The following is a 57,671-nucleotide window of genomic DNA, read 5'->3' on the forward strand; positions in this document are numbered from 1 at the left end:
ATCCCCTATATTTGCGACTTTAGTCACGGCGGTTTGAATGTTCACTTATACGCTCACATCCAAACCTTGCTCCGAGGCCGCAAATATAGGGGATAGGTTCTCTTCGGTGGCTGTCTTTGGCTGTTTTTAGTTGAATCTCTCTTCCGGCTCTTATCTTCTTCACTGTTTTTTCGGCTGGATTTTGTTAAATCAAATGGTAATAGTTAGAAATTTGCCAAATTAACTGCTTCAGCCATAGTCAGAACTCTGAAAGATACCGCATTCCTATTTGTGGCCTCGGAGCAAAGGTTGGATGTGAGCGTAGGAGCGAACATCCAACCTGCTGCGACTAAAGTCACAAATAGGAATGCGGTATCTTTCAGAGTTCGTCTGTCATTATTTTTAAATTCCCGTTTTCTATAGTAACCCGGTACAGTGTAATTTTATCCTGTTGCTGCTGTTTGGCACGAAGGTAGTCTATTGGCGTTTCGCAGATTTGTCCGGAATATTTTTCTTTGTTTTGTTCTGCGAGAAGGTTTATTTCCTGTCCTGCTGCTCCGGCAGGAATATTTTTTATTTTGTATAGTTCTTTCGGGTTTTCGGGGCATAGTGCCAGAAGGACATTCGGAGATTTCTGCCACTCATTATCCCATTCTTTTAGCAGACGAGTGCATTCTGTTTTATTTGCTGCTATTCCCGAACCTAAGAAAATTGTATAAATATGATTCCACTCGGTTTTTCCGGGGACTATTTCCAAGTATTTTTCTTCTAATTGCTGTAGATTCCGGGCTTCTATTTTTGTGATCTGGCAGGGAATTTCGTCGCTTTGCCCCTCCATTTCGCTTAAATTTGCCCGAGCTATCCAAAACTGATAAGCATTTTCTTCATCAGCGGGATAATCAACGTACATGGATAAGATATAGTTTTTTTCTTCTACATCTGTAAGGCGCTGGCAGCCAGTTAAGGAAAAAAGAATTGGGAAAAAGATTAAAAGAGTTATTCCTGCAAAATACTTTACCTGCTTATTGTTCTTATATTTTGCAATATTTTTTCTTTCTTCTTTATCTTTTTCTGTTTTTTCTTGATAATTGAAATCTTTCTGTCTTTTAAAAAGCCAAACTACAAGTGGCAATATTAAGGACAGCGGGAAATCCACAAATGCCTTATATTTGAGATAAAACGTCCACAAAAGAGTGTGTTTTTCCACAACGCAAGTCAAGAGCACTAAGCAGACAAAAGTAATTCCTAAAAAATTTTTCAAACATCCTCTAGAGCGTGTTTGAAAAATACTCCATCCATAATAGAGATAACCGCTTAAAACCGCCATCATGCACAGTATCCAAAATATAATCGGCAGGATATCAAATCGTTCTAAGAACCCGCCCGGCATTCGGATTAGCTGCATCATTTTGATGACTGGCCATTCTGACTGGCTTGTGAGAGTTGGGCCAAGTGTTCGCACGGAAAGGAAACAAAATAAAACATTACAGAGAATTGCACCTGCGACGGCTGTTATTATGTCCCGTATTGCTTTATCATCTTTACCTTCTCTATTATTTTTACCTTCTTTATTATTTTTGTCCTCTACTTTTCTATTTTTTGTTTCGGTTCCTCTTTCTTCGGCAGCAGGCCTCAAAAACAAGAGAAATTCTATTGGACTGCTGCACAGTAACATCAAATATCCGTTTCCCATGCTTCGGAAAATATTATCTGAAAGAATTCCTTGCCAGAGTTCTCCTGCATTCCCTATCTGCATTGCTTTTTCAATTCCGATAAATGATAAAATCACAGCAATAAAATACGTCGTGATAATCCACTGAAAAATGATTTCTAAAAATCTGGCTCTTTTTTGTAATGTTGTATACAAGCTGTAGCAAAGCAAAATCGCAGCAGGAAAAATAATAAATAAAAAGCTGCTTTCTGGCATATAAACAGTCTGAATTGTCTTACCAAAGAAATAAAAAAGTGCTACTGCATTTATGAAAAAACGAATCATGTATACAAATTTTATTGGCTGTGGTAAAACTTCCGGAAAATTTATAGATTTAAGCCTTGTTTGCATTTTTGAAACATTAATATTTGCATCCCTTGCCAGACCTGTCTTACCTATTTTTCTGTTTTCAAAATTTTCTTCACTTATTTTCCCAGAAAAAATAATAAAAAAGGCAATCGTTCCCGTCAAAAACACCCCATAAAAAATCAGGCTCCAAAAGCCATTCTGTTCTTTATAGCAGGCAAATGCCGGTATAGATAATGCTCCCGCTCCAAATGTTTCTATAAAGATCATTCTGCGTAACTGCCTTGCAGAAATCTTATTTTCATACATTTTATACATCCTCCTCTTTGACCGTCCCCCATTTTATTTTCATTCTATTTTCGTTTTCTTTTCTTCATCCTTTTATGAATCATTACATCTTCTGCCTGTAAATTTGGGGATAGCGTATCTATCTTTTTCGAATTCTCCGGCCCTCTCTCGTAAATACTGGTCTTTTTTTCATATAAGCAAATGGATAGCGAACATAATGATCCTTTTTATCATCATAATTTAAGTTTTCCCCACAAACAGAAGGCAGCATATATGGAACACCGAAGGATTCTATCTGAGATAAATGCAATAATAATGCGGCAAAAGTGAGAAGATAGCCGTAAATTCCCCATATTGCTGCAGTAACAATAAAAAGAAACTTTAACAAACGAAATACGGCGCCAAAGGATTCATTTGGCACGATAAATGATGCAATAGCTGTAAAAGATACAACGATAACAACGATTGTACTGACAATTCCCGCTTCCACTGCTGCCTGGCCTACGATGAGGCCGCCGACAATACCGATTGTTCCTCCGAGCTGTCCGGGCAAATGAATTCCTGCTTCTTTTAATAATTCAAACTGAAATTCCATAAGCAAAACTTCTAAAGCAACTGGAATGACGATGCCAGTTCGTGCTGTTGCAATGGATAACAAAAAGGAGGTTGGGAGCATTTCTGTATGAAATGCTGCTATGGCAACATACAATCCCGGAAATCCTATCGCAAACAATGAAGCTGCAAAGCGAAGCAAACGGGCAAATGATGCCACTTCAAATCGGGTATAGTAATCGTCACCTGCCTGAAAAAACATTTGATAAGTGACGGGCAAAATTAACACGCCCGGAGAGTTATCCACAACAAGAACGATTCTCCCCTCCAGTAATCCACTTGCCGCCTTATCCGGCCGTTCTGTATGTTGAAATTGTGGAAATGGTGTCCATACATTCTCTTCTAAAAGCTGCTCTACCATTCCTCCATCTAAAATACCATCAAAGCTGAGTGCATTTACTTTTTGTCTTACCTTTTCAAGAAGTTCCGGCTGAACAAGATCATCCATGTATACAATTGCCAAATCTGTTTTGGAGCGCTCCCCAACCATCGTATGCTCCATTTTCAGGCGAGAATCACGGATTCGGCGGCGAATCAATGCTGTATTCATTCGCATATTTTCTGTAAAACTGTCTTTCGGACCGCGGATAACCATTTCCTGCTGGGTTTCCCCTACCCCTCTTGATGGGTATTTCTTTGTAGATAAAATAATTGCTTTCGGGCAGCTTTCCAGCAAAAGCAGGGTATTTCCTGATAAAATATCTGTTAAAATATCTTCAAAACTTTCATCCTCTTTCCAGTCCACTGTTTCCATCACATGATTTTCTACATAAGAGAGAAAATCATGCCCTGTTTTTTCACATTTATTTTTAAGGAGCGGACGGATCACGAAGTCTTCCACCATATCTGCATCCGTCATTCCATCGACATAGATGACTGCTGCTTTTTTAGGCTTTATTTTTTTATTGTTCTGCGTAGTTTTCACTATTCTTTTCGAAACTGTTTTTCTACCTATATCACTGTCTGTATTCGCATCTGTTTGCTCTTCCATAATACTGTTTGTGTCACTGTCTGTATTTGCATCTGTTTGCTCTTCCATAATACTTTGTATATCAGCGGTGTCTCCTACATAAAATACATTCTTTACAATATCCCCGCTTCGGTCTAATGCTTTCTCCAAAAATGCGTAATCTTTATCAAAATTCTGGGTAAGATTTCCTTTTATTTTCTGGTCTCTGTTATACTTTATTCGCACTTTTCCCCTCCAGCTCTTTTTAATAGGCCACTAAAAATATGCCACTAAAATCTCTTATTTATTATTCTTAAACTTTTGCCTGCGGGCTTATCAACTTTTAATATTTTACTGGAATCTCAAATTGTTATACCCGCATAACATTAAGAATATTTCTCCCTATATTTTCCGCAAAAATACTCTGTTAGTATTGAGAAATTTTTTCTTTTTTATACAGGTGTTTCTTTCTTGATTTTTTGCAAAAATGCGTTATAATAATTGTATACAAGATACAGAGGAGGTACAATTTTTATGACTCAGCCCTTACATTTGAAAGCATATGCCAAGGTGAATCTGGGACTGGACGTACTTAGAAGGCGGGAAGACGGTTACCACGAAGTCAGAATGATTATGCAGACAGTGAAGCTTTTTGACTACATTACTTTACAGAAGAATACATGCGGACAGATTCGTCTTTCTTCGAATCTGCCTTACCTCCCCCTCAATGAGAAGAACCTTGTCTATCGGGCCATTGACACGATACGTACTGCATATAATATTTCAGACGGTGTTGATGCAGCAATTGAAAAGCACATCCCTGTTGCTGCAGGAATGGCCGGCGGAAGTACCGATGCTGCCGCTGCTCTGGTAGGCATGAATCAGCTATTTTCTCTTGGAATAACACAGGACGAGCTTATTAAACATGGGCTTACCCTTGGCGCAGACATTCCATTTTGCATTATGAGAGGAACCGCACTTTCTGAAGGAATCGGTGAGATATTAACTCCTCTTCCTTCTATTCCGCCATGCTGGTTTTTAATTGTAAAACCATCTTTCTCTATGTCTACAAAGTTTGTATATGAGCACCTGCATCTCGATGAACAGACAGCCCATCCAGACATAGACGGAATGATTCAGGCCATCAGCCACGGTGACCTTACAGGTATCACCGACCGTATGGGTAATGTATTAGAACAGGTTACAGAAAAGCATTATCCAGCTATCGTACAGATAAAAAAAGATATGAGAAGATTAGGAGCTGTCAATGCGCTTATGAGCGGAAGTGGCTCCACCGTATTTGGTATATTTACCTCAAGAGAAGCCGCCGGAAAGGCAGCTGAATTTTTCCATAATGACCCGGGAATCCGGCAGACCGCCGTTGTCCGCCCATTTAGTAAAAATCTCCCACGGTCGAAATCGCAGAAAAATCATAATCATTTTTCGAAAAAAAACAGTTCGCTGACACAGGGGGATAAATATACAGCGAAAAAGGGAAGGAGAAACAACTAATGAAAGACACTAACTTTAATGTAAATGAATATCTGCCACTTCGTGACGTTGTATTTAACACACTTCGCCAGGCAATTATTACTGGTGAATTCGCACCGGGAGAACGTCTCATGGAAATTTCTCTTGCCAACCGCCTCGGTGTAAGCCGTACTCCTGTAAGAGAAGCTATTCGTAAGTTAGAACTGGAAGGCCTGGTTATCATGATTCCACGAAAAGGTGCTCAAGTAGCCAGAATCACAGAAAAAAATCTTCGTGATGTCATCGAAATCCGTACTGTTCTTGAAGAATTCGCTGCTGTTCTTGCCTGCGAACGAATTGATCAGTCTGGGCTTCATGATTTACGTCAGGCTCATGAGGACTTCATCCGTTCCGTAGAGAATGGGGATATTCTCGATATCGTAGATAAAGATGAGACTTTCCATGATACCATTTTCCGCGCAACAAACAATGACCGCCTTATTTCTATTATCAATAATCTGCGCGAACAGTTCTATCGTTACCGCATGGAATATGTGAAAGATATTCGCCAGCGCTCTAATCTTGTGGAGGAACATCGGGAATTGCTTGATGCCATTTCCAGCAGAGATTCTATAAAGGCAAAGGAACTGATGAAAACACATCTGCTTAATCAGCAGCAGGAAGTAATTAATAACATTCAGGAAGCATAGGAAGGGCGGACGAAAGTCAGGCATCCCTATTATGCAAAATTTACAAAATACAAAACCAGTCACAAGAAGCATCTCTTTCCTTCAAGAGAAAATCTGCTCTTTGTGGCTGGTTTTCATTTTAAATGCCTTTTATTATTTTGTTTTTTTATTATTGCCTATCAGATCTCCCCTTTTCAGATGAAGAAATACCTGATTACATTTTAAATGTTTTCCTTCCTGTCCTTTTTTCCGTGTACGGATAAGGACACGAATTAAAAGCATGATAAGAAGAATAATTCCCATAACGGATGCCGTGATTGTCGGGTCAATCTGGAACGCTTCTGCTGTAACATGGATATGCTGCGGTTCTCCGGTTCCGATACAATGGCCACGCACAAGCAGACGATGTGTATTAATACCATACGGTGTACAGGTCATCAGGGTACAGTAATCCTTTTTATCTTCAATCTGCAGGCTATCCGTTTCATCTGGAAGAACGATAGAAATATCATCAACCTCGTAAGTAATCTCTCGATTCAAAATTGTAATAGTAAATGTATCTCCTACTTCCATTTTATCGAGGTCTGTAAAAAGCTTTGCGCTCGGCAGACCACGGTGGGCAGAAATAACACTGTGCGTACTGTCTCCGCCAACCGGAAAACTGGTTCCTTTCAAATGTCCGGCCGCAATCTGTAAAATACCCTCATCTGTTCCATGATAAATCGGAAGCTCTACACCAAGCTTCTTGATTGTGATATAACCCATAATACCTGTACCACTAATATCAAGTATTTTCTCATAACCTTTAATTTCATCCGGGTTATAAAATGCAGATGGATTTTTCGCAAGCTTCTTATTGTACTTCTCCGCCGCTTCAAAATACTTCGTATAATCCTCCGGCTTCATTTCCGACACCTTTTCATCGTATGCCGCAATCGCCTTTGACTGATGCCTCTGATTAATATAATTGCTCACGGTCGGATATAACATCACGGACAGCCCCACGAGGAAAATCAATATTAAAATGATAGTGGTAATATTCGAACTCAACTTCTTTTTTTTCAATGTTTTCTTTGATTTTTTCTCTGACTTCTTTCCAGACTTCATAGTTCTCTCCCTGATGTCATTTCCTTTTGTATATTTATGCTCTCACAAAATCTTGTTTGTGTAACTGTGCAGGCATATATTTACCTTTAAGATTGGGACAGGAGCTAAAAGCCCCTGCCCCTGAAAATCTCATAATATCAAATTGTTGTTATAAACATTCAGAACGGATTAGTTCTCAGCACGTCTCTTTGTGATAAGAAGAACTGCTGCTCCAACCATTAAGATAGCACCAACAACGTAGAAGATTGTTGTACCGATACCACCGGTGGATGGGAGAGTGGAACCTTTCTTGTTGACTACGTTTGTAACTAATTCACTCTTGTCATCATTAGGTGCAAATGTAATCTTTCCATCTTCCTGATTACCAGTCAAACTAGTAAGCACACCTGTACGATTTGTACCATCCCATGTAATTGTTGTATTAAAAAATATGCGTCGCTTACGGTTCTGTCGTGCTAACCGCCGACGTTCAAGACGTATCTCTTTAATCGAGGGGATGTTTACTTCCTCTTTACTCGTCCGCTCCATTCAGCATCTGCTCCTTTTCTGCGGCTTTCTGTTCTTCTTCCATTGAAACGTTCGCTGCTTTAATAGATGTGAGATAATCATCGGCTGCGGCCTGGGCAGTAGAAAATATATCGTTCAACTGAAGGGCAGCCTCTGCAATAAAGCCTGCCTCTGAAATCTGAATCGTACGATTGCATTCTTCTTCTGCAAAGATTCCTCATTAGATTTTAACGCATATATAATTTCTATTAATTCAGGACGACTCATCCTTCTTAATTCTTTCTCTGCCATAACTAAACCTTTCCCCGGCTTTTAATTCTTAATTATGCTCTCAATCTTATTAATGTCTGCAACGTCATACATGATCCATCTAATATCCCCATAATATAGATGTTGTATATACGTCTTAATGCCGTGTCTTATTTATGTTTCTTATTTTACAATCCTCGTTTTTTCTTATCAATAAGTTGAAAAGAATTATCCTTTTTTTTACAATATTTTTATCATTTTCTTGCTTATACTACATAAAACGCAATTATTTAATGTAAATGCGTACTTTTTCTATATATTTTTAAGCACAAAAAAGACGGAATCAGAAATTACTCTGACCCCGGCATTTTTGTTCATTACTTTTATGTATTTATCCTCTTCCAGCAAGAAGTCTCCCATCTTTACGGCAGGTGGAGGATGTCACTCCCCTATGAGACTTTCCATTTCTTTTAACAGGAACAATTTCTGCCCTGTTTCTAATGGTTCTGTGAGATTTTCATTATATTGCTTCATTTTTTCTATTGTCGTTCCGTAATGTTTTGCGATATTCCAGAGAGTGTCTCCGCTTTTTACGATATAGCCTGTAATAGACGGAATCCTCGAAATTTCTTCCTCACTGTACGGAATTTCCTCTACTTCATCAATCATATACATTGTCTGTGGTGAGAAACCGGTTACATAGATTCCGGCAACCGCCCTGATTTCTAATTCGTTGCTGTCCACAACATAACCACCAATCTGTTCCAGCACACCGCGAATCTCACAGCGGTCTGTCTCGGCTACTTCTGGTATTTCTACTAAATATTCAAATGGAATAACGATTTCTTTGGACTGAATCGGCGCGGTATCATCTCCTGCTATATAAAGAACTTTGCAGAAAATGAGTCCCTCCGTTGCGATGCCCTGTTTAGTAAGCTGAAAGTCTTCGATTCGTACATTTCCTTCTACATTAAGAACCTGTAAAAGTTTATGAATCTCTCCTGCTGCCTCCACCCGCTGACTTACCTTTGTTTTCGCGTTATTCTGGAAAATGAGATTTTCAAATGTAATCGGACTGGTTTTTAATTTTAATTTTCGGTCATTTGCATACATATCTTTAAGCAAAGGCATTTTAAATTCCCGATAAGCTTTCAGGTCAAGTTCTAATACCGCCTCTATTTCCACATCTCTTGGCTCGCCGTCAATATCCGGCTTAATCACTGCCTGATGGTTTCCGAGCATTACCGCTATATTCCCAATAAGATTCTCCTGACTGTCCGCACAGTCTAATTCGTTGGTAAATGGAATCTCCCAATCGTAGTATTGCAGTGATTCGCTACCCTCTTCTGCCTGATAAAGAATGAACAGGAAAAGACTTCCCCGGATAGATAATTTATTTTCCATCATACGGATATCTACATCCCGAAGCTGCATTGAATTCCAGAGAATCTCTTTGATATTCGGCTTACCTGCTGGCAGGCTGACACTTGCCTTAATCCTCTGAATATCTTTTTTATTCATGATAATTTCCGTCATGGACGGAGACTCATATAAGCATTGGACATTTTCCTTTTTCTCGATTCCAGTCGTACACTCCACAAACTTCATTTCGGAAATGGCTATGTGAAAATATATAACAGAACGCACACCACATTTTCTGGAATTGATAATGGAAATCGTGAGATCTTCAAGGTCGGCCGTCACCTTTGCGATATCGCTGCTTTCTGCACTCTCCACATTCATAAATTCTTCTATGGAAAACTCATGCTCCATGCAGGAAATCTGCTGCTCTTTATCCGTACTCAGATACAAAATCTGCACGAGGAAATTCCCCCGCAGGCGCATACGGTCTGTCAGCACTTCTATCTCATCAATATGTACCTCGCCTCGGCTCTCTATAATCTTTTCCACATCCGGCCGGGTATCCGGCACATTCATATCCTCATCAAGCGTAATCTGCACATTTTTTTCTAACTTTAAAATACCTGAACGAACCGCTTTCTTTTCAACCTTCATAAATAAACCTCCACCCAATAAAACTTGCTATATTTTATGCGGACACACTCTACCCGTCTTTTCGGCTTCGTTATCAGTATATGTTGCTTCTGGCTGGTTTATGATTTTTTCAGGACTCAATCCGGCACAAAAGTTCTGTCCGCCCACAACGCACAACTAAAAAGGGATACGTCAGCGTTTCCACTACTTCTTCCCCCGCTGCCGGACCTATTAACTGCGTTTCTAAGTAAAGCTGCTCCTTATCTTTCCAGCATTGCTCCACCCTGACACTGTAACCACTATAGGATTTCTCCCCATAACAGACCACCAAATATGTATATTTCGAATTCTTATATGCAAATGTTCCCGGTTTCTTTTTTCTCTCTTCAATAATCTTCTGCAGTCGCTCCGGCATATTCTTCCCACTGCATATCTCATACTTTACCGCCTGCCCCTGCTCTTTCTTTCCCAGTTTGCCGAAATGAAAACTATTTATGTTTAAGACGGTGCAACCGTTGAGGCAAAGGCAGAATATAAACACCCATAGTGGAAAAAGGACTATGGATGTTCCTTGCTTTTTTGTACTTTGAGACATATTCTGATACTCCTGAAAGGTGCTTACTTTAATATATGCAAACAAAAGGAAAATAGTAATTTGTGGTTGGGTGAATAAACAGACGAGCCAGTGAACCTCTTCTCGAGCAAGCAGAAGCTCTCGCATCTCGTCCCCAAATCCCCTCCCCTGTTTAATTCGTCTGTAGTTTGTCTAATGAATTAAATAGTAATAAACCTTTTTTTATGTTATAATTATCGCAATAAAGAGATAAAAACATTTTCGAAAGGAGGGGGATTAACCCATGCATATTTCTATTCCAAAACATGCCTCTGATATTATCAAGACACTTTCTGCTCATGGTTACGAAGCATACGTTGTTGGTGGCTGTGTAAGGGATTCTATTCTTGGAAAAGAGCCTGCGGATTGGGATATTACTACTTCTGCGCTGCCGGAGCAGGTTAAAGCATTATTTCCAAGAACAATTGATACAGGACTGAAACACGGTACAGTTACGATTATGATGGATAAAGTCGGATATGAGGTGACAACTTACCGAATTGATGGAACTTATGAAGACCACCGCCGTCCGAATGAAGTGACTTTTACCTCTGATCTTAAGGAAGATCTGATGCGTCGTGATTTTACGATTAATGCGATGGCTTATAATGAAGAGCAGGGGCTTGTTGATTTATTTGGAGGAATTCAGGATTTAACTGATCGAATCATCCGCTGTGTTGGTAATCCTGCAGAGCGATTTGATGAGGATGCGCTTCGAATGCTTCGTGCAGTTCGTTTTGCAGGACAGTTAAATTTTAAGATTGAAGAAAATACTAAGGCGGCGATTGAGGCCCAGCATACATTTCTTAAGGATGTAAGTGCGGAACGTATTCAGACAGAATTGATGAAGCTTTTGGTTTCCGGCCATCCTGAAATGATTCGCGCTGCTTATGAGACTGGCCTTACAAGTGTTTTTCTTCCAGAGTTTGATCGTATGATGGAAACTCCACAGAATAACCCGCATCATATTTATTCTGTAGGTGACCATACAGTTCACGCTGTTGAAACGATTGCCCCGAATCCGGTTCTTCGTCTCACAATGCTGCTTCATGATATTGCCAAGCCAGAGACTCGCACAACGGATGAGAATGGTATTGATCATTTTTATAATCACAATGCCGTCGGTGCTGACCTTGCAAAGGCTGCCCTCAAACGGCTTAAGTTTGACAATCAGACTACGCACATGGTCACAACATTGATTGCAAACCATGATATTCGTTTTAATGACCCTTTAGGTACAGGACGTAAGCATGTAAGGAAGATTATTCACAGAGTCGGTGTCGATCTTTTTCCTTATCTTCTTGATGTGATGGAAGCTGATATTTCCGCACAGAGTGATTTTATGCGCCTTAAAAAGCTTACTGCCCTTAAAGAGACAAGGGAAGCTTACAGAGAGATTCTTACTGCAAATGACTGTCTTACTTTAAAGGATCTTAAAATTAATGGAAATCAGTTAAAAGCATTAGGTATTTCTGAGGGGAAAATGATTGGTGCAATTCTTAATGCATTGCTCGCACAGGTGCTTAATAATCCTGAATTAAATGAATATGAGAAACTTGAAGAACTTGCCTTGAAAATTTATCAGGAAGTTCAGTAATTTTACACATAACATCCCTCTTTTACACATAGGATAGACCATGTTTATTCCGTAATCCGTTGTCTGTCTTATATGTACTCTGAGAATCTTTCTGCGCTTGATTTTGTGAGAAGTTTTTTAGAGTACATTAGTTTGGAGGGATTTTTTTGAGCGAAAAATACAAAGAATTATTAGAGCAGTACGATGTAAAAGTTCTGTCTACTTTTCGAAGCCGCGGAACTTTCCAGTGCGAGACAGAGCAGGGGCTTGCCTTATTAAAAGAATATCACGGTTCCCTCCAGAAACTTGCTCTGGAATATGAGTGGAAAGAAAAGCTTGCTAATGCTGGTTTTCTTACTACAGACCGTTATTTTCTGACAAAGGAAGAGAGTCTTGTTACCTATGACCGTTACCGCACTCCATTTGTCCTGAAACATTATTTTAAAGGTAGAGAATGTGACTGCCGGAACCTGTCTGATGTGGCTGCTTCCTGCCGAAATCTTGCTTTTTTACATAAGGTATCTTCTTCTATTGAGGAAATTCCTTTTGAAAATCTGAAAACAGAAACCACAAGTCATCTTTTTGAGCGAAAAAACCGTGAACTCCGTTCTATCCGAAAATTTATCGGGAAAGTTCGCGGGAAAAATGACTTCGAACTTCTTTACATGGATTGTTTTGATTCATTTTATAAGGAAGCTTCCCATGCCCTTGCACACCTTCTTAAAGCAGAAGCTGATCTCGCTGATACGGACTGCGGCATGTGCCACGGCGCATATCATTACCATAACGTATTAATCTTACCGGATTATTCTGTTGCTACAGTCAATTTTGAATCTTTGTGTTATCAGCCTTACCTTTTGGATCTCTATCTTTTTCTTCGAAAAACTTTAGAAAAAAATCATTACGACTATGCTTTTTTTGAGACAGGGATTTCCGGTTATTCTATTTACCGGCATCTCACAGAAAAAGATTTTCTTTTCTTATATTTACTTTTTTTATATCCTGAAAAGTTCTGGAAAATATCCAATCAATACTATAATCATCGAAAAAGCTGGATTCCTCCAAGAACACTGGAAAAACTGCAAAAAGTTCTGGCACAGAATGAAGAACGACATTCTTTTTTGAAGCAATTTGCAGACTTTTTGAGAACACTTAATATAAATCTTCTGTAAAATAAAAGAAAAGACTCCTATCCCTAAAAGCTATAGTTGCCTGTTCACCTGTAAATATGCTAAAATGTTTTAAGCATATTTTTCTGGGAGAGTGAGTGATTCGATGGGCTATATGGCTTTATACCGGAAGTGGCGTCCGAGTGATTTTGATGAAGTAAAAGGGCAGGATGCCATTGTCCAGACATTGAGAAATCAGATTATTTACAACCGAATAGGGCATGCCTATCTTTTCTGCGGCACCCGGGGTACTGGTAAGACTTCCATTGCGAAGCTTTTTGCAAAGGCAGTAAACTGTGAACACCCGGTTAATGGGAACCCTTGTAATGCCTGTCCTTCCTGTCAGGCAATTAATAACCAGAGTTCTCTTGACGTTTTAGAAATTGATGCGGCTTCCAATAACGGTGTGGAGAATATTCGTGATATTCGGGAACAGGTACAATATTCCCCAGTTGAGGGACGTTATAAGGTATATATTATTGATGAGGTTCATATGCTTTCTTCCGGAGCATTTAATGCTCTTTTGAAAACGCTTGAAGAACCTCCTTCTTATGTTATCTTTATTTTGGCTACAACAGAAAAACACAAAATTCCTGTTACGATCCTTTCCCGTTGTCAAAAATATGATTTTAAACGAATTTCCGTTGATACGATTACGAACCATCTTGTATCCTTAATGGAGAAAGAGAAGGTGGATGCAGATGAAAAGGCTCTTCGTTATATCGCCCGTGCAGCGGACGGTTCCATGCGAGATGCCTTAAGTCTTCTTGACCAGTGCATCGCTTTTTATCTTGGGCAGACGCTTACTTATGACAATGTTCTCGAAGTACTTGGTACTGCAGACACTTCTGTTTTCAGCGCACTACTTCGTAATATTTTAAATCATGACTCTATCGCCGCTCTTGATATCATTGACAGCATGATCACAGAGGGCCGGGAGCTTTCTCAGTTCCTTTCCGATTTTCTCTGGTATCTGAGAAATCTTCTTATCTTAAAAGATCAGGAGGGTGCTGAAGAAAGTCTTGATATGTCAAAAGAAACGATTGCCGCTCTAAAGGAAGAGTGTTCTATGGTAGATACTATTGCACTTTTACGCTATATCCGGCTGCTTTCCGAACTTTCTAATCAGATTCGGACTGCCACACAGAAGCGTGTTCTCCTGGAGGTTGGCTTCATTAAGCTCTGCCGCCCCGAAATGGAATCCGATACGGAAAGTCTTTCGGAGCGTATCCGGCAGTTAGAAGACAAAATTGCACAAGGCATCCCAATGATTCCTGCAAATGGACTGGGGAATACCGGGATGATAACCAACAATGGTACTTTTGCCTATGATCCATATACCGGTCAGCCTCTTGGCACTTCCGGCGCAGCAGGCGCAGGAACAGCAGGTATGGTTAATGGAACTGGAAACAGTGCCGTATCTGGTGCATTTCCGCAGGGAACAGAAGGACAGATTTCACCGGAAGAAGCATTAGAAAAGCGTTTTTCCCCAGCAGAAGCTGATGACTTGAAAGAAATTGCAAGTCACTGGAACGATATTGTAAATCAAACATCCATGCCGATGCAGCAGTTTCTTCGCGCCGCCAGAGTTGCGGTAGCTGACAGCAGTACTATTTTGCAGCTTGTCTTTACAAATAATGACCTGGCAAAAGAATACTTTGAGCGAGAACATCACAAAAATCTGGATCTTTTATCTGAACTTGTTGCAGAACAGACAGGTAAGGTCGTAACTTTTGAATGTACATCCAGTACACATCAACCAACGGAACAATCTAACTATATTGATTTAAGCAAGATTCACCAGACGGTTATTTTTGAGTAATTAATTATTGGCAAAATATTATTTCTGGTGTATAAACACATTAAAGCGTGTTAATGTGCTCCCGGAATCTTTTTGTGCTTGATCTTGTGAGAAGATTTTTTTCAGCTATGTCCAAATTTTTAAGGCATATGCAGTGCGTACGCCTCAAAAATTTGGGCGCAACTGGCGAAAAATCAGCCGCAAAGGCAAGTGCAAGAAAGACTCCAAGAGTACGTAATTATTAAAATGGAGGATTTTATTATGGCAAAAAGAGGTGGATTCCCAGGTGGTATGCCTGGTAACATGAATAACTTAATGAAACAGGCTCAGAAGATGCAGAAGCAGATGGCTGAGACCACAAAGGCATTAGAGGAGAAATCCTACGAGGCAAGCGCAGGCGGCGGTGTTGTTTCTGTTACTGTTTCCGGTAAAAAAGAAGTTACTGCTATCAAAATCGCTGAAGAAGTAGTTGATCCTGATGATATCGAAATGTTAGAAGATCTTATCATGGCTGCTACTAACGAAGCATTCCGCGCTATGGAAGCAGACTCCCAGGCTCAGATGTCCAAGTTAACTGGCGGCCTCGGCGGAGGATTTGGATTTTAATGAACTATTATAGTACGCAGATTACTAACCTTATTGAGGAACTCAGACGTCTTCCTGGTATCGGCAGTAAGTCAGCACAGCGTCTCGCTTTTCACATCATAAATATGCCTGAAGAGCATGTACATCATCTTGCACAGACACTTGTTACCGCAAGAGAAAAGATTCGCTACTGCAAATACTGCTGTACCCTGACAGATTCAGAAGTATGCCCTATATGTGCCAGCACCAAAAGAGATCACAGTACGATCATGGTCGTGGAGCATACACAGGACTTAGCTGCTTATGAAAAAACAGGTCAGTATCATGGTGTTTATCATGTTCTTCAGGGAACGCTTGCTCCAAGTCTTGGAAAAGGCCCGGACGATATCCGTTTTAAAGAATTAGAAGAACGCCTGAATAACCCGGAAGTAAAAGAGTTGATCCTCGCCACAAATTCCAGCCTTGACGGAGAAGCTACCGCAATGTACATCACCAAAAAAGTAAAACCGCGCGGCATAAAGGTAACTCGTATCGCCAGCGGTGTTCCTATTGGTGGTGAATTAGAATACATTGACGAAGTAACACTCTCACGAGCTTTAGATGGACGAGTGGAACTTTAAAACAGATTATTTTAACTACAGATTATTATAGGAATTGCAGATACTTGATTCCATTTGTAAAATTTAATTATCAAATTCTTGATATTAATTTGGGAGCATTACGTTTTATGTATTTTATAACTGGATTATCATAATGGAATCCTGCTCTGCGAGAAGGGAGATTACGATGAAGAGAATTGGTATGCTGACCAGCGGTGGAGATTGTCAAAGTTTAAATGCTACCATGCGTGGTGTTGTAAAGGGTCTTAATGTTCTTGAGGGAACAGTTGAAATCTACGGCTTCATCGACGGATATAAAGGATTAATTTACGGCAACTACAAACGACTGACTTCGAAAGACTTCTCAGGCATTCTGACAACCGGCGGAACCATCCTTGGTACATCCAGACAACCATTTAAATTAATGAGAACACCTGACGAAAATGGTCTTGATAAGGTAGAAGCAATGAAATCAACTTATCGCTATCTTGATTTAGACTGTCTTGTTGTTCTCGGAGGTAACGGAAGCCAGAAAACTGCCAACCTTTTAAGAGAAGAGGGTCTTAATATTGTCTCCCTTCCAAAAACAATTGATAATGACCTCTGGGGAACAGATATGACATTTGGTTTCCAAAGTGCAGTAGATATTGCTACTCAGACAATCGACTGTATTCACACAACAGCCGCTTCCCATAACCGCGTATTTATCGTAGAATTAATGGGACATAAAGTAGGATGGGTTACTCTTCATGCAGGAATCGCCGGCGGCGCTGACATCATCCTCATCCCAGAAATCCCTTATGACTTAAAACACGTTATTTCGGCAATTCAACGCCGCAATGAACAGGGCAAGCACTTTACAATCCTTGCTGTTGCAGAAGGGGCAATCTCAAAAGAAGATGCAAAATTGACAAAGAAACAGTACAAGGCAAAACTGGCTAAACGTAAACATTCTACAGTTGGTTATGAACTCGCTTCACAAATTGAAAAAGCCACTGGTTTAGAAGTTCGTGTCACAATTCCAGGACACACACAGCGAGGCGGAAGCCCGGTTCCTTTTGACCGCGTAATTTCCAGCCGTCTCGGTGTTGCTGCAGCTGAGCTTATCGCCAAAGAAGATTACGGCAAAATGCTTATCATGAAAGGTTATGATGTCGCTACTCTTCCTCTGGAAAAAACAGCTGGAAAATTAAAATATGTTTCTCCTGATGACCAGATTGTACTTCAGGCGAAGCATTTGGGAATCTCTTTCGGAGATTAGGGAGCTAGAGCGCGTTTGAAAAATACTTTCTGTAAGATGTGCGTTACAATATAACAGACGCCCAAGAAGAGAACCGATACCCTATATTTGTGACTTTAGTCGCGGCGGTTTAAATGTTCGCTTATACGCTCACATTTAAACCTTGCTCCGAGGTCACAAATATAGGGTATCGGTTCTCTTCTTGGGCTGTCTTTGGCTGGATTTTAATTGAATTAAATAACAAATCTACTTATCATTGTGATTAGAAACCCTCCTACAAGTCCTCCAATATGCGCTGCATTATCTATGCCTGTAGAAAAGAATCCATACGATAATGCTGAAGCAACCATGAAAATCATTCCCGTCAAACCAATCTCCTCTACACGATGTCTTTTTTTCTGAATTATATCAGAAATAATACAATATAAAAGACCTCCCATAACACCAAATATTGCTCCCGATGCTCCTGCACTTACAGTATTCGGATTATTTCCGAGCGTAAATATAATAGATGTTCCTGCGCCAATCAGGCCTGCTCCAATATATATGAGTAAATATGATAGTTTTCCTGTGATTCTCTCTAAGCGGCATCCAATGACTAATAAAATCAACATATTTTGTAAAAGATGATCTGCTCCAAAATGAAGAAACATTGAGGTAAATAGTCGATAGTACTGATGCTTTTCCACAACATCCATCCAATCTATCGCTCCATGTGCCGCCATAAATTCTGCATCTGTAGTATTACCCAAAAAACTCAAGATCATAAATACCACTACATTAGCAAGCACAAGTATTGTATTGACTGGCGTTAGCATACGTCGAAGTTCTGTTCTTTCTTCAGTTATTTTCTGCTGCAAAAATTTCTGTGAAAAAGGTTCTAAAGAACTTTCTAGTCCACAATATTGGGACTTTTGATATTCATAAATATACAGTTGTCCTGCTTTTATATCAAAAAACCATATATCCGGATATTTTTCCGCTTCTTTTCTTTCTTCAAAATCTGGTTCTCCCTTATTAAGTATTAATAGCAAGTGTTCCACTTTTTTCTGATACTTTAGCATAATCTGGCGTTCTATATCGAGCATTTCTTCTTCTCTTTGTTTCAATCCAATTCGCGGCTGCCCTGGAAGAAGTGGCGGAACAACTTCAAGTAATGAGAGCTTATCGCCTGTATCTTTCCCCCACAAAATCTTTGAATCATACTTTATTTTCTGAAACCCCTGATGGAATAAAAATTCCTGTAATGCTTCTACAAATTCCATAAAAACTTCTCTTTTACCTTTCTTTATCTTATGTTCTCCATTATAGCGAGGCTGCCTGGATTGTCAAATATCCTGTATCAGAAATTCATATTCTTTTTTTGCAAAACGTATGACTGCACCATCTTCTAATTGTTCCTGATTTCCTCTTTTTATCTTTTTCCCATTAAGCCATGTACCATTTGTCGAACCCATATCTCGAAGAATATATCCCTGTCCGTCTCCCTCATAAATATCTTCTAAAATAACTGCGTGTTCTCTGCTTACTGTTTTATCCTGTATATGAAGATGATTTACACCCTCTGCACTTCCGATATAAAAAGGACAATTTTTTATTACATAGATAATTCCTAATTCCATATCCCGTAACATCGGATGACATATTTTACCATCTTCTTTTTCTGATTCGTTACCATAATTTAAAATGGTTGTTCCTTCTGTTCCTGATTCCCAATCTCCTTCTGCTTCCCAATCAACTTCTGTTTTTATCATTTGCGGTCTGTTCTGTAATTCTTTTTCCTGAATAAACTTATCGGATATTGAGCTTCCCTGCTCGCCTCTTTTTCGGTGTCTCACTTTATTTTGCTTGTTTATGTTGTCTTTTATACTATTCATACTATTGCTTTTATTTTTTTGTTTTATTTTTCGTACTGTCTGTGCACTCCATATGAATCCACACGCAAACACTATAATTAATAGCATTCCGCCTACGGAATATTGAAATAACTGTCTTGTAAAACCGCTTCTCATTCCGTAGAATACAAAGATTCCTTCCAATATTACTGCCAGAAATGTGCATATTACAGAAATTATTTTTAAACCATTGTACACAATGAGATAGTTATTTTCATTACTTTGACTTTTACTTCTATTATTTAAGTCTTTATTTTTCTGGTTTCTATTACTTTGATTTTTATTTTTTTCATCTCTATTTCTCTCATTTCTCTGAACTTCCCGTCTGCTATTTCTTCTGCCATTTTTTATTCCTATCTGAAAATCTCCTGTTTTTTGTTTCCTGTTATTTGGACTTTCTATTTTTTGTTTTTCCAGTTCTAATTCTTCCTTAAAAAACTCCTCATAGGAAATACTTTCATTATTACTCCTTCTATCCTGTTTTATTTTACTGCTGTCTCTCACTTTTGCACTTGTTTTATCGACTTCCTCTATATCATAATATTCTTTTTGTCTTTTTGTTTGGATATATGTCTCTAATAATTCCTTTGAAAAACCCAGTTTCCTTACTTTATTATAAAATCGATACATAAATTGAACTGCATCTGTATCTTCATAATCAATCTGTGGGAGCATCCATGCAAATAAAGCTTCCATTCTCTTTTGTAAATCCTCGTTTTTATTTTGGAGTTCTCTATCTTGCAGATTCGATTTTATCTCTGACTCTAAAGAAGTCTGCGGAAAATAGATCCATTGAATCTCTCCCTTACTATCTTCATAAATATATTCCGGACGAAGCTCTATACAATTCAGATCAAGCATATAGTCTTCTATTTCCTGAATCATGTTTCTCATATTCTGCAAAATTTTTTCACATTCCTTTTGAGAAAAAGCTCGTTCTTTTCCTTGCCGTTTTAATGGCCGTTTACCAGTAATATCAAACAAAAGGCTTTTCTCTTCATCTTTTTCTCTAAGCTGTGCCGATACTAGCGTTTTTAACTCGTTCCTTTTCAGAACTTCATATTCCACAGACAAATAATAATCCCATGATTCATTTTCCGCATACACGACTGACTCATCATATGCAGGTGTCCTATATTCAATCTGCTTTAGCAAATATGTATGTGTACCCTCTTTTATAACCTCCACAATCTATCCTCCCCACAACAGCAACACAATCCTATTATCAGATTACCGCGAATTCCCGCTTAATTTCCTAAGAAGTTCTTCCTCATTAGTTATATCGGCTTTTTCTTCACATTTAAAAATCCATCCTTTTATCCCTGTATATTTTCGCCCTCCCAAAAGAGGATTTCCAAGTCGTACTGATGCCTGAACGAGAACTTTATCTCCTGAGATAGAAACTTTATAGGAATCTAACGAAGCAATATTTAATCTGGTTGCAATTCTTTTTTGCAGCCTCAACCTTGTTTTGCTTATGAGCTGTCCCCTTCTATTCTTCTGAAGAAAGTTCTTATTCCTCAGAAGAAGCTGCTGCGATTTATATGTTCCATCTGCCAACTTCCCGTCTGTTTTCCATACATCTGCCGCTTCATCCGCCAAACGCATTGTTTCACTCTTAACTACTGACATATCAATCAAAAACAGTCCAAAAAAGAATTCTGCGACTACGATAATTAAAATAATCGGTACAACCACGGAAGCTTCTACCGTCATCATTCCTTTATTTCCCATATACAATCTACCTCCCAGAAGCACAGCGGGAACATGGGCGCAGTCTACCCACATCTTTTAATCTTACCGCTTTTATCGTTCTTTTTAATCCGCTACATCCTAAAGTCGAATGGTAACAATCACCATATGCAGTCACAAATATTGCGGATAAAGAAGACCCTTTATGAATACACTTTTCACATGCTGCATATTTTGAGGAATGAACTATGTCCTGTATTGCTGCATTCCCCGTAATCTTTAGGCAAATGTGCGAGCAAGATGCATTTTTATGGTATACCACTCCATTTTCTGCAACATAAACAATACTATTATCTCCAGCCGCATCATAATCTCTTCGATGTTTTACATAGCCGGAAAATACTCTTCTTTTTACAGCAGTATCCTTCTGAAATCGAATAGGACGAAAAAAAGGAACTGATAATTTCAATGTATAAATAGCTTTAACCTGTACCTCTTCTTCAGATGAAAAAGCAGATTGTACTGAAATTCCTTTCCTGCCTCCCTCTACTAAACTGTCACAAAGAGACTTTGCATCATAAATATCAAAAAATACACTGCTCGCATTTCTTATACTTTGTCTGCCATTTGTTCTGTCACTTTTATGGATTCCATTATCCTCCTTCACCTGATTTGACTTCTGATCATCTTCCTCTGGTACTAAAGAAAACATTTGCTGCTTTGCACATATCTTTGCAGTCTGTGATACCGCATAATGTACTTCCGTCTCTACTAAGATCATCTGTGCTAATCCTATAAAGCAAGCCACGGCACATAAAAATATCGGAAATACCAATGACGCTTCCACAGTTACAGATGCCCGACAAGAACCAAAGCAGGATGCTCTTTTTCTCTTATGAAAGATCCATCTTATAACCCGTGCCTGGAGAGACAATTTTTTTCCTGAATCTTTTTCCGAACATTGAACATTACACATTTCCTGAAAGGGGTCAGGTCTTAGGTATTTTAAAGAGAGCACCCTGCTTCACCTCCTCCCGCAGAGCGTATTTTAAACACACTCTATCGACATTCTTTCTCTATCTTTATTAAAAATATCAATAACTACATTGTTTCACAAAGTTTAGTTTCACACCTCCGGCCGCAAGACTTCCTTTCCAGCTATAAGAAAACAGACAATTCTCCATCAAAAATCCTGGCTCTTTAGAAGCTATATTCTCCTGCATAATATCCATCATGCGATAACACACTGTTCGAGAATTTCCTTTTGTTAGAAGAAACAGCTTCAAATAATCTTTATAAGATATATTTTTCTTTCCTTTTTTTACAATCTGCTTATTTCTTAACTGCTCTGCCATTGTTTTTAACGTAAGATTCCACGTTGTCTTATCTTTTATCAACGGAACTTCGCCACCAGAAAATAATGTGTGTAATTCCAGAAGGGATTCTCCGTAACTTATTGCCATTCTTATAAGTACCTGTACTGCTTTCATTGTCTGCGGCATTCCCATAACCCCAGTTATAGCCGATGCCATCGTATTTATCTGCATTTTCATCTGAGTATCTTTTCCTGTAAATATATAATTATTTATAAAGCGTAATAGCAGAATATAATTTGCTACTCTTTTTAGATTATCTATATCTGAATTCTTTCCGCTAATAAGATATTCCACCTCATACAGAAGTGCATTGTCCTTTTTATCACTACTTCCATAAAAAGAAAAACAGTCTTCTATATAAGAAATAATATATCTGTCCTTTGTCCACAATGTACCTCTTCCATCCATAGAAATATCCACAGAAAGTAATGACTTTATCCCCTTTAAGCTTGAAAAGGATAGTTCATCCATCTTATCCAGCAACCTTTGCTCATTATCAAAAGAACTGCTTTTCACTCTTTTTGACGGAAGATTCGTTCCTGGAATACTCTGTCTTGAAAGATTCTCCGGATGCTCAGCGGCATAAAATAATATACCTGTTCTCATCAAAAGCTGTAATGTTTCCTTAATCTCCTTCCAGTTACTACGTTCCTTTAATGTTTCCTCACTCACAGGTTCTATTTCGTCTGATGCTGCTTTTTCGTCTGATTTCATATCCTCCACATTATCTGTATTTTTATCTACATCTCCTTTTAAGTCTGATTCCGTATCCTTTTTATTTGCTTCTTCTTTTGTTTCTTGATTCACTTCTTCATCCTGTTCCTTTTTTATATCCGTTTCTGCGCTATCTACTTCTTCCTGGCATTCCTTTCTTTCTCCGTCATTTTTCTTTGTATTTCTTATAATATCTTCCAATACTTTTGCTATTTCCTTTTCCTCACGATATTTCATCCACTCCCGGATCTCGTGTTTCAGATACAACCCATCTTCATCCACTGCCGTCTTCTCTCCTGTAACTTCTAAAGAATCGCAATATATATCAAAAAACGAATTACCAGAAAAATATTGATTGATAAATTCTTTTCCATCAGTCACGATGTAATCTTTTTGTCGCGGATCAAGAAAAAACAAATGATAATTTTTAAAAAGTTCTCTATCATAGTTGGCCATAATACTTTCTCCTGCACCTTTTACTGCATCTTCCCCAAGACTACTGGCACTGTAACTGATTACGCCCTCTACAATAAAAAGGAAACTCATCATCAACACCAAAAACAGAAGCGACAAAAAGATTGTAATCTGTCCTCTTTCATCAAAATATTTATCGTATTGAACCTGCATTTTTCTGTATTGTGGAGAAAATGGATGCCACCACACCTTTAATATTCGTCTGGAAAATAATCACTAATCCAATAAGGACTACGATAATTAAGATAACCTCAACAACCCCCATTCCATCCTGTGATAACAAAATAGATTGTAACCGATTCTTTTTATATACTATATTGTTCTGATGCATCTGCTCCTTTTTTCTTTTTATAAATGCCATATCAATTCCCTCCTTTTATTCAGCAAAGTACACCCATATCCTAGATTATGTTTGAAAAATGCTTTCTGCAAAATCTTCTATAAATCAAGTTATGCAGATTACAGGAATGATTTTTCAAACACACTCTAATAACATCTTCTAAAATCAAAATCCCTGAAAGCGAGTCAGTGCCGGGTACATCACCAATAACATTACCTGACACAATAATAAAATCATTGGAAAAAGTAATCTTGTTGAAGCCTCCTCTCCCTCTTTTTTTGCTCTGTCTATCCGCTTATGAAACGCCTCTCTTTCTTCTGCTTCCATTAACATTGCTGCTTCCTTGCTGCCTTTCGTAAAGCTCTGAATCAAGATAAGCGAAAGCTTCTGATAACTGTCTGTCCTAAACTGCATTCCCCAGTCCTGACATGCCTCTCTCTGGCTTACACCATTACTCATCTGCTGTTCCATCCGCATCATTTTTTCAAAAGCATATTTTTTAGAATCATCCAATTCTCTCTGCTTTTGATAGTTCTGGCTAATTCTTTTCACCGCAGAAAAAAAGGATAGTCCCGCTCCCATATATAGAGTAAGAAGATGAACAATAACCGGGAAGTCCCGCTCTGCCTGCTCCTGGCACTTTTTCCCTTCTTCTTGCAATTTTAAATAATTATGTAGCGGGATAAAAATACATACAGTGACAAATAAAATCAATATGCCTGATATTCCTCCTTGATTTTCCTGTCTTTTTGTAATTTCAATATCTTTATAGACAGACGGTATTTTAATATCACGACTATATCTATTCTCCTGCTCCTCCTTCTTTAAATATTGCTGTATCTTATAAAACACATTTGTTTGAGATATATTTTTCTTCGGAACAATCCCGATCTCATACTTTTTACTTTTCCGATATTCCCCGTACCGTGCTGTTACCACAATATATGTTTTATATGTTTCTCCTCGCTTTAGCTTTGCTTGTTCTTCTTCATTTATCGAACCGTCCAGACGAATATATCCATCTTCTGCAAGTTCGTATGTAATCTCAAAAGGATATCCGTCTACTGTATCCGGCAGGTTCAGCGGGGTCTGCATCTGCTTCAATGACGTATTATTTTTCATCATTATCTTTTTTAACTTTTTAAAGAACTGTATATACACTTTCGACTCTTCTTCTGCCGATAATTTCTGTTCATCAAGTTTATAAGTTATCTCCTTTTTCTTGTCATCCTTTTTTAAAGATAACTGCACTTCTTTTGATCCTTGACCAAATAAATTTCGACTCAGTAAAATATCATCTTGCAAAAAGGCTGCTCTTATAATCAAAAAAGCCAAAAAAACTGCTCCTACTATGATTTCTATTAATATAATCTTCTTCTGCTTTTTTAAAAACTGCTCCTTCCTTTGTCTGATCTGTTCTTCTGATTCCGTATACTGGCTCTTTAAATCGCTGATTATCCGGCTCTCTATCTTTTGTTTCCATGAAACAAAAATGTTATTCAAAAGTTATACACCTCCTGTTTAAAACCGAATATTCATAATTTTCTCCGACCAGAAAAAACAAAAAACAGTAATCCCAATCATACCTGACATAACGAGATGGCCTAAAATAGTGTTGTAAAAACACGCTACATATTCAGGATTGGCCAGGCGCAAATATAGTAAAATAAAGAATGGCATTGATAACATAATGTTTTTTCAAATAACTTTCCACTTAAAAGAACTCTTATCTCTTCCTCCGTATCCATCTTATATTTCAAATGCTGCATCGTCCTTTTTAAAATCTCTACCATATTTCCCCCGGTACTACGCACAATCTCTATCACGACCGCAAACTGCTTTGCCTCTTCTAGTCCTGTACTCTCTGCAAACTCCATAAAGAGTTGTTCTAAAGCAATATGCAGATCTAATCCCTGTATGATTCTTCTCATCTGCCTTAACATTGGATTATTCTGGTCTTGATACAGCTCTTCTAATTCTTTTAGTGCAATCCTGCAGGAATTATTCAAAGAATACCCTGCCTGCAATGAAGTCATCATTGATTGCAGCAGATTCTGAAATCCCTTCTCATATAAATGTTTTTCTTTCTCCCTTTTCTTTCTTTTTAGAACATTAAAACACGGAAATAATAATATTTGTTCTAAAAGCAGCCAACGTATATCTCCATAACATAAAATATTCAGTAAAATAAGACCTGCTTCCACAATCAAAAAGGAACTAACCCTCTCTCTTCTCTTCACAAAACAGTCTCACCGCCTCACAATAGTTTTCATACTGCCCATAGCTCTTAAGCTTTTCCGTATGAAAAAGTTTCCCTGTCATTTCCAAACTTTCTGTCTGTCCTGCTTTATATTGAAATAGGGTACGAATATCATACTCTGCTCTACTGTAATCCTTAATTTCGCATATCTCTAATATCTTTCTTTTTCCTGTAGTAAGTCTCCCTAAATGAATGAGGATGTCTACTGAAGAAGCAATCAGTCCCTGTATTGCTGCAAGAGGCATATCCATTCCCATTAAAACCATCGTTTCTAAACGTCTTAGCGCATCTCGACATGAATTGGCATGTATCGAAGATACAGACCCACTATGCCCAGTTGATAATGCCTGAAGCATCGACATGGCTTCTGCCCCACGCACTTCTCCTACGATAATTCGATCCGGCCGCATTCGCAAAGATGCCTTAATCAAGTCCTGCATAGTAATCTCATTCTCTCCCTCCATGTTTGCATTCCTCGTTTCTAGTCGAACAAGATTCTCTACATGAAAAAGCTGGAGTTCTGCTGAATCCTCTATCGTAATCACTCTTTCCCTCTTCCCTATATATTCTGCAAGTGCATTCAAAAGAGAGGATTTACCTGAGTTTGTCGCTCCACTAATAAGAATATTGTATCTGCTCTTTACCAGGGCGGACAGTATACCTGTAAGTTTCTCTGGAAACTCTTCAAATGCTAAAAGCTTCTCTATCGTCATGCCTCCTTTTAGAAACTTACGAATTGTGATAACCGGCCCTTCCAGTGATACTGGCGGCAATACAATATGTACCCTCGAACCGTCTGGAAGTCTGCTGTCCACAATAGGACAAGCCTCGTTCACCATTCGGTTTGTTGGTGCCACAATCTGCTCTATCAAGCGGTATACATCGCCCTCTTCTGAAAAGTGTTCTTCTATTCTTCTAATCTTTCCGTTCTGCTCTACAAAAATACGCGAGGCTCCAATTACCATAATCTCACTTATACTGCTGTCACCCAAATATTTTTCAAGAACATCAAATCCTCTTATCGAATAAAACATCTGTCTTCTTAGTTCTTCTTTCTCAGAAAGTGTCCCATATCCGCCATGACTTGAACGTAAGATTGCCTTATCAATCTCACGATATACATCTTTATCGCTGACATATGATGTTCTTCCATCCATCTGGTGTAAAATCTGTTCTCTCAGCTCTCTCTTTCCAGGCAGTTCCATCTAAAATATCCTCCCTGTATATCCTCTGCCATATTTGAGGCTCTTCCTGATTAATATTCAATACACGTTCCAAACGGTCACAAAAAATACTCTGCCTCGGATTCTTCCTCGAATCTATTAATATAATCTGATCAAAAAAGCGTAGCATATCTACATTGGCAACAAAACAATTTCCCGCTCCCCATAATACTTCCCTATAGGGACTCTCTTTCTTAATCTTATCAAAAAACCATGCATAATCCTCCTTCGTCAATTCCCGCAAATAAAAATATAAGTCTGGAGAATGTAACACCTGGACTTCTTCTTTCGGAATAAGCATATCCTGTAATATATCTAAAATATTCTCTTCCCTTAAATGAATGTAATAGCATAAATCTCCCATATCCCCGCCTTCTTCGTATTCAGAATCTATCCCTTTATAGCCCAGATCTTCCGCTCCCATATATACATCTCCCGATGACATAAAAGAACGTGCTATCTGCTCAAGATATTCATCATACACAGGGGAATACACGATTGTTAACTTCGTCGGTGTATCTTTTAACTCTGCTGCCAAGTCTGATAAATCCGAATTATAATCTGTAAAATCAGACAACATATCTAACAACTTCTGGGGATTATCATATTTACAAAAAGAGCCTTGTTCCTCCCGCCAGGTTAGTAAAATCAGCTTCTTCTGTTTTAAAAATTTCTGTTTCTCTTCCGATAATTCTTTAAAAAATCTTTCATCTAAAAGATAAATCTCTGCCTCTTCTTTAAAAGAAACCATGCCTTCTGCCGTTGTAAAATGATATACACGCACTGCCGATGAAAGGTGAATCTCCAAATACCTCACCAGCCGCTTACCATACTCTCCTGCTTCTCCTATAATGATTGTGCGAATATCTGAAAAATCCATATCACATCCCTCCATTGTTTTATTTAATGTAAATATATAACAGTTATTCCAAAATCAATATATCACATTTTCCAATTTTTGTCTACCTTTATTTTACTTAAATTACAAATTATTTATTTAAAGATATTTTTCATATTTTCTCTTACTTTTTCATAAACTCATAAAAACTAATATGCCAGAACGTATTTGAAAATGCTTTCTGGCAAAGCTGCATGCTAAGGAGATAATTTATGTACCCTATTCTTTTTTCTTTTTCTACTCATTTTTCCACTTTATTTATTAATAATTCATCCATCCAGAATATATTATCCCAGGATAATCTATCTCAAAATAAAATTCTGCTTATTTTTTGCGCGGCCTGTTTTGCAGGATATTTTATTGCATACATAAAAAAAAGACCCACAGCACTTTTTTCCATCATCGGACGCGGTGCCGCCGGTCTTTCGTTCATTTACTTTTTTAACTTTTTCTGCGCTGCAAGAGACATCATCACTGGAATTGGAATTAATCCGATTACAGGCGCTGTATGTACAGTTCTTGGCATTCCAGGAGCAATTCTGCTATATGCTATAAAAATTTATAGTTTTTTATAATTCACCTTATCCTCTTCCAGCAAGAAGACTTCTAACTCCAGAGCATATATTCAAGAATGCCCCGGCATCCTACAGGTGATGGGATGTCACTATAACACAAGCCGATAGAAGTTTCCTCTTATAGCTGCAAATATTTTCTATCTCCGCTTAATTAAATAAACCACTTAATGCTGCAAAAATAGAAGATAATGCCGTCTTTATTTTCTCAAAGATTCCCTGTGTATCAATATCCATGTCACTCAATTTATCATAAATTTTACTTGCCTGTTCTTTTAAGTCATTTACATTTAAATCAAGCTTATTAATTTTTTGCATAAGTTCTGCAATCTGTGCTTTCTGATCATCTGTTACCGTAATATCTAAGTCTTTGCTGCACTCATCAATAATATCATTGATATCACTTTCTGATTTTACATCATCTGAAAGAACTTTTTCTTTAATTAACGCTAAAAACTGTTCGGCTTTGTCGGAATCATTAAGCTGATCGGCTAACTCACTGGTAACTACCAGCTCATTCGTTGCGGCATCTTTGCTCTCACTGGAAATATCTTCACCCGTCATGTCTTCATACGCATTCATTGCACCAACTAAAGCAGCAGTTCCTGTAATATTAAAAGGTCCTGCTACAGTTACTGTGGCATCTGTCACACCTGCTGTTGTAAGCGCATTTTCATACATACCTGCTGTACAGTACGTAATATTTTTCGTTGTAACATCAATGCCTTCTCCCTTATCTCTTTTTTCAACCAGAACAGAGGATAAGGCCTTTGTACCAATCACAGAAGAATCTAAATAATCATCAAGATATTTATGTTCATCCGCATTCGTCACTGTTACTATATTATACTGATCGAGTGCTTTCTCATCTACGTCAAGAAGTTCAAGGACTTTACTTTTCTGATCTGTACTTAAATCCGCCCCCAGAGAAAGATATGGTTTCTCCTCTACTGCATCTGCCGATACATTTGCCTGAAAGGTCATAAGACCTGCTATCATTATTGCTGATAATGTAATAATTTTTCTTTTAAACATAATAAATTCTCCTTTTACTCCATATATACTCTCGGACTCTTCCTGCTTCGGCCATTCCGATTTTCAAACACGCTCTAGTCTACCATATGTTTTATTAAAAATCATTTCCAAAATCTATCTTTATTCTTTCTTTTTTATATCAGCTTTGTATCGGTATTTTACAAAACAAAGAACAATAAAAATAATTGCTGTTGCAAGGCTTACTTTCCAGCCAATAGAAAATCCTGGCGGTGTATATTTTAAGGAAACTGTGTGCTCACCAGAAGGAACTTTTACTCCAAGAAAAGCATCTCCGATACGACATGTCTTTACTTCTTTGCCATCTACCTTTACTTTCCATCCAGAATCATATGGAATTGACAAAAATAATGTCTGATTATCTGAAGCATCCACTGTGCCTTCCAGAGAATTACTTGAGTAATCCGTCACCGTAAATGCCTGCTCTGCTGCTGTCTTTTTAAAATCTTCAAATACCTCCTGATCGAAGTCTGCCGCAGAAAGGCGCACATAACCATCCTCGGTCTCTCCTTTTAACTCAAAAGTTACTTTAACTTCTGAACCTGCGGATACTTTTCCGATTGGAAGCATATAACCATCTAAATCTCCTGATTTCACATTGGTTCCATCTACCATTATCTGTGCATTTTCTACCTGTGTTCCATCATAAAACAGATACAGATTCTCTGCCGTCTCTGTAATTGGAATGGTAAATGTCATATTGTCCGGTCGCGAATCGCCATATTCAAAATAATATTCTCCATCATTTGTCTTTGATGCAGTACATCCATTGGTTGCCGGATCGTCAATCTCAATATCATGAAACAGCTCAAATACATCAAATGCCTGCTCTCCAAGATCATTCTGTACACGGAATGGATAAGCACTGTCATAATACCAGTCTTTTATGGAATCATTCATGAGATATCCTATAGACATTCCTTTTGCCGGATTCTCATAAATATCAAAAGTCCCCTGTGTCTTCAGATATTTAAAATCTGTTGTCAGAGAATCTTCCTGATGATAATACAGGTATTTTACATTCAAAAGGACGTTCGTTACTGGTGTTGCACCTTTATAAAGATACTCATTACACCCCGTATAAAAACCAAGATTATCCATCATATTAACCATTCGGTCTGTCGCTGTAGAACCAAAAAGTCCCACACTGTTTATTGGATACCAGGCATTTTCATCTACCATAAGAGCACTGGCAAGCTCGCTTCTGTAAAATGTCCCATCTTTTAAAGATGCAGCAGCTTTCTCCATATCTTCTGTTCCATAGAAAAACTTTGAGACAGAAATCTGACCATTTTCATTAAAACCCATACAGGCTGTTGTGGCAATCTCTATTATTGCCACTACACAAAATGCAGCCTTATACCACACTTTTCTCTTACGAGATAATGTATACAGGAGTAATATCATTCCATACAAAATAAACAGCATTCCTGCCACACCATAAACTTTATCTTCCAGTGGCTGTGTTCCTTTTACCCTGGCATAAGCTAAAAGTCCTACTCCTGCCATACAGGCAAACGCCACATGCCAGCCTTTTGTTCCATCTAAATGTTCAAATACTTCCCACAACATATGCAGAAGCACAAAACCAAACAGGAATGAGAAACGATTCGGAATACCATACTGATCATGAAATCCATGCCAGATAAAGTTGAGAATCATTTCACCAAAACTCAAATAAAAGAATCCTACTAAAAGAGTTTTCTTTATCTTATCACTAATTTTAATCTGCTGGTTCAACAAATATAATCCAACTGCTAATACGGTAAAAATACCAATATACAGATTGGCATTTCCATCAAAATTATCATGACTGATCGGACTTCCCATCGCAAACTGGCGATTTAGCAGGTCTGCCGCATTCGTAAGAAAGCTGTGATCCGGTAGTGTCATTGCTTCTCCTGATGCCGTCTGTTTAATTCCAAGATATGCTGGAATGAGTAATACTGCCGCCATTCCTGCTGCAAGGAAAGAATATAGTGCAAATGAAATTCCCCGGAAAAAGAACTGTTTTACACTTTTAAAGGAATAAAAAATATACCATATTATTGCAAAAATACAAATCATAAATGCAATGTAATAATTACAGTACAACGCATAAAACAACGCAAGACAATATAGCCTTCCGTCCTTTTTATCAATCAAACGCTCCAGCCCCATAACAACAATTGGGAAAATCATAATCGCATCCAGCCACATAACATTCCAGCAATAGCCAACCATGTAGCTTGATAATGCATACGCCATCGAAATCATGAGTACATGAAGCCCCTGTTTCTTGCTTTTTGAAGAAAAATAAATCCCGGCCGTCATTCCACTAAGTGCAATTTTCAATACGATAATCATACTAACTGCCATATTGAGCTGCGTTTTCTTAAAAAATATAATCAAAAGATTAAGCGGACTGGATAAATAATAGGAAAATAATGATAAAAAGTTAATTCCTAATCCAGAACGGAAACTGTAAAAAAGACTTTCTCCGCCTTTTAACTTATCATACAAAACAGAATAAAATGGCATATACTGATGTAAACCGTCAATAATCAACAGCGAATTATCACCAAATGGCTGTATACCAAAGGCAATACAGCAGCCAGTCATGACAATAAGCGGCATGAAAAAAGACAGTGCAATAACATGCTTTCTACCAAATCTCTGGCCAATATGCCTTATCTGTTTCCCTTCTTTTTTTATATTCATATGCTCCTTTCTCATCCTCCCTTTTTCAGATTTCCAGAGTGTGTTTAAAAAAGTAAAAGTAATCTGCATATCCCGATTTGTCAGGGATTTTGCCAAGCGCATCAAACACTCTCTAAGCTTTTACTTTTCTCACTCGCTTCTTTAATAATCCCAGGCAGCGTATTATATCAATTCTCTTTTTTATCATAAAACGGATACTTCCATGTGTCATCTGTGTAACATTAGACGAATGCCTGCGATAGCCAATAAGTGGTTCGTCCAAAAAGCAAACCTTTCCCATATACTCTGCCGCTGTTCCAATCCAATAGTCATGCATATACATTTCATTTGGAATAGGACAAATAATGGGAATCAATTCTTTGCGAAATGCCATGCAACATCCCACATAGCTGTTTTTCAGAAGATTTTTCAAAATCCCAGCCCGGCTTCCCCTTATAGAAAAAAGGCTTGCCGCTCCTGTTGCTACACCATTCTCGTCCACAATCTCTGCATCATGAAGAACAGCTTTTACTTCTGGATTTGAAAATGCATAATTCACTTTCTCGACTTTATCTGGCTTCCATATGTCATCCTGATCAGACAAATATATAATATCTCCATTACAATGCCGGATCGCATTCTCAAAATTCCTTACAACACCCTTGCCCGGTCCCTTCACAATATGAATTCGGGAATCCACTTCTGACATCTTTAAAAGAAGGGGCTTTGATCCATCACTTGCTCCATCAACAGATACTATCACTTCATCCTTTTCCCCAAGTTGTGATAAAATCGAATCCATCTGTTCTTCTATATATGTACCACCGTTATAATATGCCATAGCCACTGAAATCTTCATACACATATTTCTCCAATCGTAAATATTACAAAATTATATCTTCTTCCTGTTTTTTCTTCTCTGCTGCTAGAATACGCTGTTTTTCCTCTTCTGACAAGTTCTCATCTTTCAGGATTTTAGCATAATTTTTTGTACTTCTTGTTAAATTATTTCCTAAAAATATTTTTTCAACCTGTCCATCCATTCTTCCAATCACAACACCCATTACATTTTCCTCCTTGCCCCCCGCAAAACATATCTATATTTTTCAATCTGTTTCACCTTTTGTTCAAATTTTCTTCAAAAATCGGACATACTTTTTCTTTATAGTATAGACAGCAACAAAGAAATCCCTCTATTTCTTGTGGCTAAAGATTTTTTTCATATTTTGAAGCCCGTATATCAGGATATATGGGCTTCCTCCTTTTAATGAATGCCTCTAAGCGAGGCTAAGAAAGAACTCTTTCCCCGGAGTTCTTTCTTTTTCTGAGCACTCCGCCCACTCTTCCTGTCTCTTCTGCTGTAAGTGAACCCCAACCCTTTTCTAAAACTTTGTCATAGATTCCAAGCTCTTTTGCAACCTCATATTTTTTCTGAACATCCGCATCAAGCTCTGAAAGATTAATTTCTCCCCCTAAAAATAATTTTTCCTTCTTTTTCACAAAAAACACCTCTGCTTTCAAAGATTATCTTTTGCAAAAAAGAAGGATTCTATTCTTAATATATTATTTTTCAGATTTACCAGCTATATAATTAATAAACTGCTGTGCGGTACGGCCGGAGATTCCACCATGAGAAAGTTCCCATTTGTTGGCTTCTGCACAAAGTTCTTTGTCGCTTAACTTGATTTCCGGATACTTCTTTGCAAGATTTGTTACAATCTGGAAGTATTCCTGCTGTGTTGGTTTGGAGTAGTTGATACTTACACCAAAACGTGCTGCCAGTGATAACTTCTCCTGTACCGTATCAGAACGATGCAGTTCTTCGTCCTTGTCGGAACGGTCTGACCATGTCTCACGGATGAGATGACGGCGGTTAGATGTTGCGTAGATAAGTACGTTATCTGGTTTTGTCTCCATTCCACCTTCAATAACTGCTTTCAGGTATTTGTATTCGATCTCAAATTCTTCGAAAGATAAGTCATCCATGTAAATGATAAAACGGTAGTTTCTGTTCTTGATATGGCTGATAATCGCAGAAAGATATTTAAACTGATGTTTATAAATCTCAATCATACGAAGTCCGTCACCATAATACTGGTTAAGAATTGCCTTGATGCTTGTGGACTTACCTGTACCGGCATCACCATAAAGAAGACAGTTGTTCGCTACTTTACCCTGTACAAATGCTTCTGTGTTATCTACAAGTTTCTTTTTCTGAATCTCATATCCTGTAAGATCATCAAGCACAACCTTGTCCAGATTATTGATCGGAACAAAGTCCGGCTTTCCATTATTCTCTACGATACGGAACGCTTTGTTAAGTCCAAACATTCCTACACCGTAATCTTTATAGAACTTCACAACTGCATTGAAGAATGTATCTACATCTTCTGCCGCTGCCAGTTCATCAGAAAGGGCACGTACTTTTTCACTTACATTTTTATTATACATTCGCTCTGTCTTGCCGATTGCCTTATAATCTAAAATTGTGCTGAAACAATCAATACCTAATGTCTCCTCGATCGGTCTGAAGTCATAATGGAAAAGATTCATAAATACCTGGAAATCATTCTTTGCAAAGTGATTGACTGTTCCATTATTTGCTCCGACTTTCTCGCTTGTCATGCTGAAAGAATTTTCATTGGTTACTAAGACAAATGTCAGGTAATTGTGCCATAAGTTCTTGTCAAATCCATATGTAGTCGCAAGATCTAAAAGCGCTTTCATTTCTCTGTAAATGTCTGTGATTAATTCGTCAGCTCTGTAATGGCAGCTATCGAATCTCTTAAAAATATCTGCCATATTTAAAAGAATACTGTCTTCTCCTAAATCCCGATATAAAATTAATTTGGATACTTCTCTGTACATTATCTATTCCTCCTGATTCTCAGAACGGTTTTTCAAAATTTCGTCTACGTTTAATGCTTCTATCTGAGAAGCAAACTGACTCTTCAACTGTTCTATTTTATCTTTCGCCTGTTCCCGGTCACCGTCAAATGCAGTATAACCTTTGTAAGAAGCTACCATCGGTTTTTCTTCCTCATCTTCAGACGCATCCCTATTAGAATACAACTCTAAGCCCGGAAATGCAAACTTGGGTTTATCTTCATCGTGAATATTGCCATTACGGATGTCTTCAAGTGTTACCAGACCTGGAAATGCATGCTTTGGTCGGTAATCTGGCATCTTAAATACTTCAAAACAGTCTAAAATATCTACATCTGTCATATCATCAGGAAGATTCTCCTTTAAATATTCTGGATGATGCTGTTTATAAAATTCATAGATAACCTGTTTTACCTTCGGGTCATGAATATCTGTGTCCACACGTTCGTCATTAATAAAAAGATAATATCTGTCCACATATGGAAGAATTCTCTCTTCTGCTGTAATAGACGTTATTTCCGGTACACTGTCATAGGAAACTTCCAGACGGCGAAAAGTTCTCTGTTTCTCCTTCGTCTGAGTAACCCCTTCTATTTTATATTTATCCAGTTCAAAAAACATGCTTTTTAGCAACGTAAATTCATACATAATTTATCTCCCAATACTCTGTTATTTTTTAATATATTAAATGCTTACCTCTAAATATACTGCCTCATTATCCCCAAAAAATTCCTTGATAAAAAGCCTGCATTCCAAGACATAATTTATATGGCATTTTTTATATTTATTTTCTTACTATACCACAATTACAGCATCTCTTCCATCTCGTCAAGAAGCTCGCCAAATAACTTTAATGCAGATTCTATCGGTTCCTTTGCAGCCATATCTACATTACAAAGACGAAGTAAATCAATTGGATTCATGGAACTTCCACCACTTAAGAACTTAAAGTAGCCCTCTTTTGCCCTTTCATCTCCACTTAAAATCTTTCTGCTGATTGCAATCGCTGCTGAATAACCAGTTGCATATTGATATACATAAAATGGTGTATAGAAATGTGGGATTCTTGCCCATTCTAAGGCAATTTCTTTATCAATAACAATGTCTTCTCCAAAATATTTCTGATTCAGTTTATAGTAAATGTCACATAATACTTCCGCAGTAAGCGGCTCTTTATTCCATGCCATCTCATGTGTAATTTTCTCAAATTCTGCAAACATGGTCTGACGGTATAATGTTCCCTTAAACTGCTCTAAGAAATAATTGATCAGATACATTTTCTCTTTTTTCTCTTCTGTATTCTTTAAAAGATATTCCATCAAAAGAGCCTCGTTACATGTAGATGCTACTTCCGCAACAAAGATACGATATCCTGCGTAAATGTATGGCTGATTCTTATCTGAATAATAAGAATGCATGGAATGTCCCATTTCATGAGCAAGCGTAAACACATTATTCAGATTATCCTGATAGTTCATCAATACAAATGGATGGCATCCGTAAGCTCCCCAGGAATAGGCTCCGCTTCTCTTTCCCTCATTCTCATATACATCAATCCAGCCACTTTCCATTCCATCAGAAAGAACTTTACCGTATTCCTTTCCTAATGGTGCAAGCCCTTTCTTTACGATTTCTTTTGCCTTAGAAAATGGTACTTTCATCTCAAATTCATCGACCATTGGTGCATAGAGGTCATACATATGCAGTTCTTCTGCCTTTAATGCTTTCTTTCTAAGAGAAACATAGCGATGCATTAAATCCATATGCTCATGTACTGTATCAATCAGGTTCGTGTATACAGAAGTTGGTATCTCCCCACCTTCTAATGCCATTTCTAAAGAAGAATTATAATGTCTTTTCTTTGCGAAAAATGCAGTATTCTTCAAATTCGCTGCATAGAGCGCCGCTAAAGTATTTCTATATTGTCCATACTGTGAGTAAACTGACTCAAAGGCACTTTTACGAATATTCACATCTCTGCTTTCTAAAAGAAGCGTATATCTTCCATGACTTACTGGAATTTTTTCTCCTTCTTTTCCCTCAATAGATGGAAAACGGATATCTGCATTATTGAACATAGAAAAAATATTGGATACATCGGCAGACATATCGGACACATCAGCAAGAATCGCTTCCTCTTCTTTAGAAAGAACATGCTTCTGCTGGCGGAACAATTCGTAAAAATATCTTTTGTATAATTGCATATCCATGTTTTGTGTAAACCAGCTATCTATCGTCTTTTTCCCAATTGCAAGAAGTTCTGGTTCCTCAAATACTACAGCACTGTCTAACTGGATGGATAATGTCTGCGCCTTACCTGCAAGTCCCTGGTAAAAACTATTTCCTGTGTCCTCGTGATAACGCTGATTTGCATAAACATAAATCGCCTCAAACTTTTTCATAAGCGCTTCTTTTTTACGCATATACTCCACAAATACTTCAGAACCTTCTTTTAAACGTCCCTCATATGCTGCAAGGCTTTGAATCTCACTCGTAAGACTTTCATAATCTTTCTCCCACGCTTCGTCAGAAGCATATAAATCCTGAATATGCCACTGGTAGGCCGGATCACATTCCTGTCTTTTCTTTACTGTTTTTTCTTTGTTCTCTTCCATGATCTCATTCTCCTATATCACTTTTCTTTACACTGCATCTATTATTTATATGTATTTTTATGTAATCCATACCGTTTATTTTTCTGTTATTTCGCTTTTACGCTGTCTTTTGAACTTGTCTTATCCCATTTTGCATGCAAAATAAGATTCTTTGTATTTCCCTTTGGAATTACTGTTACATTTTTTCCTGAGCTATCGTACCAGCCAACAAAAGTATAACCTTTTTTTCGCGGACTTCGCAATGTAACTGCTCTCTTTCCAGATAACCTCTCTCTATTCTTGGAAGAGTTAATTCCTACGTTCTTATAAGTAATCGTGTAGCCAGAAACTTTTACACGAAAAGCTCTTTTTCTTCCATTAATTCTGGTAGAAATATATGTCTTTCCGCTCCTCTTTGCTTTCATATATCCATTATTATCAATACTTACAATTGATGGATTTGCACTTGTCCAGCCTGCTGTCCTAAGCCCTCTGTCATGCATATGAATCGTTGCAAGCTGCTTTATTTGTCCTGCCTGCAGCTGTATGATCTTGCGACCACTCTTTGTAAGCTGACCAGATTGCTGTGCCCTTCCGAGAAAAATCTTTACATTTCCTCTCCTGACACCATGAAAGTCTGTCGTATAATAGGAAAGCCAGCCATTCTTATTCACAATGAATCTTCCAATATAAATAAGACTCCATAATGCTCCCTTTGTCTCCGCATTTTTATCCCGATTATCTACCTTTTTCAGTAAAACAGGATATTTATTTAAAAAGCTCATTCGATAGATGCCAGAATTCAATGACAGAATAATCCGATTGTTATACTGCCGAATCCACCCTATATAATTACCCGACCTTGGCGCATAAAATACAACCGCTTTATTTCCTCTCAAATTCGACTTTTTCAGATAATTATCCTGAGAAATCCAGTACCAGTATCCCTTATGATAGAATGTACATGTTTTATTCTCAAGCGCCTGCTTCATCTCTTTTGAATTCTTTATATAATCAGAAGATGCCAGTTTAATCTTCCGCATCTTCAGATTATTTGAATTGCCCTGTCCATATAGATCCTTCTTCTTGTATCCAGGATGGGTCTTTAGAAAAGTATTCTTTCCCACAAGAAAACTATCATAAGTCACTACCATTCCCTCATGCTTGCCGACTCCCACACCATTGGTCAAATCAACAAAATACCAGATTCCATTAAGCTTTACTATATTCCAGGAATGGTTTTTTGAATAATTACTGATAACCGCACATGGTATTCCAAGCGTATTCATCGCAAGAGCATAAGCATTAGCTAAACCGTCACACACACCCACATGACTTACTAACACATCATATCCTGTGTGTGCATCTTTTGACTCTTTATACGTCGTGTTCTCCGCAAAATAAATATACACCGCCATCGCTTTATCTGCCTGGCTCATAGAAGAATCTACGGTTGACAATGCCTCATCCAGCCCTCGTATAATCTTCTTATACCTTCTGCGAAACTTACTGCGGCTTATGAGCTTCGTACTGTTAAATGTTGTCGCTCCATCTCTCGTTTCTACTGCATAATACTGTGACCAGTTAGAATCAAGAAAATCTATTCCCTCAGCCATAAGCGCTGCCCTGTTTGAAATAGCTGCCGCTTCCATACACTTCTTACCAGATTTTCCCTGGCTCACCGTTCGGTAAACATCAAGATTTCCCGAAACCGTTCCCTCTATCATAAACTTTGACAGCACATTAATATATTCTTTTTGCGTATCTGAAAATGTCGCTGCATCTACATCTTTTGTGAAAAAAAGGCTTCCCGCCAAAATAAAACAAAGCAAAAATAGAATACTTCCTGCCCTTTTCAATTCTCTACTTAACCCTCTTCTCTCCTTCAATATTTCCCTCCATGAAAAACTCGGTACCTGAATTATCGAGATTCCTGCTTAATTTCTAAAAAATGTTATGTACTCCCAAAATCTTTTTATGTTTAATTTTATAAGAAATTTTTGTTAATTGCACCCAAATTTTATTTATCCCTTAATTTTCTTTCTATAGTCCATGACAATCCCCAAAATACATTTTTCAAGAATGCCCACTGATACTGATTTGTTGCTCGCCACCTACAGATGTGGGAATCATCTCACATCTGATATAACTATTAGAATATATTTTATACTCTGTCTTAATCTTATCATTATACAGAAAAAATAGCAATTATTGTCGAAACATGATAAACTATATCCATGTAATTTACTATTAAATACTGGAGCGTGCATATCCTTTTTGATTTCTCAAACACGCTCTGGACTGGAGGATTATTTTATGACAAAAACATCTGAATTCCATACCTTACTCCGCAACTATCGCGGCATTATGGGAAATATACGAATCAACAAAATCTGGATTTCTTTCGACTCCTGCTTCTTTAATTATTATGCAGATGATGATGAAATCCAGTTCAACCTTGCAGGACAGGAAGGTGTTATTACCATTCCTGCTGTCATTTCCTACGACAAAATCGATGAAGAAGATTTATTCGAAGACTCTGTAGCAGGGTATACTGCAACATTAGAATCTGGGGACACCGTGACTTTCTACTGTTTTAATGCAAAAAATAAAAGCTGATTTGTGGGATGAGAGAAACAAACAGATAGTATTCATCTGTTTGTTTTTCTCCTTTTATTATATTGTAATCCTCTGCAGTTCTTTAAGGACAGTCTGCACCCTCTCTTCGTCTACATCATAACTGACCACACATAATGCCTTATACAATAAGCTTATGTTTTCTTCTGTGCTGTTTATTGTATAAGATACCATTCCAGAAGCGATTTCATGACTTACATTCAAAAGCTGAAACTTTAAATCCCGTACAGTCTCACTTATACCAGACGCTTGCAGCTCATCCAGGTTATACTCGTCTGTATTGCCGCAAGGCGCAAAACAGGTGGCACAATCTGGGGCTACCGCAAGCTTTTCTTCACGGACACGTTGTAATAATTCTTCGCCATTCTCCTCTAAAGGAAATATTGACGCAAGACTCTTTATAATAATACCATCTGTATTCTCTGTTTTTAAGTGAACATTACATGCTTTCGCAAGTCCGATCAATGCTCCGATAAGTTCCTTTTCTTTTTTATTCATCTATAACATCCCCTTACCCGCTTCCTGCAAAATTATTATAAAAATATGCACGCCACATTATACCAGCCTGGCAAAATATGACGTGCATTATATATTTTATCTGTCTGTATTCTTTGTAAAATATCGTAAAAGCACTTTAAATCGTGTTTGAAAAATATTTTAGTGAATTGCTGTTCCTTCTGGTACGCAGTCATCAACAAAGATAATCTTACATCCAAAATCATCTCCGCTGGCTGCAATAAGCATACCGTTGCTCTTCACTCCAGCAAACTTCGCTGGTTTTAAGTTAGCGATTACGATAATCTTTCTTCCGATAAGTTCTTCTGGTGTGTAGTCATCACGGATAGATGATACAATAACTCTCTCATCTAATCCATCAAACAATGTGAGTTTTAAGAGTTTCTTAGCATTCTTTACAATCTCACAGTTGATAACTTTACAAACACGCATGTCTACTTTATCAAACTCATCAATTGTAATCTCTTCTTTGATTGGTGCGATTGCATTCTTACGAGCTTCCTCTTCCTCGGCAGCCTTTCTTCTTGCTTCTTCTTCAGCAGCTTTTCTCTCTGCCTCAGCCTTTGCTTCTGCTGCAAGAGTCTTCTCTTCCTCTGTCTGTGGAGTGGAAAAATCAAGAAGTCCAAGATATCTCTGTGGCTCTACAGCAAACAGGAATAAGTAAAGTCTTGGGCCTGCTGCCTTACCAATCATAAGGTTATATGCATTCTTGAAGAACTGTGCCTGTGCAGTCTTCTTATTCTCTTCCTGGAAGTCTGGGTCTGCTTCTCTTGGAATCGTGTAAATAAAACTATTAAGAGCATCTAAATCATACTCTCCCTTAGCAATAAAGTCATGAAGTAACTGAATCTCCTTCTTCTCTACTTCATTCAAAGTGTTATAGAAATCCCAGTTTCTATATCCAAGAAGAGTATTCATGTTCTCAGGAGAACACTTCTCTAACCAGTATTTTGCAAGTTCAAGACGCTCTGCAAACTCCTCTTTCTTATATGGAGTACCAATCTTCTCGAATACTGTCTCCAGCATATCTGCATTAAAGTCTACAACAGAACCAAAGTTTACAATCTGCTGCATTGGTACTGGATAAAGCTCACGGCCTTCAATCATACAGTTATGCATGATACCTTCGATATAATCGTAGTTCTTACCCTTACCTGCCTGATATACCTTGAGCATCTTATCAAACTCAAAATACTGACGTAAAATCTCATCATCAAAACAGAAATCAAATGCCTTGTTTGGTTCTGACTTAGAGTAAAGCCATAAAATCATTTCTGGCTGATAAATCTTAAGTAATGTATCTGGTGTAAGGTTAAGACCTGTAGAACCAGACATCTTACCTGTTGTTCCCTTAATACCTACAAACTCGTATCCCTTGAACATAGGAGCCTGTGCTCCGAAAATCTTCTTAGCAATAATCTTACTTGTATCGTAACTTCCTCCTGGGCTGGCATGATCCTTTCCGCCCGGCTCAAAGTCAACGCCTTCAATCATCCAACGCATAGGCCAGTCAATCTTCCATGCAAGCTTACAGTTAAAGTCCTTGCTGAAATCCCATGTTCCCTTATGTCCGCACTTACATGTGTACTCACAAGTTACTCCATCTTCAGAAGAGGACGTGATAGTAGTCTCATCCTTACCACATACCGGGCAGTAAATACTTACTGGATAATATGCTTCTCTTTCTTCTGGTGTTGCAACCTGCTGACGGAACTTATCAAGAATATCAAAAATCTCACGTCTCTTCTGTACAGCCTGAATAACATACTTCGCATACTTACCGCTGCGGTAGTTCTCGCTCTGTCTGCGGAAGTCAACCTTTACTCCAAAACGTGAAAGAGATGCTTCGAACTCTTTCTCAAAATGTTCTGCATAAGAAGAACAGCATCCATATGGATCCTTAACGTCTACATATGGCTTACCAATCTCGTTCTCTAATTCTGGTGCTACTTCTTTAACATTAACAGGTACTTTTCTGAAACGGTCAAACTCATCCCATGAAAACAACAGACGAGCCTTCTTGCCCTGTTTAATTAAAGCCTTATATACAAAATAACTTGTTGCTATATCTCTAAAATTACCGATGTGAATGGATCCGGATGGGCTAATACCCGCTGCACAAACGTACTCTTCCTTGTCCGGAGATCTCTTAATAATATCCTTTGCAATCTTCTCAGACCAATGCATTCTTCTTCCTCCTACTTTCCCTGTGCCGTACTTACCGGCATTCAAACAGTGTATCTATCTTCATTTATCATGGGACTTAAAATTTTTCCTCAGCCCATAGTCAATAAAACATTATATCAAACCCTATACCTCTTTTCAAGGAAAATCTCATATATTCAATCTTTTTCGACTCTTTATCCTTATGTAAAGTCCCCGGTAGTTGAATTGCCAGGGATTCCCGCTTAATCTCTTAATCCAGTTTCTATCATTGTCCCCATCTCTGTTCATCTTAGAAAAATATTATATACGCAATCTTCCTCCAAATATAATTTAAATTCTAATAGCCTGGCAATTCATCTCCCACCTTAGAGGTCGGAGTCTTCTTGCTGTAAGAGGATAAAATGTCCAAATACCACATTACTTGCTTCTTGTCCCCTCAATATATTTCAAAAAACGGATACAATCTGCTATTCCACAAAAATAACTCTCTGTCGCATACTCTGCCTCCGCTGCACTCTGAGCCTCAAAAGCCTCTTCAATAACCTCCCTCTGCTCCTCTGTCAGATTCAGCGTGTCCAGCTTCGCATAGGCTTCCTCTTCTTCTCTCACCAAACGCCTGTATGCTTCGGAATTCTTACGAAAATCCGCCATATTCTCATTACGAAAATGGTCTAAAGTAAGCCGAAGTCTCTCTTCCCATGAATCTATAACATCTCCCTGCAATGTTTCCCGCCTTTCTACTTAAGACACAATCCCAATAAACCTCTACTAATTATTAAATAAATTTATGAACATAGCAACAGCATAACACAGCCTTTGTTCTGTGTCAATATTTTCCTTTAAATAATTATTTTTACTTATAATTACTTAATTAGTAAACTACATCCATCCTCATTCCCAAATATTTTTCCCCTTTTTTATTATTTAATTCATTAGACAGATGCCCGAGAGAACCAATCCCCCTATTCCCAGTCATTCTCGAGTAAGCAGAATACATCAGCTTCCATCCCCAAATCTCCTCCCACTATTTAATTCACCTTCTCCAGCCACACCACAAATATGCCTTATTGGGGGCAATGGCTTCGTCTGTTGTTTCTCCAATGAATTAAATAGCAAAAAACCATTGACTTAACTGGAAAAATCCTGTATACTGATATTTACCGTGCAGCTGGGAAGTTAGCGGCGTCCTGTACCTGAAATCCGCTATAGCAGGAGTGATGGTCAGCCTCGGATGTCTTATTGATGGAGCTGCCCTTTATAAGTGGTGTTGACAATTGGGTCTCGCGCAACAGGAACCTCTGAACCGTGTCAGGTCGGGAACGGAGCAGCACTAAGGAGTCTCTCCTGTGTGCCGTGAGGGTGCCTGGTTCGAGCTAACTGTAGAGGTAACGTCTGTTGGTAAGCATACAAAGCTGACCGCACGGTTTTAATAATTCGATTTTTATATTCACATAATAGAAAGCGTCATAATAATGAAGATTGTTATATATCTTTATTGCTATGACGCTTTTTTATTCAAGAATGCCTCCGCATTCTTGCTGAGAGATTTGTGTTATACAATGCATAGCATACTTTTACATGTTACTAGTTATTATCTCTTTAGGAAATCAGGCAGGAATCCTCGTTCACTTAATCGCCGAGTACTTTACTGATTATTCGTTTCAAACTTACAATTTTATAAAAGAAGCACAAAGCCAGTCTCGCAACCAGCTTTGTGCTGCATTTTAATTCTAATTATCAGTCTGATTTTCTTCCTGTATCAGCTTTCGCTTTTTCTTTTTTTCTTTTTGAATTTCTCTTAATTTTCTAAAAAATGCTGAGAGCATTTCCGAGCATTCTTCTTGAAGAACGCCTCTTTCTACCTCTGCCTGGTGATTAAATTCCTGCATTTCAAGAAGATTAAGTATTGAGCCGCCACAACCAGCTTTCGCATTCATGCTGCCAATAACGACTCTCGTCACTCTCGCCTGCACAATTGCTCCGGCACACATCTGGCAAGGCTCCAAAGTGATGTACATCGTACAGTCTTCCAATCGCCAGTCTCCAAGCTTTTTACATGCTTTTTTCATCGCAAGAAGTTCTGCATGTGCAAGCACAGTCTTATCCTTATTCCGCTTATTATATCCTCTGGCAATTATTTTTCCATCATGAACAATAACACAGCCAATTGGCACATCACCAATCGCCTCTGCTTTTTTTGCCTGCTTAATTGCCTCTTTCATAAATTTTTCGTCTTCTGTATATTTTCTCATAAAATATTCTCCCATTTATGAAACTCATAGTCCCGTAAAATAGCGACGTACTTATTTCAATATTTTGTGATACCCTCCTGCCTACAGATGGGAGCTTCCCTTCCCCCAATAAAATCACCATAATCACATCAAAAAATACATTTGCAATAATCTGCCAAACTGTCGATTTATATTCCGTCTCTCAGCAGATACAACCAGTATCCAAAACTTCCAGTTTTCATACGATTCTCTGTAAGTGATAAAAATACTGGAAACTGATAAATTTCTGCCATATATTTTTCCCGATTCTCATAAATTCCCGGCACACCGATACAGTAGCGTTCTTCTCCTGCGTACCTTACTTTTCCTGCCAGAATATGATGATATCTCCCATATCCTTTCAAAAGGAACTGATTGCTTTTAAGTACGCTGGCTTCTTCCCCAAACTGTGCCAAATCCGCGGTTGAAATCCTGCATCCTTCATAAAAAGCGGTATTAAAAATATTGTCCACAGAAGGGTTCTTTTTCATTGCATTTATCCACATTTTTTCAAAATTATCAACAACAGAAGTGGCTTCTGGCTCAGTTTCTGCTTCTATTTTTATTTGGGGTTCTATTTCGGAGTCAATCTTCAACTCTGATTTTGATTCCATTTCAGCATCAGTCTTTAACTCTGATTTTGATTCTATTTCAGAATCTGTCTTCAACTCTGATTTTGATTCCATTTCAGCATCAGTCTTTAACTCTGATTTTGATTCTATTTCAGAATCTGTCTTCAACTCTGATTTTGATTCTATTTCAGAATCTGTCTTTAACTCTGATTTTAGTTCTAGTTCAGATTTATTTTTTGATTCAATACCATCTTCTGAAAATTCTTTTATTTTAACACTTTCTTCTATATTTGTATTATTGCTATGTGCTATATCATTTTCTGAATCAGGCAAGTTTTCCTCTGATTTTATGTTCTCTATCTTATTCTCAGCTCTCTTTTGAAAATCCTTTTCCTCAAAACTCTCTGTGTTTATCTGACCTTTTTTTTCTAAAATATTTTCCTCTAATTCTTGTTGCTCCTGTAACATTTCATCAGTAATATTTCTTGTTGATACTTTTTGTTTTTCTGACATCTTATCTGGAAGAATCTTTTCTGTCTCTGTCTGTTTTTCTGATATTTTACCAGCAATATCTTTTCCAGATTTATTTTCCTGCATTTGAGATTTATCTTTTGCAGAATTCACAATCTTATGCCACCGAAGAGGCTCCAAAGTTTCTGTCGGAATTTCCTCTCCAATCCATACACTTCCGTAATAAAAAGCATCCTGATAATAAAGTAATACTCCCGACTGTCCTTTTATCCGAAAACCAGCCGGAAGCATAGCTGCAGGGTAGGTCAAATGTATTTCTTCCTTATGTTCTTGCGTAATGAGTGTGTCTAACTGCCAGACTTGCCAGCTTTCTCCCTGCCGCTCATAAAAACATAATTTAAGCTCCATTCCCTGCAATAAACGCTCATCGTCTATCTGAATCGTCAGTTTAAGGCTGCCTGACTTTTGTTCTGCCTTAACAAACCCGAAGCATTCCTTTTTCTCTGCCTTTTCATAACGATACAAATAAGAAAGTATCCTTTGATAATCTGCCATGATGATACTCCTTTTTTCACTAATGTATTCTACAGAATGACTTTTATGCCACCAAATATCCTGTAAAAATATACCGCAAATTGGGACGTGCAGATTGCAGGAATAATTTTTCAAACACGCTCTTATCTTCCAAGAATATCCGATAACTTTGCAAACTCCTCTAAAGAAAGCTTTTCTCCACGAATTGTCGGAGTAAGTCCCATCTCTTCAAGCGCCGCTACTGTCTTTTCCTTTGGAATACGAAGTTCGCTTGAATTATAAAGTCCGTTCTGCAGCGTTTTTCTTCTCTGATTAAAAGAAGCACGAATAATCTTAAACATAAATGCGGAATCATTTACCTTAACTGGTTTTTCCTGATAACGAGTTAAACGGATAACTGCAGAACCAACCGCAGGTCTTGGAATAAAGCAGTTTGGCGGTACATTTGCCACGATATATGGTTCTGCATAATACTGTACTGCTAAAGAAAGAGCACCATAATCCTTTGTTCCCGGGCCTACCTGCATACGGTCAGCGACTTCTTTCTGCACCATAACTGTAATAGAGTCCAGTGGTACTTCACTCTCAAATAACCCCATAATAATTGGTGTTGTAATATAGTAAGGCAGGTTCGCAACGACTTTAATTGGTTTTCCACCATTCTTTTCTTCTGCAATCTTGCGAATATCTACCTTTAAAATATCTTCGTTCAATACTGTAACGTTATCATATTCCTTTAAAGTATCCTCCAGAATTGGAATCAGCTTTGTATCAATCTCTACCGCAACAACTTCCCTTGCCGCCTCCGCAAGATACTGCGTCATCGTTCCAATTCCCGGTCCGATTTCTAAAACAAAATCATCCTTTCCAATCTCTGCTGCACCAATAATTTTATCGAGTACATGCGTATCAATCAAAAAGTTCTGTCCATATTTTTTCTGAAAATTAAATCCATACCGCTGTAAAACTGCAATCGTTTCCTGCGGGTTTCCTAAATTCGCCATAAGACCTCCTTGGGCTGTCATAAGATTTTGAAAGCAATTTTATATTTGGGGAATCAATGTTGAAGTCTTCCCCTTAAATTTTTACTTAGTTTCTCTATAATAAGATAATAATACATGAAATGGATATCTCATTCAAGAGACGAAATCAAGAAAGGGACAATATGTAAAAGAGAAAGAATCCATATCTGTGGCCTGGGAGCAAGTGTTGGATGCGAGCGGCTAAGCGAACATTCAACACGCCGCGACGAAAGTCACAGATATGGATTCTTTCTCTTCCAGAGTTCGTCTGTCCTTCTGTTCTCCTAATGAATTAACCCATACAATCTCTGAGCATTTTCATAGGTTACATTTTCTACTTCTTCCGCTGTAATTTCCTTAAGTCTTGCGATTTCTTCAATCACCAGCGGCAGATATGCAGAGCTATTTCGCTTTCCTCTGTGTGGTGCTGGTGCAAGGTAAGGGCAGTCGGTTTCTACTACAATACACTCTAATGGAATTGCCTTTACAACTTCCTTCAGCACACGGGAATTTTTAAAGGTAACGACACCTCCTACACCAATGTAATAACCCATTTTTACATATTCTTTTGCCATTTCAGCAGAACCGGAAAAGCAATGAATTACACCGCCTGTCGTTCCGGCGTGTTCCTTTTTCATAATGTCAAATGTATCCTGCGATGCGTCTCTGCTATGTATAATTACAGGAAGTTTTTCCTCTGTTGCAAGATGAAGCTGTCTGATAAGCCACTCCTGCTGTACTTCTTTTGGCTCTACATTCCAGTGATAATCAAGACCAATCTCTCCGACTGCCACGATTTTATCCCTGTGACAATATTCCCGAAGCTGCTCCATCCGTTCCTCATTAAGTTCACCAACATGGTCTGGATGAATTCCGGCTGCACCGTACATAAAAGGTACTTTCGAAATAAGTTCTAAGGTATCCATCAGGTCTTTCCAGCTTGCACTGACATTGACAACCTGTGTCACGCCAGCATCTTTTAGCGATTCGAGAACGACCGCTCTATCTGCATCAAACTGTTTATCATTATAATGAGAATGTGTATCAAAAATCATAGTATACCTCTTTAATCCCTGGTTTGCCACAGGGAAAATAGACGCTCCCGAAGAGAGAAGATACCCTATAGCTGTGACCTTAGACCAAGGGTTGGATGCGAGCGTTTAAGCGAACATTCAACCTGCAGCGACGAAAGTCACAAATATAGGGTATTGCCTCTCTTCGGGAGCGTCTCCCCTGCCTGCGGCAACTCAGAATTTAATTAACAAATCTCTGCGCCTGCTGGCATCTTCTTCTCTGGTACCATCAGGGATAATTCCCCATTTTCGTCCTCTGCGCATAAGAGCATACCTTCAGAAAGTACACCGGCTAATTTCGCAGGTTTTAAGTTTACAAGAACCATAACCTTCTTACCAACCATTTCTTCTGCGCTATAATGTTTCTTAATACCGGAAACAATCTGTTTTACCTGGCTGCCAATCTTAACCTGGGAGCAGAGAAGCTTTTTAGACTTCTTTACTTCTTCGCAGGCAATGATTTCACCAACCTGGAACTGCATTTTTTCGAAATCATCAAATGTGATTTCTTCTTTTGGTTCGATGTCGATTACTGGTTCGTCATCTTTTTTCTCTTCTTCAGCTGGAGCCTGTCTTGAAGCATTCATCTCGTCTACTTTTGCCTGTACTTCTTTTGCATCAAGTCTTGCAAAAAGGATTTCTGGCTTGTCTGTTACTTTCTTTCCAGATTCGTAAAGACCGAACATTTCAAGTTCGTCCATAGTTCTTTCGGAAGAATTAAGCTGTGCAAAAATTCTTTCTGCCGTTTCTGGCATAAATGGAGAAAGTAAAGAAGCACCGATTGTAATGCTTTCTACTAAATTGTAAAGAACTGTAGCAAGTCTGTCCTGTTTTGCAGGATCTTTTGCTAAAGCCCATGGCATTGTCTCATCAATGTACTTGTTACAACGTTTAAATAAGTTAAAGATTTCTGTCATAGCATCTGCAACTCTGAGCTTAGACATACATTTTATTACTTTATGCTTTGTATCTAATGCTACGTCCATAAGATTCTTATCAAATCCATCTGTCACTCCACTGTTAGCTACAACTCCGCCAAAGTATTTATTAGACATGGAAATTGTACGGTTTACAAGGTTTCCAAGTGTATTGGCAAGGTCAGAATTCATACGTTCTACTAAGAGATCCCATGTGATTACACCATCGTTCTCAAATGGCATCTCGTGAAGTACAAAGTAACGAACAGCATCTACACCGAATAAATCTACGAGGTCATCTGCGTAAATTACATTACCTTTGGATTTACTCATCTTGCCGTCACCCTGTAATAACCAAGGATGTCCAAATACCTGTTTTGGAAGTGGAAGATCTAATGCCATTAAAAAGATTGGCCAGTAAATTGTATGGAAACGTATAATATCTTTACCGATCAGATGTAAGTCTGCTGGCCAGTATTTCTTAAATAATTCTCCACTTTCACCATCGCAGTCATATCCAAGGCCTGTGATATAGTTTGTTAATGCATCAAGCCATACATAAACAACGTGCTTTGGATCAAAGTCTACAGGAATACCCCATGAGAAAGAAGTACGGGATACACATAAGTCCTGAAGTCCTGGTAAAAGGAAGTTGTTCATCATCTCGTTCTTACGGGATTCTGGCTGAATAAAATCAGGGTTATCATTAATATACTGAATCAGACGGTCAGCGTATTTGCTCATACGGAAGAAATAAGCCTCTTCCTTTGCAGGCTGGCATGGACGGCCACAGTCTGGACACTTGCCATCTACTAACTGAGATTCTGTGAAGAAAGATTCACATGGTGTACAGTACATTCCTTCATAATGTCCCTTGTAAATGTCACCCTTATCGTAAAGCTTCTTAAAGATCTTCTGAACCTGTTTTTCGTGATCCTCATCTGTTGTACGGATAAACTTATCGTAAGATGTGTTCATTAAATCCCAGATTCTCTTGATTTCTCCTGCTGTGTTATCAACAAATTCCTTTGGAGAAATTCCAGCTTCTGCTGCCTTTAACTCGATTTTCTGACCATGTTCATCTGTTCCTGTCTGGAAACGTACATCATAGCCTTCTTTTCTCTTAAATCTTGCAATTGCATCTGCTAAAACAATCTCATATGTGTTACCAATATGAGGTTTGCCGGATGTGTAAGCAATTGCAGTTGTAATGTAATATGGTTTCTTACTCATTTATCTATTATACCTCCTATGCAACCTGTGTCATTAGGTCTGTTATCTGTTCGTCAACTTTCCTTAATGTACCCTTAGAATCTTTTATCCCTGATTTATACAGCAATTGTATTTACAGGGTAATTTTGCGCGTACATATTATTATAGAATAAATCCGAATATTCGTCTATGGTTATTTTTCTGAAAAACTAATAGTTTTCCTGTATAATTCATAGTATAATACCAAATACTTTTTATCTTCCGATATAAAAATGCTATCAAAGGAGGCCGACTATGAAGAAAAATCATCGCAGACCATTGTCTAAAGCACTATTTACCCACTTGTTTTTTCTACTTCTTATCCTTATTTGCGGAGTCAGTTTAGCAGGTTGTGGACAATCCAGTGCACATAATTCTTCAAAGCAGAAAAAATTTGACCAGTTTCTTGATTCCTGCTTTAAAGAATTCGCTACCGAAAACACAATTACTTTGCATTTTAAACTCTCTGATCCGTCTTCTTACGGTATTAAAAAGGAACCCTCTCCCACTTATGGAGAGCTTTCTTCGAATACGGCAAAGAAAAACTGCAAACGTTCAAAACAACTTCTTCAAGAACTTTATACTTTTCCAACAAGCAGCCTGACAAAAGAACAGAAACTTACCTGGCAGATTTTTCAGGATTATCTAAATGAAACTATTATGAGTGAAAAATATATTCTTTATTCTTCTCCTTTCGGTGCAGATGGATTACCTTCGGATATTCCTGTAACTCTTTCCGAATATCGTTTTGACAACGAAAAAGATATTAAAGATTATTTATCACTTGTAAATCAAATTCCAGAACTTTTTACGCAGGTTCTTGATTTTGAGGAAGAGCGCCGTAACGCAGATATTGTAAGCCCTGATTTTGTAATCTCTGATACTATCGACCAGATTAACCAATTTTTAAATGCAAGCGAAGAAAATAATCTTCTCGTTGAAAGTTTTGAGGAACGTCTGGATTCCCTTGATACTTTAAGTGAAGATCAGAAAGCAAGCTACACCGCAAATAACCGATTACTCATTACAAATAAAGTATTTCCCGCATATGAGCATTTAAAAACTGCTTTACAGGTCTCTACAGGCAGCAAACATACTACATCTGATAACAGCACAAAAGAGAGACTCTGCGAATATGAAAATGGCCAGGACTACTATCGTTTTCTTCTCCAGTCCGATGTCGGAACAGACATGTCCCCGGAAGAATGTATCACAGCTTTGGAAACACAGTTAAAAGATACGATAAAAGATATTTCTTCCCTGACAACACAAAATAAAGACCTGTATACAGAATATCTCAGTGCGGTTCCGACACTTTCAAAACCAAAGGAAATCATGGAGCAGTTAAAAGACGATTCTCTTGTGGATTTCCCGGAAATAAAGAACATTTCTTATGAATTAAAAAATGTTCCTAACGCTCTTTCCGGCACTTCCGCCTGTGCATTTTATCTTGTACCTCCAATTGACAGTAAAAATGCAAATATTATTTACATCAATAACAACCGTGTGGAGTCCAACGAAATGTTTTCCACACTTGCCCATGAAGGCTATCCGGGACATTTATACCAGACGAATTATTTTTTAAGTACGAATCCTTCCCCTCTCCGTACATTTCTTCACTGTGACGGATATGACGAAGGATGGGGGACTTATGCCCAGTTATACAGCTATAATTTTACAGAATTTAAAGATGTCGATGAAAAAACACAGGCACAGCTCCGCCAGCTATATCGGGATAATGACCTGCTCTCACTCTCCCTGTCCTCTCTGAGCGATTTATATGTAAATTATAAAAATTATGATGAAAATGCACTGGCCGATTATTTAAAGACTTACGGAATTGATAAATCCGCTACAAAACAACTTTACCAATACGTTATTGAAAATCCGGCTACTTATCTTTCTTACAGTATTGGATATTATGAATTAAACAAATTAGAAAAGGAGATGGCTGCCTCTCTTGGAAAATCATTTAAAATTTCTGATTTTCATGAAGCAGTTCTGAATGTTGGTTCTTGCAATTTTGCAATTTTAAGGCAGGAAATAGAAAAGGAAACAGAAATTCTCAGCAAGGTCCCTTAAAAATATTGCTTGTATACACGCGTTTTTTAAATATTTTAAATATTTTTACTCATAATTGGTCATTTTATTTGTTTTGAATAATTGACATTTCAATCCTGCATTGTTATACTAGAGCGTGTTTGAAAAAATAATAGAATTTCATTATTGGGGATTTTTATTCTTTTTTCATTGGAAAATCGACACAAAAAGTGTACAATAGACAACGTACGCGATAAAAAGTACAACAGTTTAATTTAAATACAACTTAGGAGGTAATACTATGGAAACATATGGTATCGAAAAACTTGGGATTGTGAATCCTAAAGCAGTTTACCGCAATTTAACACCTGCACAGTTAACAGAGGCAGCTTTAAGAAGAGGCGAGGGCAAGCTTTCTAACACTGGTGCACTCGTTGTAACTACAGGTAAATATACAGGACGTTCTCCTAAAGATAAATTTATCGTTGATACTCCTTCTGTTCATGATGACATTGCATGGGGAAGCGTTAACGTTCCTATCACTCAGGAGAAGTTCAATGCAATTCGTTCTAAAGTAATCGCTTACCTTCAGAACAGAGAAATCTTCATCTTTGATGGTATGGCTGGTGCTGATCCTGTCTGCACAAGAAAGTTCCGTATCATTAACGAATTAGCAAGCCAGAACCTTTTCATTCATGAACTCTTAATTCGTCCTACAGCAGAAGAATTAGAGAACTATGGCGAAGCTGATTTCACTATCTTCGTTGCACCTGGATTCAAATGTATTCCAGAAATCGACGGAACTCATTCTGAAGCAGCTATCATCGTTGACTACGAACAGAAACAGGTAGTTATCTGTGGTTCCCAGTACTCAGGAGAGATTAAGAAGTCTGTATTCTCTGTAATGAACTTCTTAATGCCAAAAGAAGGTGTACTTCCAATGCACTGCTCCGCTAACATGGATCCAGAAACTCATGAGACAGCTGTATTCTTCGGTTTATCTGGAACAGGTAAGACTACTCTTTCTGCAGACCCTAACCGTAAATTAATCGGTGATGACGAACACGGCTGGTCTGACAGAGGTATCTTCAACTTCGAAGGCGGATGCTACGCTAAATGTATTAACTTAAGCGCAGAGAACGAACCGGAAATCTACAACGCTATCAAGTTCGGAAGCCTTGTAGAGAACGTTATCATGGATGACGAAACTCGCGAATTTGACTTTGATGATGGATCTCTTACAGAGAATACTCGTGTAGGATACCCAGTTGATTATATTTCCAACGCACAGATTCCTGGTGTTGGCGGAATCCCTAAAGTAGTTATCTTCTTAACTGCTGATGCATTCGGTGTACTTCCTCCAATCTCCAGATTAGATGAGAACGCAGCTATGTACCACTTCGTAACAGGATTCACATCCAAACTTGCTGGTACAGAACGTGGAATCACAGAACCACAGCCAACATTCTCCACATTATTCGGTGAACCATTCATGCCAATGGATCCATCCGTATACGCTAACATGCTCGGAGAAAGAATTGAAAAATACAACACTAAAGTATATCTTGTTAACACAGGATGGACAGGTGGCCCTTACGGAGTAGGCAACCGTATGAAGTTAAAATACACTCGTGCAATGGTAACTGCAGCATTAAACGGAACATTTGATGACGTAGAGTACAAACATGATGAAGTATTTAACGTAGACATTCCTCAGACATGTCCTAACGTACCTTCTGAAATCATGAACCCTCGTGACACATGGGAAGATAAAGCTGCTTACGATGCACAGGCTAAGAAGCTTGCTAAGATGTTCCAGGATAACTTTACTAAGAAATATCCTAATATGCCTAAGAATATTGCTGAGGCAGGACCAAAGGCTGATTAATAATTCTTAGGCTAACAGACACCCCAGAAGAAATAATTAAGGCACAGATGTGAAGATAATCGCTGCGAGGAAAATACCTGTTTGGTATTTTCTCTTGCTCCGACATCACATCTGTGCCTTAATTATTTCTTCTGGGGCTGTTACGCTATCGCCCTACAACCCCATACTTATAGCTAATATCTTTTACTGCCAGCAAAGAATCAACTATTTAATACGTAATGACTTTACTGTCTCTGTTCCTTTATTCGGCACAAATTTAAAATAGTAATTCTTTTTCGCTTTTAATGCTTTTCCTTTAAACTTGGATACAGTGATTGACTTTCCAGCTTTTACTGTCTTTACTTTTTTGTATCCACCGTTTTTCTTAAGAGACATATAGACTGTGTACTTACTGATTCCTGCAACCTTTGGTGTAGTAATCTTTGCTTTCTTTGTCTTTCCTACCTGTTTTAACTTATACTGTGCTGTTGAGAAATATACAGAATTAGACCATGGAGTATATGGATCATAGGAATCTGTATCATAGTTTATCTTCATTCCTCTGACTCTGAAAGAATACAGTTTATTCTTACTAAGCTCAACAAAGAAATATCCAATTTCTCTTTGTGAAAAAACTTCTTTTCCCTTATTATCTCTTACCTGTACTTCAAATTCTTCATCCTGAGTATCCTTGCACTCAATACTAACATACTCATCTGTGAGTTCTTCGATATACCCATAAACTCCCTTTGATGTCCTTGCCTGCTTTGTTGCAGCATTTGCCGGAATCTGTAAGGTAAATATTATTACAAATGCTAATGCGAGCGCAAAAATTTTAGTGACTTTTTTCATATCATATGTCCTCCTTTGTGTGATATGGTAATTATTTGTTATAATTAGAATATCATAATGATAATACCTATTCAACAACAAAAACAACACTTTTGTTAATGATGACCCTTCTGCTTATCTCATATGTTTAATCTTGCTTTGTATGCAATCTCTTTACCATTTGAAGAATCCGGCCGAATAGAAACATTCGAGCAATATGATGGCAAAAAGAATTCTTGTATACATTTCGTTTGCCTTGAACTCATAGTCCGGATGTTTCTTTTTATATAGAAAGGATATGGCACACAGTATGAGGAGGACAATAACAGATGCAATGAATAATATTTTTGTGAATGTTATGATTTGCAAATCTGTTAATATGAATTCCAATATGAGTATGGGAGCTACGATGTAGTAGAGTATTTTGTTGACGAGGTTCATTGTTTTTTCGTTCATTGTGCTATTCCTTCCTGCTTAAATTTATGTGCAAACTATATGTAATCTGATATATTACCTACAAAAAGCCCTCTATCGCAAATGAGAATTATTCACGACAGAGGGATTCTTTAAACCTTATTTACAATACGAATTAATACTGATAAATAACATCGCTCTTTACTTTACATTTTAAATTAGGAACAATCTTGATATAATAAATCTGCCTCGTCTTGATTGCCTTCCCTTTAAATTTGGATATTTTCACATTCTTACCCGGCTTTGCCGTCTTAACTTTCTTATAACCCTTACTTCTATCTTTGGATATATATACGGTAAAATTCTTTATACCCTTTGCATTCTTTGCTTTCGGCATTACTACTGTGTAGTTTTTCTTACCAGTGCGGTAATTATATTTATACTTAAGTTTTATATTCGTCAATGTAGTAAATGCTCTTGCTTTTGAAAGCTTTCCATAAATTGTCGTTCCATTCACTGATAAGTAAGTTCTAACCTTAACAGTATAAGTCTGATTTTTTGCTATTTTAAACCTCACATATCGAATCACTGTTCCATAAGATGCGGAAAGTGCATTCTGTGTTGAAACTTTCTTACCTTTATAATTATATAAGATAACCTGTACTCCTGTAACATCCGATGGAACGGCTACCTGATAAGTAATCTCTTTGTTTGATTTATAATATGGTGCAAAGTTCTGATTTGTGACATCTGTCATCATCGTCGTAGCTTCCATTTCTCTGTCCATTACTGGCACCGCTGCTTTCTCTGCCGCATTAACCGGTGCCTGAAGTGCAAATGCCATCACTAATGCCAGAGCTAATGCAAATATTCTTGTAATTTTCTTCATACTGTATTTCCTCCTTTTTTCTGTGGTGTTTGGTTTGTTTCCACTTTATTTAGCATAGCATAATTATATCAAAACTGCAATCTATATTCCTGTCATTTTT

Annotated in this window: 49 protein-coding genes and 1 other RNA gene; 13 read left to right on the top strand and 37 right to left on the bottom strand. The window is 38.0% G+C overall.

Annotation, left to right across the window (positions count from 1 at the left end; genetic code table 11):
* Positions 1-19: 19 nt before the first annotated feature.
* The 3 genes from EUBHAL_RS15845 to EUBHAL_RS03895 form a co-directional block, all read right to left on the bottom strand.
* Positions 20-163 carry a hypothetical protein gene (locus EUBHAL_RS15845; RefSeq protein WP_005345105.1) on the bottom strand — a complete coding sequence of 48 codons (144 nt, stop codon included), beginning with the start codon at positions 161-163 and terminating at the stop codon, positions 20-22.
* A 195-nt stretch (positions 164-358) separates the two neighbouring features.
* Positions 359-2,161, bottom strand: a complete 1,803-nt coding sequence (locus EUBHAL_RS03890) for a GerAB/ArcD/ProY family transporter (RefSeq protein WP_167534385.1) — start codon at positions 2,159-2,161, stop codon at positions 359-361.
* A 262-nt stretch (positions 2,162-2,423) separates the two neighbouring features.
* A complete protein-coding gene (locus tag EUBHAL_RS03895) occupies positions 2,424-4,091 on the bottom strand; it encodes a spore germination protein (RefSeq protein WP_005345107.1) in 1,668 nt (555 codons plus the stop codon).
* Between the two features lie 288 nt (positions 4,092-4,379).
* On the opposite strand from EUBHAL_RS03895, the gene ispE reads away from it, so the two are divergent.
* Complete coding sequence (gene ispE, locus EUBHAL_RS03900; RefSeq protein WP_005345108.1) at positions 4,380-5,357, top strand: 4-(cytidine 5'-diphospho)-2-C-methyl-D-erythritol kinase; 978 nt, start codon at positions 4,380-4,382, stop codon at positions 5,355-5,357.
* Positions 5,357-6,025 (top strand): GntR family transcriptional regulator, encoded by a 669-nt coding sequence (locus EUBHAL_RS03905; protein WP_005345110.1) that lies wholly within the window; start codon positions 5,357-5,359, stop codon positions 6,023-6,025. Before ispE ends, EUBHAL_RS03905 begins: the two co-directional genes overlap by 1 nt.
* A gap of 132 nt (positions 6,026-6,157) precedes the next feature.
* Here EUBHAL_RS03905 and EUBHAL_RS03910 read toward each other — a convergent pair whose 3' ends face one another.
* The 5 genes from EUBHAL_RS03910 to EUBHAL_RS15850 all read right to left on the bottom strand — a co-directional run bounded on the left by EUBHAL_RS03910 (position 6,158) and on the right by EUBHAL_RS15850 (position 10,277).
* Positions 6,158-7,111 carry a class C sortase gene (locus EUBHAL_RS03910; protein WP_005345111.1) on the bottom strand — a complete coding sequence of 318 codons (954 nt, stop codon included), beginning with the start codon at positions 7,109-7,111 and terminating at the stop codon, positions 6,158-6,160.
* 168 nt (positions 7,112-7,279) lie between these two features.
* Entirely contained in the window at positions 7,280-7,639 is a 360-nt protein-coding gene (locus EUBHAL_RS03915; RefSeq protein WP_005345112.1) for an LPXTG cell wall anchor domain-containing protein, read from the bottom strand.
* Positions 7,623-7,757, bottom strand: a complete 135-nt coding sequence (locus EUBHAL_RS16325) for a hypothetical protein (protein WP_005345113.1) — start codon at positions 7,755-7,757, stop codon at positions 7,623-7,625. Before EUBHAL_RS16325 ends, EUBHAL_RS03915 begins: the two co-directional genes overlap by 17 nt.
* 551 nt (positions 7,758-8,308) lie before the next feature.
* Positions 8,309-9,883 carry a DUF3794 and LysM peptidoglycan-binding domain-containing protein gene (locus EUBHAL_RS03920; protein WP_005345115.1) on the bottom strand — a complete coding sequence of 525 codons (1,575 nt, stop codon included), beginning with the start codon at positions 9,881-9,883 and terminating at the stop codon, positions 8,309-8,311.
* Between the two features lie 109 nt (positions 9,884-9,992).
* The gene (locus EUBHAL_RS15850; protein ID WP_167534386.1) at positions 9,993-10,277 is read right to left on the bottom strand and encodes a protease complex subunit PrcB family protein; all 285 of its coding nucleotides are present in this window, start codon (positions 10,275-10,277) and stop codon (positions 9,993-9,995) included.
* Between the two features lie 442 nt (positions 10,278-10,719).
* Here EUBHAL_RS15850 and EUBHAL_RS03930 point away from each other — a divergent pair, with 442 nt between their 5' ends.
* From EUBHAL_RS03930 to EUBHAL_RS03955, 6 genes are all read left to right on the top strand, one after another.
* A complete protein-coding gene (locus EUBHAL_RS03930; RefSeq protein ID WP_005345119.1) occupies positions 10,720-12,072 on the top strand; it encodes a CCA tRNA nucleotidyltransferase in 1,353 nt (450 codons plus the stop codon).
* Positions 12,073-12,218: 146 nt separating this feature from the next.
* Entirely contained in the window at positions 12,219-13,223 is a 1,005-nt protein-coding gene (locus EUBHAL_RS03935; RefSeq protein WP_005345120.1) for a protein kinase family protein, read from the top strand.
* A 103-nt stretch (positions 13,224-13,326) separates the two neighbouring features.
* A complete protein-coding gene (gene dnaX, locus EUBHAL_RS03940) occupies positions 13,327-15,042 on the top strand; it encodes a DNA polymerase III subunit gamma/tau (RefSeq protein ID WP_005345121.1) in 1,716 nt (571 codons plus the stop codon).
* A gap of 240 nt (positions 15,043-15,282) precedes the next feature.
* On the top strand, positions 15,283-15,627 hold the full coding sequence (locus EUBHAL_RS03945) for a YbaB/EbfC family nucleoid-associated protein (RefSeq protein ID WP_022169572.1): 345 nt from the start codon (positions 15,283-15,285) through the stop codon (positions 15,625-15,627).
* On the top strand, positions 15,627-16,226 hold the full coding sequence (gene recR / locus EUBHAL_RS03950) for a recombination mediator RecR (protein ID WP_005345124.1): 600 nt from the start codon (positions 15,627-15,629) through the stop codon (positions 16,224-16,226). The genes EUBHAL_RS03945 and recR overlap by 1 nt, the downstream gene beginning before the upstream one ends.
* A 166-nt stretch (positions 16,227-16,392) precedes the next feature.
* Positions 16,393-17,466, top strand: a complete 1,074-nt coding sequence (locus tag EUBHAL_RS03955; protein WP_005345125.1) for a 6-phosphofructokinase — start codon at positions 16,393-16,395, stop codon at positions 17,464-17,466.
* Between the two features lie 212 nt (positions 17,467-17,678).
* Here EUBHAL_RS03955 and EUBHAL_RS14675 read toward each other — a convergent pair whose 3' ends face one another.
* The 10 genes from EUBHAL_RS14675 to EUBHAL_RS04010 all read right to left on the bottom strand — a co-directional run bounded on the left by EUBHAL_RS14675 (position 17,679) and on the right by EUBHAL_RS04010 (position 28,299).
* Positions 17,679-18,710 carry a rhomboid family intramembrane serine protease gene (locus EUBHAL_RS14675; protein WP_005345132.1) on the bottom strand — a complete coding sequence of 344 codons (1,032 nt, stop codon included), beginning with the start codon at positions 18,708-18,710 and terminating at the stop codon, positions 17,679-17,681.
* A gap of 63 nt (positions 18,711-18,773) precedes the next feature.
* A complete protein-coding gene (locus EUBHAL_RS03965; RefSeq protein ID WP_005345133.1) occupies positions 18,774-20,528 on the bottom strand; it encodes a DUF6382 domain-containing protein in 1,755 nt (584 codons plus the stop codon).
* A gap of 42 nt (positions 20,529-20,570) precedes the next feature.
* Positions 20,571-21,074 (bottom strand): hypothetical protein, encoded by a 504-nt coding sequence (locus EUBHAL_RS03970; protein WP_005345135.1) that lies wholly within the window; start codon positions 21,072-21,074, stop codon positions 20,571-20,573.
* A gap of 7 nt (positions 21,075-21,081) precedes the next feature.
* Positions 21,082-21,840 carry a hypothetical protein gene (locus EUBHAL_RS03975; RefSeq protein ID WP_135960890.1) on the bottom strand — a complete coding sequence of 253 codons (759 nt, stop codon included), beginning with the start codon at positions 21,838-21,840 and terminating at the stop codon, positions 21,082-21,084.
* 286 nt (positions 21,841-22,126) lie between these two features.
* Complete coding sequence (locus tag EUBHAL_RS03980) at positions 22,127-23,749, bottom strand: DUF5702 domain-containing protein (protein ID WP_005345139.1); 1,623 nt, start codon at positions 23,747-23,749, stop codon at positions 22,127-22,129.
* Positions 23,730-23,957, bottom strand: a complete 228-nt coding sequence (locus EUBHAL_RS17175) for a Flp1 family type IVb pilin (protein WP_005345141.1) — start codon at positions 23,955-23,957, stop codon at positions 23,730-23,732. Before EUBHAL_RS17175 ends, EUBHAL_RS03980 begins: the two co-directional genes overlap by 20 nt.
* A gap of 144 nt (positions 23,958-24,101) precedes the next feature.
* A complete protein-coding gene (locus tag EUBHAL_RS03990; protein ID WP_005345143.1) occupies positions 24,102-25,439 on the bottom strand; it encodes a hypothetical protein in 1,338 nt (445 codons plus the stop codon).
* Positions 25,440-25,564: 125 nt separating this feature from the next.
* A complete protein-coding gene (locus EUBHAL_RS04000) occupies positions 25,565-26,176 on the bottom strand; it encodes a type II secretion system F family protein (RefSeq protein WP_135960891.1) in 612 nt (203 codons plus the stop codon).
* Positions 26,154-27,401, bottom strand: coding sequence for a CpaF family protein (locus EUBHAL_RS04005; RefSeq protein ID WP_044921884.1), 1,248 nt, complete (start codon positions 27,399-27,401; stop codon positions 26,154-26,156). The genes EUBHAL_RS04000 and EUBHAL_RS04005 overlap by 23 nt, the downstream gene beginning before the upstream one ends.
* Entirely contained in the window at positions 27,322-28,299 is a 978-nt protein-coding gene (locus EUBHAL_RS04010; RefSeq protein WP_044921887.1) for a hypothetical protein, read from the bottom strand. Before EUBHAL_RS04010 ends, EUBHAL_RS04005 begins: the two co-directional genes overlap by 80 nt.
* Positions 28,300-28,529: 230 nt before the next feature.
* On the opposite strand from EUBHAL_RS04010, the gene EUBHAL_RS04015 reads away from it, so the two are divergent.
* Positions 28,530-28,892: a pro-sigmaK processing inhibitor BofA family protein gene (locus EUBHAL_RS04015; RefSeq protein ID WP_005345150.1), complete on the top strand. Its 363-nt coding sequence runs from the start codon at positions 28,530-28,532 to the stop codon at positions 28,890-28,892.
* A 147-nt stretch (positions 28,893-29,039) separates the two neighbouring features.
* Here the strand turns inward: EUBHAL_RS04015 and EUBHAL_RS04020 are convergent, their stop codons facing one another.
* The 9 genes from EUBHAL_RS04020 to EUBHAL_RS04060 form a co-directional block, all read right to left on the bottom strand.
* Positions 29,040-29,924: a DUF1002 domain-containing protein gene (locus EUBHAL_RS04020; protein WP_005345152.1), complete on the bottom strand. Its 885-nt coding sequence runs from the start codon at positions 29,922-29,924 to the stop codon at positions 29,040-29,042.
* A 120-nt stretch (positions 29,925-30,044) separates the two neighbouring features.
* Positions 30,045-32,642: a YfhO family protein gene (locus EUBHAL_RS04025; RefSeq protein ID WP_135960892.1), complete on the bottom strand. Its 2,598-nt coding sequence runs from the start codon at positions 32,640-32,642 to the stop codon at positions 30,045-30,047.
* A 112-nt stretch (positions 32,643-32,754) separates the two neighbouring features.
* On the bottom strand, positions 32,755-33,480 hold the full coding sequence (locus tag EUBHAL_RS04030; protein WP_005345155.1) for a glycosyltransferase family 2 protein: 726 nt from the start codon (positions 33,478-33,480) through the stop codon (positions 32,755-32,757).
* A 25-nt stretch (positions 33,481-33,505) separates the two neighbouring features.
* Positions 33,506-33,685: a hypothetical protein gene (locus EUBHAL_RS04035; RefSeq protein WP_005345156.1), complete on the bottom strand. Its 180-nt coding sequence runs from the start codon at positions 33,683-33,685 to the stop codon at positions 33,506-33,508.
* Between the two features lie 223 nt (positions 33,686-33,908).
* Positions 33,909-34,121: a small, acid-soluble spore protein, alpha/beta type gene (locus tag EUBHAL_RS04040; protein WP_022169923.1), complete on the bottom strand. Its 213-nt coding sequence runs from the start codon at positions 34,119-34,121 to the stop codon at positions 33,909-33,911.
* 63 nt (positions 34,122-34,184) lie between these two features.
* Positions 34,185-35,489, bottom strand: coding sequence for an ATP-binding protein (locus EUBHAL_RS04045; protein ID WP_005345160.1), 1,305 nt, complete (start codon positions 35,487-35,489; stop codon positions 34,185-34,187).
* 3 nt (positions 35,490-35,492) lie between these two features.
* Positions 35,493-36,155, bottom strand: a complete 663-nt coding sequence (locus tag EUBHAL_RS04050) for a hypothetical protein (RefSeq protein ID WP_005345162.1) — start codon at positions 36,153-36,155, stop codon at positions 35,493-35,495.
* 158 nt (positions 36,156-36,313) lie between these two features.
* Positions 36,314-38,122 (bottom strand): oligoendopeptidase F, encoded by a 1,809-nt coding sequence (gene pepF / locus EUBHAL_RS04055; RefSeq protein WP_005345164.1) that lies wholly within the window; start codon positions 38,120-38,122, stop codon positions 36,314-36,316.
* A gap of 86 nt (positions 38,123-38,208) precedes the next feature.
* Positions 38,209-39,990: a transglutaminase domain-containing protein gene (locus tag EUBHAL_RS04060; protein WP_005345166.1), complete on the bottom strand. Its 1,782-nt coding sequence runs from the start codon at positions 39,988-39,990 to the stop codon at positions 38,209-38,211.
* Between the two features lie 427 nt (positions 39,991-40,417).
* Here EUBHAL_RS04060 and EUBHAL_RS04065 point away from each other — a divergent pair, with 427 nt between their 5' ends.
* Complete coding sequence (locus EUBHAL_RS04065; RefSeq protein ID WP_022169927.1) at positions 40,418-40,720, top strand: hypothetical protein; 303 nt, start codon at positions 40,418-40,420, stop codon at positions 40,718-40,720.
* Between the two features lie 57 nt (positions 40,721-40,777).
* Here the strand turns inward: EUBHAL_RS04065 and EUBHAL_RS04070 are convergent, their stop codons facing one another.
* The 3 genes from EUBHAL_RS04070 to EUBHAL_RS04080 form a co-directional block, all read right to left on the bottom strand.
* Complete coding sequence (locus EUBHAL_RS04070) at positions 40,778-41,236, bottom strand: hypothetical protein (RefSeq protein WP_005345176.1); 459 nt, start codon at positions 41,234-41,236, stop codon at positions 40,778-40,780.
* 159 nt (positions 41,237-41,395) lie between these two features.
* A complete protein-coding gene (gene lysS, locus EUBHAL_RS04075; protein WP_044921891.1) occupies positions 41,396-43,441 on the bottom strand; it encodes a lysine--tRNA ligase in 2,046 nt (681 codons plus the stop codon).
* Between the two features lie 396 nt (positions 43,442-43,837).
* The gene (locus EUBHAL_RS04080) at positions 43,838-44,143 is read right to left on the bottom strand and encodes a hypothetical protein (protein WP_005345189.1); all 306 of its coding nucleotides are present in this window, start codon (positions 44,141-44,143) and stop codon (positions 43,838-43,840) included.
* 437 nt (positions 44,144-44,580) lie between these two features.
* Here EUBHAL_RS04080 and ffs point away from each other — a divergent pair.
* Positions 44,581-44,844, top strand: an RNA gene (ffs, locus tag EUBHAL_RS15205) — signal recognition particle sRNA large type.
* A 306-nt stretch (positions 44,845-45,150) separates the two neighbouring features.
* Here ffs and tadA read toward each other — a convergent pair.
* The 5 genes from tadA to metG form a co-directional block, all read right to left on the bottom strand.
* The gene (tadA, locus tag EUBHAL_RS04085; protein WP_022169930.1) at positions 45,151-45,672 is read right to left on the bottom strand and encodes a tRNA adenosine(34) deaminase TadA; all 522 of its coding nucleotides are present in this window, start codon (positions 45,670-45,672) and stop codon (positions 45,151-45,153) included.
* A 167-nt stretch (positions 45,673-45,839) separates the two neighbouring features.
* Positions 45,840-47,288, bottom strand: coding sequence for a DUF6128 domain-containing protein (locus EUBHAL_RS15210; protein WP_005345193.1), 1,449 nt, complete (start codon positions 47,286-47,288; stop codon positions 45,840-45,842).
* A gap of 122 nt (positions 47,289-47,410) precedes the next feature.
* The gene (gene rsmA / locus EUBHAL_RS04095; RefSeq protein ID WP_081452257.1) at positions 47,411-48,271 is read right to left on the bottom strand and encodes a 16S rRNA (adenine(1518)-N(6)/adenine(1519)-N(6))-dimethyltransferase RsmA; all 861 of its coding nucleotides are present in this window, start codon (positions 48,269-48,271) and stop codon (positions 47,411-47,413) included.
* A gap of 302 nt (positions 48,272-48,573) precedes the next feature.
* Entirely contained in the window at positions 48,574-49,344 is a 771-nt protein-coding gene (locus EUBHAL_RS04100) for a TatD family hydrolase (RefSeq protein ID WP_005345196.1), read from the bottom strand.
* Positions 49,345-49,547: 203 nt separating this feature from the next.
* The gene (gene metG, locus EUBHAL_RS04105) at positions 49,548-51,512 is read right to left on the bottom strand and encodes a methionine--tRNA ligase (RefSeq protein ID WP_005345198.1); all 1,965 of its coding nucleotides are present in this window, start codon (positions 51,510-51,512) and stop codon (positions 49,548-49,550) included.
* A 273-nt stretch (positions 51,513-51,785) separates the two neighbouring features.
* Here metG and EUBHAL_RS04110 point away from each other — a divergent pair, with 273 nt between their 5' ends.
* Both EUBHAL_RS04110 and pckA read left to right on the top strand, forming a co-directional pair.
* Positions 51,786-53,612 carry a DUF885 domain-containing protein gene (locus tag EUBHAL_RS04110; RefSeq protein WP_005345200.1) on the top strand — a complete coding sequence of 609 codons (1,827 nt, stop codon included), beginning with the start codon at positions 51,786-51,788 and terminating at the stop codon, positions 53,610-53,612.
* Positions 53,613-53,871: 259 nt separating this feature from the next.
* Positions 53,872-55,458 (top strand): phosphoenolpyruvate carboxykinase (ATP), encoded by a 1,587-nt coding sequence (pckA, locus tag EUBHAL_RS04115; protein WP_005345202.1) that lies wholly within the window; start codon positions 53,872-53,874, stop codon positions 55,456-55,458.
* A gap of 204 nt (positions 55,459-55,662) precedes the next feature.
* Here pckA and EUBHAL_RS04120 read toward each other — a convergent pair whose 3' ends face one another.
* Positions 55,663-56,289, bottom strand: a complete 627-nt coding sequence (locus EUBHAL_RS04120) for a hypothetical protein (protein WP_005345204.1) — start codon at positions 56,287-56,289, stop codon at positions 55,663-55,665.
* A gap of 568 nt (positions 56,290-56,857) precedes the next feature.
* Entirely contained in the window at positions 56,858-57,571 is a 714-nt protein-coding gene (locus EUBHAL_RS04130) for a hypothetical protein (protein ID WP_005345207.1), read from the bottom strand.
* Positions 57,572-57,671 lie beyond the last annotated feature (100 nt).

The organism is Anaerobutyricum hallii DSM 3353 (assembly GCF_000173975.1).
GTDB lineage: Bacteria > Bacillota > Clostridia > Lachnospirales > Lachnospiraceae > Anaerobutyricum > Anaerobutyricum hallii.

Excerpts from the sequence above, each read along its gene's own strand:
- ispE (WP_005345108.1), top strand. The coding sequence starts at position 4,380 with ATGACTCAGCCCTTACATTTGAAAGCATATGCCAAGGTGAATCTGGGA.
- EUBHAL_RS03905 (WP_005345110.1), top strand. The coding sequence starts at position 5,357 with ATGAAAGACACTAACTTTAATGTAAATGAATATCTGCCACTTCGTGAC.
- EUBHAL_RS03910 (WP_005345111.1), bottom strand. The coding sequence starts at position 7,111 with ATGAAGTCTGGAAAGAAGTCAGAGAAAAAATCAAAGAAAACATTGAAA.
- EUBHAL_RS03915 (WP_005345112.1), bottom strand. The coding sequence starts at position 7,639 with ATGGAGCGGACGAGTAAAGAGGAAGTAAACATCCCCTCGATTAAAGAG.
- EUBHAL_RS03920 (WP_005345115.1), bottom strand. The coding sequence starts at position 9,883 with ATGAAGGTTGAAAAGAAAGCGGTTCGTTCAGGTATTTTAAAGTTAGAA.
- EUBHAL_RS15850 (WP_167534386.1), bottom strand. The coding sequence starts at position 10,277 with ATGCCGGAGCGACTGCAGAAGATTATTGAAGAGAGAAAAAAGAAACCG.
- EUBHAL_RS03930 (WP_005345119.1), top strand. The coding sequence starts at position 10,720 with ATGCATATTTCTATTCCAAAACATGCCTCTGATATTATCAAGACACTT.
- dnaX (WP_005345121.1), top strand. The coding sequence starts at position 13,327 with ATGGGCTATATGGCTTTATACCGGAAGTGGCGTCCGAGTGATTTTGAT.
- EUBHAL_RS03945 (WP_022169572.1), top strand. The coding sequence starts at position 15,283 with ATGGCAAAAAGAGGTGGATTCCCAGGTGGTATGCCTGGTAACATGAAT.
- recR (WP_005345124.1), top strand. The coding sequence starts at position 15,627 with ATGAACTATTATAGTACGCAGATTACTAACCTTATTGAGGAACTCAGA.
- EUBHAL_RS03955 (WP_005345125.1), top strand. The coding sequence starts at position 16,393 with ATGAAGAGAATTGGTATGCTGACCAGCGGTGGAGATTGTCAAAGTTTA.
- EUBHAL_RS14675 (WP_005345132.1), bottom strand. The coding sequence starts at position 18,710 with ATGGAATTTGTAGAAGCATTACAGGAATTTTTATTCCATCAGGGGTTT.
- EUBHAL_RS03970 (WP_005345135.1), bottom strand. The coding sequence starts at position 21,074 with ATGGGAAATAAAGGAATGATGACGGTAGAAGCTTCCGTGGTTGTACCG.
- EUBHAL_RS03980 (WP_005345139.1), bottom strand. The coding sequence starts at position 23,749 with ATGCAGGTTCAATACGATAAATATTTTGATGAAAGAGGACAGATTACA.
- EUBHAL_RS17175 (WP_005345141.1), bottom strand. The coding sequence starts at position 23,957 with ATGGCATTTATAAAAAGAAAAAAGGAGCAGATGCATCAGAACAATATA.
- EUBHAL_RS04005 (WP_044921884.1), bottom strand. The coding sequence starts at position 27,401 with ATGGAACTGCCTGGAAAGAGAGAGCTGAGAGAACAGATTTTACACCAG.
- EUBHAL_RS04010 (WP_044921887.1), bottom strand. The coding sequence starts at position 28,299 with ATGGATTTTTCAGATATTCGCACAATCATTATAGGAGAAGCAGGAGAG.
- EUBHAL_RS04015 (WP_005345150.1), top strand. The coding sequence starts at position 28,530 with ATGTACCCTATTCTTTTTTCTTTTTCTACTCATTTTTCCACTTTATTT.
- EUBHAL_RS04020 (WP_005345152.1), bottom strand. The coding sequence starts at position 29,924 with ATGTTTAAAAGAAAAATTATTACATTATCAGCAATAATGATAGCAGGT.
- EUBHAL_RS04025 (WP_135960892.1), bottom strand. The coding sequence starts at position 32,642 with ATGAATATAAAAAAAGAAGGGAAACAGATAAGGCATATTGGCCAGAGA.
- EUBHAL_RS04030 (WP_005345155.1), bottom strand. The coding sequence starts at position 33,480 with ATGAAGATTTCAGTGGCTATGGCATATTATAACGGTGGTACATATATA.
- EUBHAL_RS04035 (WP_005345156.1), bottom strand. The coding sequence starts at position 33,685 with ATGGGTGTTGTGATTGGAAGAATGGATGGACAGGTTGAAAAAATATTT.
- EUBHAL_RS04045 (WP_005345160.1), bottom strand. The coding sequence starts at position 35,489 with ATGTACAGAGAAGTATCCAAATTAATTTTATATCGGGATTTAGGAGAA.
- EUBHAL_RS04050 (WP_005345162.1), bottom strand. The coding sequence starts at position 36,155 with ATGTATGAATTTACGTTGCTAAAAAGCATGTTTTTTGAACTGGATAAA.
- pepF (WP_005345164.1), bottom strand. The coding sequence starts at position 38,122 with ATGGAAGAGAACAAAGAAAAAACAGTAAAGAAAAGACAGGAATGTGAT.
- EUBHAL_RS04065 (WP_022169927.1), top strand. The coding sequence starts at position 40,418 with ATGACAAAAACATCTGAATTCCATACCTTACTCCGCAACTATCGCGGC.
- EUBHAL_RS04070 (WP_005345176.1), bottom strand. The coding sequence starts at position 41,236 with ATGAATAAAAAAGAAAAGGAACTTATCGGAGCATTGATCGGACTTGCG.
- lysS (WP_044921891.1), bottom strand. The coding sequence starts at position 43,441 with ATGCATTGGTCTGAGAAGATTGCAAAGGATATTATTAAGAGATCTCCG.
- tadA (WP_022169930.1), bottom strand. The coding sequence starts at position 45,672 with ATGAGAAAATATACAGAAGACGAAAAATTTATGAAAGAGGCAATTAAG.
- EUBHAL_RS15210 (WP_005345193.1), bottom strand. The coding sequence starts at position 47,288 with ATGGCAGATTATCAAAGGATACTTTCTTATTTGTATCGTTATGAAAAG.
- rsmA (WP_081452257.1), bottom strand. The coding sequence starts at position 48,271 with ATGGCGAATTTAGGAAACCCGCAGGAAACGATTGCAGTTTTACAGCGG.
- EUBHAL_RS04100 (WP_005345196.1), bottom strand. The coding sequence starts at position 49,344 with ATGATTTTTGATACACATTCTCATTATAATGATAAACAGTTTGATGCA.
- metG (WP_005345198.1), bottom strand. The coding sequence starts at position 51,512 with ATGAGTAAGAAACCATATTACATTACAACTGCAATTGCTTACACATCC.
- EUBHAL_RS04110 (WP_005345200.1), top strand. The coding sequence starts at position 51,786 with ATGAAGAAAAATCATCGCAGACCATTGTCTAAAGCACTATTTACCCAC.
- pckA (WP_005345202.1), top strand. The coding sequence starts at position 53,872 with ATGGAAACATATGGTATCGAAAAACTTGGGATTGTGAATCCTAAAGCA.
- EUBHAL_RS04120 (WP_005345204.1), bottom strand. The coding sequence starts at position 56,289 with ATGAAAAAAGTCACTAAAATTTTTGCGCTCGCATTAGCATTTGTAATA.
- EUBHAL_RS04130 (WP_005345207.1), bottom strand. The coding sequence starts at position 57,571 with ATGAAGAAAATTACAAGAATATTTGCATTAGCTCTGGCATTAGTGATG.